38 protein-coding genes and 5 pseudogenes (2 of these 43 cut by a window edge) are annotated in these 57,671 nt (G+C 70.5%); 26 read left to right on the forward strand and 17 right to left on the reverse strand.

Going from position 1 to position 57,671, the window contains the following annotated elements:
* On the forward strand, positions 1 to 492 hold the 3' portion of the coding sequence (locus ABD374_RS12265) for a hypothetical protein (RefSeq protein WP_344494406.1). 126 nt of this gene lie to the left of the window's left edge; the window shows 492 of its 618 coding nt (coding positions 127–618); its start codon lies off the left edge, out of view; the stop codon is at positions 490 to 492.
* A gap of 437 nt (positions 493 to 929) precedes the next feature.
* Here ABD374_RS12265 and ABD374_RS12270 read toward each other — a convergent pair whose 3' ends face one another.
* The gene (locus ABD374_RS12270) at positions 930 to 1,826 is read right to left on the reverse strand and encodes a hypothetical protein (protein ID WP_344494407.1); all 897 of its coding nucleotides are present in this window, start codon (positions 1,824 to 1,826) and stop codon (positions 930 to 932) included.
* Between the two features lie 438 nt (positions 1,827 to 2,264).
* Here ABD374_RS12270 and ABD374_RS12280 point away from each other — a divergent pair, with 438 nt between their 5' ends.
* Together ABD374_RS12280 and ABD374_RS12285 are read left to right on the forward strand one after the other, a co-directional pair.
* Complete coding sequence (locus ABD374_RS12280) at positions 2,265 to 2,891, forward strand: class I SAM-dependent methyltransferase (RefSeq protein ID WP_344494408.1); 627 nt, start codon at positions 2,265 to 2,267, stop codon at positions 2,889 to 2,891.
* Between the two features lie 872 nt (positions 2,892 to 3,763).
* Positions 3,764 to 6,163: a ricin-type beta-trefoil lectin domain protein gene (locus tag ABD374_RS12285; RefSeq protein WP_344494410.1), complete on the forward strand. Its 2,400-nt coding sequence runs from the start codon at positions 3,764 to 3,766 to the stop codon at positions 6,161 to 6,163.
* A gap of 556 nt (positions 6,164 to 6,719) precedes the next feature.
* Here the strand turns inward: ABD374_RS12285 and ABD374_RS12290 are convergent.
* Positions 6,720 to 7,334 (reverse strand): VanZ family protein, encoded by a 615-nt coding sequence (locus tag ABD374_RS12290; protein ID WP_344494412.1) that lies wholly within the window; start codon positions 7,332 to 7,334, stop codon positions 6,720 to 6,722.
* Between the two features lie 173 nt (positions 7,335 to 7,507).
* Between ABD374_RS12290 and ABD374_RS12295 the strand changes: the two genes are divergently transcribed.
* Positions 7,508 to 8,830 (forward strand): sensor histidine kinase, encoded by a 1,323-nt coding sequence (locus ABD374_RS12295; protein WP_344494414.1) that lies wholly within the window; start codon positions 7,508 to 7,510, stop codon positions 8,828 to 8,830.
* A complete protein-coding gene (locus ABD374_RS12300) occupies positions 8,827 to 9,480 on the forward strand; it encodes a response regulator transcription factor (protein WP_344494416.1) in 654 nt (217 codons plus the stop codon). Before ABD374_RS12295 ends, ABD374_RS12300 begins: the two co-directional genes overlap by 4 nt.
* A gap of 354 nt (positions 9,481 to 9,834) precedes the next feature.
* Here ABD374_RS12300 and ABD374_RS12305 read toward each other — a convergent pair whose 3' ends face one another.
* Together ABD374_RS12305 and ABD374_RS12310 are read right to left on the reverse strand one after the other, a co-directional pair.
* A complete protein-coding gene (locus ABD374_RS12305; RefSeq protein WP_344494417.1) occupies positions 9,835 to 10,212 on the reverse strand; it encodes a hypothetical protein in 378 nt (125 codons plus the stop codon).
* Positions 10,209 to 10,796, reverse strand: coding sequence for a TetR/AcrR family transcriptional regulator (locus ABD374_RS12310; RefSeq protein ID WP_344494419.1), 588 nt, complete (start codon positions 10,794 to 10,796; stop codon positions 10,209 to 10,211). Before ABD374_RS12310 ends, ABD374_RS12305 begins: the two co-directional genes overlap by 4 nt.
* A gap of 378 nt (positions 10,797 to 11,174) precedes the next feature.
* Here ABD374_RS12310 and ABD374_RS12315 point away from each other — a divergent pair, with 378 nt between their 5' ends.
* The 6 genes from ABD374_RS12315 (at position 11,175) to ABD374_RS12340 (ending at position 18,667) form a co-directional block, all read left to right on the forward strand.
* On the forward strand, positions 11,175 to 13,253 hold the full coding sequence (locus ABD374_RS12315; RefSeq protein ID WP_344494421.1) for a SpoIIE family protein phosphatase: 2,079 nt from the start codon (positions 11,175 to 11,177) through the stop codon (positions 13,251 to 13,253).
* A gap of 926 nt (positions 13,254 to 14,179) precedes the next feature.
* Entirely contained in the window at positions 14,180 to 16,303 is a 2,124-nt protein-coding gene (tap, locus tag ABD374_RS12320) for a telomere-associated protein Tap (protein ID WP_344494423.1), read from the forward strand.
* Positions 16,304 to 16,306: 3 nt separating this feature from the next.
* Positions 16,307 to 16,864, forward strand: a complete 558-nt coding sequence (tpg, locus tag ABD374_RS12325; RefSeq protein ID WP_344494425.1) for a telomere-protecting terminal protein Tpg — start codon at positions 16,307 to 16,309, stop codon at positions 16,862 to 16,864.
* A 315-nt stretch (positions 16,865 to 17,179) separates the two neighbouring features.
* A complete protein-coding gene (locus ABD374_RS12330; protein WP_344494501.1) occupies positions 17,180 to 17,638 on the forward strand; it encodes a DIP1984 family protein in 459 nt (152 codons plus the stop codon).
* A gap of 613 nt (positions 17,639 to 18,251) precedes the next feature.
* Complete coding sequence (locus tag ABD374_RS12335) at positions 18,252 to 18,482, forward strand: Orn/Lys/Arg family decarboxylase (RefSeq protein WP_344494427.1); 231 nt, start codon at positions 18,252 to 18,254, stop codon at positions 18,480 to 18,482.
* Entirely contained in the window at positions 18,482 to 18,667 is a 186-nt protein-coding gene (locus ABD374_RS12340) for an Orn/Lys/Arg family decarboxylase (RefSeq protein WP_344494429.1), read from the forward strand. Before ABD374_RS12335 ends, ABD374_RS12340 begins: the two co-directional genes overlap by 1 nt.
* 556 nt (positions 18,668 to 19,223) lie before the next feature.
* Here the strand turns inward: ABD374_RS12340 and ABD374_RS12345 are convergent.
* A pseudogene (locus tag ABD374_RS12345) lies at positions 19,224 to 19,457 on the reverse strand (IS1380 family transposase); the annotation flags it as partial.
* A gap of 82 nt (positions 19,458 to 19,539) precedes the next feature.
* Between ABD374_RS12345 and ABD374_RS12350 the strand changes: the two are divergent.
* The gene (locus ABD374_RS12350) at positions 19,540 to 20,157 is read left to right on the forward strand and encodes an RNA polymerase sigma factor (RefSeq protein WP_344494431.1); all 618 of its coding nucleotides are present in this window, start codon (positions 19,540 to 19,542) and stop codon (positions 20,155 to 20,157) included.
* Positions 20,150 to 21,139, forward strand: a complete 990-nt coding sequence (locus ABD374_RS12355) for a CU044_5270 family protein (protein WP_344494433.1) — start codon at positions 20,150 to 20,152, stop codon at positions 21,137 to 21,139. The genes ABD374_RS12350 and ABD374_RS12355 overlap by 8 nt, the downstream gene beginning before the upstream one ends.
* Before the next feature lie 754 nt (positions 21,140 to 21,893).
* Here ABD374_RS12355 and thpR read toward each other — a convergent pair.
* The 4 genes from thpR to ABD374_RS12375 form a co-directional block, all read right to left on the reverse strand.
* Positions 21,894 to 22,478, reverse strand: coding sequence for an RNA 2',3'-cyclic phosphodiesterase (gene thpR / locus ABD374_RS12360; protein ID WP_344494435.1), 585 nt, complete (start codon positions 22,476 to 22,478; stop codon positions 21,894 to 21,896).
* 560 nt (positions 22,479 to 23,038) lie between these two features.
* Positions 23,039 to 24,493, reverse strand: a complete 1,455-nt coding sequence (locus ABD374_RS12365) for a tetratricopeptide repeat protein (RefSeq protein ID WP_344494437.1) — start codon at positions 24,491 to 24,493, stop codon at positions 23,039 to 23,041.
* 6 nt (positions 24,494 to 24,499) lie between these two features.
* The gene (locus ABD374_RS12370; protein ID WP_344494439.1) at positions 24,500 to 25,009 is read right to left on the reverse strand and encodes a hypothetical protein; all 510 of its coding nucleotides are present in this window, start codon (positions 25,007 to 25,009) and stop codon (positions 24,500 to 24,502) included.
* Between the two features lie 5 nt (positions 25,010 to 25,014).
* Positions 25,015 to 25,863, reverse strand: a complete 849-nt coding sequence (locus ABD374_RS12375; RefSeq protein ID WP_344494441.1) for a glycoside hydrolase family 16 protein — start codon at positions 25,861 to 25,863, stop codon at positions 25,015 to 25,017.
* A gap of 354 nt (positions 25,864 to 26,217) precedes the next feature.
* Between ABD374_RS12375 and ABD374_RS12380 the strand changes: the two genes are divergently transcribed.
* Positions 26,218 to 30,126, forward strand: coding sequence for an nSTAND1 domain-containing NTPase (locus ABD374_RS12380; RefSeq protein WP_344494443.1), 3,909 nt, complete (start codon positions 26,218 to 26,220; stop codon positions 30,124 to 30,126).
* 87 nt (positions 30,127 to 30,213) lie between these two features.
* On the opposite strand, the gene ABD374_RS12385 is transcribed toward ABD374_RS12380, so the two are convergent.
* Entirely contained in the window at positions 30,214 to 31,119 is a 906-nt protein-coding gene (locus tag ABD374_RS12385) for a hypothetical protein (protein WP_344494444.1), read from the reverse strand.
* Between the two features lie 542 nt (positions 31,120 to 31,661).
* Between ABD374_RS12385 and ABD374_RS12390 the strand changes: the two genes are divergently transcribed.
* Entirely contained in the window at positions 31,662 to 31,853 is a 192-nt protein-coding gene (locus ABD374_RS12390; RefSeq protein ID WP_344494503.1) for a hypothetical protein, read from the forward strand.
* 148 nt (positions 31,854 to 32,001) lie between these two features.
* Here ABD374_RS12390 and ABD374_RS12395 read toward each other — a convergent pair.
* The 3 genes and pseudogenes from ABD374_RS12395 to ABD374_RS12405 form a co-directional block, all read right to left on the reverse strand.
* Positions 32,002 to 32,121 (reverse strand): annotated as a pseudogene (locus ABD374_RS12395) (DNA-binding response regulator); the annotation flags it as partial.
* Positions 32,122 to 32,630: 509 nt separating this feature from the next.
* Positions 32,631 to 34,748, reverse strand: coding sequence for an ATP-binding SpoIIE family protein phosphatase (locus ABD374_RS12400; protein WP_344494446.1), 2,118 nt, complete (start codon positions 34,746 to 34,748; stop codon positions 32,631 to 32,633).
* 123 nt (positions 34,749 to 34,871) lie between these two features.
* Positions 34,872 to 35,101: pseudogene (locus tag ABD374_RS12405) on the reverse strand (glycoside hydrolase family 6 protein); the annotation flags it as partial.
* Between the two features lie 420 nt (positions 35,102 to 35,521).
* Here ABD374_RS12405 and ABD374_RS12410 point away from each other — a divergent pair.
* Positions 35,522 to 36,136: a putative immunity protein gene (locus ABD374_RS12410; RefSeq protein WP_344494448.1), complete on the forward strand. Its 615-nt coding sequence runs from the start codon at positions 35,522 to 35,524 to the stop codon at positions 36,134 to 36,136.
* Positions 36,133 to 36,232, forward strand: a pseudogene (locus ABD374_RS34580) (putative immunity protein); the annotation flags it as partial. The gene ABD374_RS12410 and the pseudogene ABD374_RS34580, both read left to right, overlap by 4 nt.
* A gap of 899 nt (positions 36,233 to 37,131) precedes the next feature.
* On the opposite strand, the gene ABD374_RS12415 reads toward ABD374_RS34580, so the two are convergent.
* Positions 37,132 to 38,001 carry an alpha/beta fold hydrolase gene (locus ABD374_RS12415; RefSeq protein WP_344494450.1) on the reverse strand — a complete coding sequence of 290 codons (870 nt, stop codon included), beginning with the start codon at positions 37,999 to 38,001 and terminating at the stop codon, positions 37,132 to 37,134.
* A 388-nt stretch (positions 38,002 to 38,389) separates the two neighbouring features.
* Here ABD374_RS12415 and ABD374_RS12420 point away from each other — a divergent pair, with 388 nt between their 5' ends.
* From ABD374_RS12420 to ABD374_RS12430, 3 genes are all read left to right on the forward strand, one after another.
* Positions 38,390 to 38,860, forward strand: coding sequence for a radical SAM protein (locus ABD374_RS12420; protein ID WP_344494451.1), 471 nt, complete (start codon positions 38,390 to 38,392; stop codon positions 38,858 to 38,860).
* Between the two features lie 100 nt (positions 38,861 to 38,960).
* A complete protein-coding gene (leuE, locus tag ABD374_RS12425) occupies positions 38,961 to 39,617 on the forward strand; it encodes a leucine efflux protein LeuE (protein WP_344494452.1) in 657 nt (218 codons plus the stop codon).
* Between the two features lie 477 nt (positions 39,618 to 40,094).
* The gene (locus tag ABD374_RS12430; protein ID WP_344494454.1) at positions 40,095 to 40,706 is read left to right on the forward strand and encodes a ribonuclease FAU-1 family protein; all 612 of its coding nucleotides are present in this window, start codon (positions 40,095 to 40,097) and stop codon (positions 40,704 to 40,706) included.
* Between the two features lie 265 nt (positions 40,707 to 40,971).
* On the opposite strand, the gene ABD374_RS12435 is transcribed toward ABD374_RS12430, so the two are convergent.
* Together ABD374_RS12435 and ABD374_RS12440 are read right to left on the reverse strand one after the other, a co-directional pair.
* The gene (locus tag ABD374_RS12435; RefSeq protein ID WP_344494456.1) at positions 40,972 to 41,553 is read right to left on the reverse strand and encodes an RICIN domain-containing protein; all 582 of its coding nucleotides are present in this window, start codon (positions 41,551 to 41,553) and stop codon (positions 40,972 to 40,974) included.
* A 427-nt stretch (positions 41,554 to 41,980) separates the two neighbouring features.
* Positions 41,981 to 42,208: a hypothetical protein gene (locus tag ABD374_RS12440; protein WP_344494458.1), complete on the reverse strand. Its 228-nt coding sequence runs from the start codon at positions 42,206 to 42,208 to the stop codon at positions 41,981 to 41,983.
* Positions 42,209 to 42,992: 784 nt separating this feature from the next.
* Here ABD374_RS12440 and ABD374_RS12445 point away from each other — a divergent pair.
* Both ABD374_RS12445 and ABD374_RS12450 read left to right on the forward strand, forming a co-directional pair.
* Positions 42,993 to 45,284, forward strand: a complete 2,292-nt coding sequence (locus ABD374_RS12445) for an MMPL family transporter (RefSeq protein ID WP_344494460.1) — start codon at positions 42,993 to 42,995, stop codon at positions 45,282 to 45,284.
* Between the two features lie 547 nt (positions 45,285 to 45,831).
* Positions 45,832 to 46,131, forward strand: a pseudogene (locus tag ABD374_RS12450) (hypothetical protein); the annotation flags it as partial.
* Here ABD374_RS12450 and ABD374_RS12455 read toward each other — a convergent pair.
* Positions 46,115 to 47,560, reverse strand: a complete 1,446-nt coding sequence (locus tag ABD374_RS12455; protein WP_344494462.1) for a GMC oxidoreductase — start codon at positions 47,558 to 47,560, stop codon at positions 46,115 to 46,117. The pseudogene ABD374_RS12450 and the gene ABD374_RS12455 overlap by 17 nt on opposite strands.
* A 603-nt stretch (positions 47,561 to 48,163) precedes the next feature.
* Here ABD374_RS12455 and ABD374_RS12460 point away from each other — a divergent pair.
* The 4 genes from ABD374_RS12460 to ABD374_RS12475 form a co-directional block, all read left to right on the forward strand.
* On the forward strand, positions 48,164 to 48,385 hold the full coding sequence (locus ABD374_RS12460; RefSeq protein WP_344494464.1) for a hypothetical protein: 222 nt from the start codon (positions 48,164 to 48,166) through the stop codon (positions 48,383 to 48,385).
* A 719-nt stretch (positions 48,386 to 49,104) separates the two neighbouring features.
* Positions 49,105 to 55,296 (forward strand): SDR family NAD(P)-dependent oxidoreductase, encoded by a 6,192-nt coding sequence (locus ABD374_RS12465; protein ID WP_344494466.1) that lies wholly within the window; start codon positions 49,105 to 49,107, stop codon positions 55,294 to 55,296.
* Positions 55,209 to 56,702: a hotdog family protein gene (locus ABD374_RS12470; RefSeq protein ID WP_344494468.1), complete on the forward strand. Its 1,494-nt coding sequence runs from the start codon at positions 55,209 to 55,211 to the stop codon at positions 56,700 to 56,702. Before ABD374_RS12465 ends, ABD374_RS12470 begins: the two co-directional genes overlap by 88 nt.
* A gap of 26 nt (positions 56,703 to 56,728) precedes the next feature.
* Positions 56,729 to 57,671, forward strand: the 5' portion of a protein-coding gene (locus ABD374_RS12475; protein WP_344494470.1) for a PfaD family polyunsaturated fatty acid/polyketide biosynthesis protein. The gene runs 551 nt beyond the window's last position; 943 of the gene's 1,494 nt are visible here — the first part of the coding sequence; the start codon lies at positions 56,729 to 56,731; the stop codon falls past the right edge of the window.

A 57,671-nucleotide genomic window follows, 5' to 3' on the forward strand; every position in this document is an offset into this window, starting at 1 on the left:
GGCTTCAGCCTCCTGGGCCTTCCCGGGGCCAACGGAGCCAACGGCACAGGCACCAGTGGCGGGACCGGTGGCCTCGGCGGGACCGGCGGCGCCGCCGGCGCGAACGGAAACGGAGGCACCGGCGGCGTCGGCGGCGACGCGAGCGGCAGCGCCAGTGTCGGCGGCGCGGGCGGCGCCGGAGGCGCCGGGGGCGCCAACGGCAACGGCGGGACCGGCGGCTCGGGCGGTGGCGCCACCCTCGGCGGCAAGGGCGGCAAGGGTGGTGTGGGCGGCGTCGGCGACGCGGGTACCGGTATCGCCGGCGGCAAGGGCGGCAACGGCGGAGCGTCCACGGTGGGCGGTGGCCACAAGGGCGGCACCGGCGGCGCGGGTGGCGCCGCGAGCCCGGTGTGTCCCGGCAAGCCCGGCGGCAACGGTACGGCCGCCACGTTCAACGCGGACGGCACCACCGGCGCCGCAGGCGCCGCCGGGAAGTCCACACTTCCCTGCTGAACCGAGCCTGCGGGGATCACCGGACCAACCCCCGTAGGACAACACCCATCCCTCGGTGCCGCCCCGCCCCCGCAGACGCTGCGGGGGCGGGGCGGTTCCGGCCGGGCCGCGCCGTGTGATCCCGGTCCGCACGGTGTGCCCGGAGCCGAACGGCGGCTTGCTCCGGTCCGAGCGGGGTGCCGGCGGCGGCCAGGTCCGCCAGGTCCTCGCGCCGGCAGACCTGCGGGATGCCCCGCACGCTGATCCACGGCCTCTCCTGGAGCGTCCGCCTCACCGGCCCTGACGTCGCACTGGAAGTCACGTTCGGCAAACGCCAGGAGCTTCCGCTCCACGCGGATGGGGGAGCCCGCCACACCGCGCCCTTGACCGAGGGGGCCGGTGCGTGGGGCGGCTCCGGGGGGCGTGGGGGCGGTGGCGGGATTTCTCGGAGGGGTTTCCTAGCCGGCGATGAGCGGGGTGTCGTCCTCGACGAGCAGTTTCAGCGCACCCCGGTGCTCCTCCGCCTGCGCCGTGGCCGTCCCGCCGAGTTCCTGGACCCGCTGGATGGTGCGGTCGAAGTACCCCCCGAAGCCCGTCTTCAGAGTGCTGAGGCACAGATCCTCGTAACAGACGCGGACGACCTGCTGCTCGGCGCGCAGGGTGACGGTGAACTCCTTGTCCCGGGTCCGCTCCGCGAATGCCTCACGGGCCCCGGGTTCCCAGGATGTCCAGTGACCGATGAACCCGAGAATCCGCTCCGGACGGACGGTGCGGGCACAGCTGACAGCCATCCGCTGAAGCTCCTCCCACCAGGGCAGCATCAGCCGGGGACTGTCGATCCCATACTCGGTGCCGTCGGCGGCCCGCACGCGGCGGGCGGCACCCTCGGGGTCGTCCGCGTCGCATTCGTCGCGGTGACACGGCGTGAGGCCGACGAAGGCGTGGCATCCGAGCGGCCGGTCCGTGAGGGCCGCCAGGCTGCGCAGGGCTGCGCCCAGGGACACCAGATTGCGGTCGTACATGTAGCCGAGGTGCCGGTCGATGTACGTGCCGCCGTGCGAGGGAGGCGCGGCCACACTGATGGCGTGGGGGTTGTAGTCGTTGTCGGGGCGGGGGACGAGCTGCACCGCGACGTGCAGCCGCCGCTCACCCTCAAAGGAGCCCGGCGCAGGCGTCAGGCTCCCTTTCCGCTTCTGCCGTCCGGCATCCGAGAGTTCCCGCTGGACGAAGGCGTCGAAGGGCTCGAGTGTGTCGTCCCACAGGCCGACCCCCAGGGCGAACTTCGCCTTCCCGGCCGGGATCATGAGCATTCCCGACGCGGGATCGACGGCTATCGACTGCGGCGTTCCGTCCACGGACCTGGTCCCTCTCCGACAGAGCGGTCCGTGGGGGCGCACCGCGTTTCCTTGATCGTCGGCGAGCAGGATACCGACAGACCTGCGGCGGGCCGGTCAGCAGCCCCGCAGTTCCTTCCGCCCCGGCAAGACACCTGACCGGCGGTGTCGCCCAGGTCGGCGAGGGGGTGGTGGTGCCGCTGCCAGTCCAGCGGCCACGGGCAGTCCCCAGTCCTTGTCGATCGCCATCGGCTGCGCGGCCCGGATCTCCGCGCGCTCAGGGTCCTTGCCCAGGCCGCCCTTGCGCCGCGGGCTGCCGGACACTGCCCGATGGACATCATTGCCTCACCCTGCCGTACCTTCGTAGCATCCCGTGAGGTGCACATCTACGGCCGCAAACAGTGTGATGGCACCGTCTTCGCTCCTGGTGGGCGAGGCCGACCGGAAGGCGCTCCGAACATGACTGGGCAACACGACCGCTGGGCGGAACTGACCGGCGGACAAGCTGGAGAGGAGTACGCCCAGCGTTTCGCGCAACTCGCCGCATCAGGTCACGACATTCACGGCGAGGCCGCCTTTTGCGCCGCATTGCTGAAGCCTGCCGCCCGGGTACTCGACGCCGGCTGCGGCACCGGTCGGATCGCGATCAGACTCGCGCAGCTGGGCCACTACTGCACCGGCGTAGACGTCGACTCCTCGATGCTCGCCGTAGCCCGCCGAGACGCCCCCGCGCAGGAATGGCTCCTCGGCGACCTGGCCCGTCTGGACACCCTCGGCCTGAATCAGGGCTTCGACCTGGTGCTCGCCGCCGGAAACGTCATCCCCCTGCTGGCCCCCGGCACCGAATCAGTTGTCGTTCGGCAGCTGGCCGCCGCACTGCGCTCCGGTGGTCTGCTGGTCACGGGCATGGGACTGGACGCGGCACACCTGCCGCTGCCGGAACCGCCGGTGACGCTTGCGGAGTTCGACCACTGGTGTATTCAGGCCGGACTGACCTTGCGGCAGCGCTACGCGACCTGGAACGGCGATCCCTATGACCAAGGCTGCGGCTACGCCGTCAGCGTGCACTCCCGCCCCGCCGTGTGAGTCCGCGCCTTCTCCGCGACGGTCCGGCCCGGGCACGCGCCCGAGCGACCCCACGCCGTGATCGTCCGCACCACGAGAGGGGCGGCAGGGCGCCGGCCGCGGCCACGCACCCGATCCGGAGCCTGACCCCGGCGGGACAGAAGGCTCCGGCCGGCAGCAACGAGCTGCCGCCCGGTCCGAAGGCCGGCGCCGGCGCGAAGGCCGTCGGGCCGGGTCCCGCCCGTCACCTGCCATCAAGCGGGCCAGGGTGCGGGCCCGGAGGCTGTTGGAGCGCCGGCTCAACGGCTGGTCGCCCTGCGCTTCCCCGGTGACGGCACCTCGCTGACCGAACTCCGCCGCTTCCGGAAGGTGTTGCCAACGCTGCCGAGCAACGCCCCGCACGTCTCCATCTGCGAACGGTGTTCGCTGTGATGAACCCGCACGCCGCCCCGCACACGGGGCCGGTGACCGTGGTGGCGCCGACCGTCCCCGGCCCCCGCTGCGGCACCGCATCCGCCTGCTCGCCCGGGGGGTTCCGGTGCTGGGCGGCGAGCGCGCGGCTTCTCCGGCGTCACGGTGCTGCGCGTCCTGTCCGAGCGAGTCGCGTGTGGAGTGGTGAGGGTGCGACCGGGCGTCCGCGCAGGTGTGGCGCCTGCCTTCCGATCCGCCCCGAACAGGCCTGTCCATGGACCCGGCCAAACTTTGCACACGTTGGTGACAAAGTATGGACGGCCCAAGGAGAAGTCCCTACTGTGTCCGACGCGACGGTGTGAGCCTCATGCGTCCCCCGTTCGCACCCCTCCGTATCCGGGGCGACGGCGCGCTCCGGCAGCGGTGGATTTCCCACTTGCCCGATCGAGTTCCTCACCCCTGAGGGACCGACAGGAGGTCTCGTGTATCCACGGCTGTATCCCCGTCGGCTGGGCAGACGTCTGGCCGGAACGCTCATCGTCTCGTTACTGGCCCTCGGGCTGTCGTCCCCGGCCACAGCGGCTGATCCGGCCGCCGCAGACATCCCTCCGCAGGAACCGGGCGTCACCCTGCGGGTCTTCGACGTACAGGTGCCTCGCAGTGAGATCTGCGCCCTCAAGCCGGGGCAGACTCCCAACTCCGACAAGTTGATGTCGACGGTCGACTGGTCCTCGGCCGCCGACTTCGGGGGCTTCGAGGACAACTTCGTGTCCCAGACGACCGGCAACATCAAGGTTCCGCAGAACGGGACGTACGCCTTCCGGCTGATCAGCGACGACGGCTCGCGCCTGCGCGTCGGCGACCGGACCGTCATCGAACACGACGGCCTGCACGGCCCCGAGCCCAAGGACGGTTCGACCGACCTGACGACCGGTTACCACCCGCTTCTCATCGAGCACTTCGAGCGCTCGGGTGGTCAGCAGGTCACCCTGCAGTGGAAGCCACCGGGTGCCTCCGGCTTCAGTGTCGTACCCAACTCCGTGCTCAGCACGGACTCCGGCGTCGTACGCGTCACCTCGCCGGGCCGCAAGGAGTGCGAGGGAAGCGCGGATTCACCGGGAGACGGCCTGCCGCTGACCGGCGTCCACCCGAACTACACCCTGACGAACCTGCGTCCGGCCGGCTTCGAGCCGCAGGTCTCCGCGATGGACTGGCTGCCGGACGGCCGTCTGGCCGTGGCCACCTGGGGCGGCAGCAACAACACCGCGGGTGAGGTCTACCTGCTGAGCAACGTCACCGGCGCCACCGGTCCGGACAAGGTGACGGCGAAGAAGGTGGCCGGCGGCCTGAAGGAGCCCATGGGCATCAAGCATGTCGACGGCAAGCTCTACGTCTCCCAGAAGCACGAGCTGACCGAACTGAACGACACCAACGGTGACGAGGTCACCGACCAGTACCGAAGAGTCGCGACCTGGCCCTTCGGCGGCAACTTCCACGAGTTCGCCTTCGGCCTGCTCTACCGGGACGGGTACTTCTACCTGAACCTGTCGGTCTCGATCAACTACGGTGGCGCGACGACCGACCCGCAGCCCGCGGCGAACCGCGGCACCACGATCAAGGTGAACAAGGCGTCCGGGGAGGTCTCGTACGTCGCGGGCGGTCTGCGTACCCCCAACGGCATCGGGTGGGGTCCCGAGGGCGACATGTTCGTCACCGACAACCAAGGTGGCTGGCTGCCTTCCTCGAAGCTGGTGCACATCAAGCAGGATCGTTTCTTCAATCACTACACCAACCCGGACGGGCCCTTCGACTCCCGGCCGGTGACCAAGCCGGTGCTGTGGCTGCCGCAGAACGAGATAGCCAACTCCCCGAGCACGCCACTCCAGTTGAAGGACGGTCCTTTCGCCGGTCAGATGCTGTTCGGCGACGTGACGTACGGCGGCATTCAGCGCGGGTTCCTGGAGAAGGTGGGCGGCGAGTACCAAGGAGCGGTCTTCCGCCTCACGCAGGGGCTGGAGGCCGGAGTCACCCGGATCAGCGTCGGCCCGGACGGCGCACTCTACGCCGGCGGGCTGGGCGCGGGCGGCAACTGGGGCCAGGAGGGCAAGCTCGCCCACGGCCTGCAGAAGCTGACGCCGAACGGCAACAACACCTTCGACATCCGCGCCATGCGCGCCGTACCGGGCGGCTTCGCACTGGAGTACACCCAGCCGCTGTCGACGGACACGGCGACCAACCTGGCCGGACGCTACAAGATCAAGCAATGGCGCTACGTACCGACCGCCGGCTACGGCGGCCCCAAGGTCGACGAGGAGACTCTCACGGCGCAGTCGGCCACTCTCTCCGCCGACCGCAAGACGGTCACCCTGGCGATCCCGGGACTCAAGGCCGACCGGGTCGTCCACGTGCGCTCACCTCGTTCCTTCAGCTCGGCCGACGGTGAGCAGCTGTGGAGCACCGAGGCGTGGTACACGCTGAACCAGATTCCCGGTGCGACGACCCGCCAGGGTGAGGTGAAGGGAGTCAACGGCAAGTGCCTGGACGTCGACAACTCCCAGACCGCCGACGGCACGAAGGTCCAGTTGTGGACCTGCAACGGCAGCGGTGCCCAGCAGTGGACACTGCCCGGCGACGGAACCGTACGCGTTCTGAACAAGTGCCTGGACGTGTCCAACGGCGGCAGCGCCGACGGCACGAAGGTCCAGCTGTGGACCTGCAACGGCACCGGATCGCAGACCTGGCAGCCCCAGGCCGACGGCACGGTACGCAACCCGCAGTCCGGCAAGTGCCTCGACGCGTCCGGCGGCGCCTGGAACGACGGCACCCCCGTCCACCTGTGGACCTGTCACACCGGACCCAACCAGAAATGGACCCTGCCGTGACGCCGCAGGCGGCGCGCACGACTTGACACGCGGCACATGACGGCGAGGGCCGGGAGGCTTCCCGGCCCTCGCCCATTGCCGGGACCGCGCTGCCCCCGACGGGCCGGGACAGCACATTGGATTTCCAGATCCCGCGACCGCACCGGCCGGGCTCGGGTGCCTGCTGAGCCGAGGCAGGCCGAGGACGGGCGGCGCTGTGGCTGCGACCACGCGATTCGCGCGCTTGCCCGGCGCCCCGATGTGCTCCATGGTTCGGCGCCTCGTCGACCGCCGCAACCACCCCTGTACGCGCGGGGAGCAGCGGGGGCGAGGCCGGCCGCTTCGGCCCCTGGTACGGGTGGGCTCGCATGGCGCGGTGTCGCGTATTCGCGGCTGACGCCCGCGGCTCCATGACGCTGAGTGAGCCGTCAAGGGGCCGAGCCGTCAAGGGGCCGTCGACCACGGTCCGGGATGATCGCGCGGCGGCGTGAGGTGGAGTCGGGCGTGACAGCCCGGAACACCGGAGAACGGGCCGGCGTTCCCGTCCTCCCGCACGTCGTCCCCGCCTTCCCGTACGTCAGCCCGTGACCGGGGCAGGGGAGCGGCGCGACGGGCCCGCCGTGCTGAGGGCGACGGCCGAACCGGGCAGGGCGGCGCCGCGCAGTGCACCGCCCAGCGCCTCCGTGCGGAGCGCGGCCCGCAGCAGCGCCCAGCCGATCAGACCGCCGAGCGTATTGGCGATCACGTCGTTGATGTCGACCGACCGGCCATTGTTGAACAGGATGTACGAGAGCATCTGCGCACTCTCGATCGCCGCACTGGCCAGCGCGGTCAGCGCGATGACGCGCCCCGCCGAGGTGGCCCGCGACGACATGAGGGGGAGCAGCAGGCCCAGCGGGATCAGCATGATGACGTTGGGCAGGGCACTGACGTCCATGGTGAGCAGGGGGAGCCAGTTCAGCTGGTTGTACCAGGGCATCAGGTTCGCGCCTTCGCCCCAGGTGATGTTGAGCGGGAAGACCGTGATGGACAGCACCGCCGTCGCGTACAGCACGACGGCGAAGCGGAGCGCCGCGTGCCGCCCGGTGCGCCCTGCCGTCCCGCGCCGCGCACGGATGGCGAGGACGACGGCGTATGCGACGAGCAGCGGCCCGAGCACGAGGGCGGCGCCGATCTGGAATGACACGTTCATAGGTGGGTCCTCGCAGGCTGAGCGTCGGGGGCCGTCGGACGACGACGGGTTGACGATGACGACTCTGCCGTCGGCCACCCGCCTGCCGTATCCGCTGAAAGGCCGGTCCGCCGTCGTGCGGCTATGACTTTCGGCCGAGGCCGGCCCGCCCGGTCTGCGGATATCTTCGGGGCATGCGGTGCTCGTCTCTCTCCTCCAGTCGTGCGGCGGCCCTCGCCAAGGCGGGGGGCGTCATCGCGGCCTGCGCTGCGGTGGCGGCGGTGCCGCTGGACCTGCGGATGGGCACGTTCCGGCAGCCGGTCACCGGCACCCCGCTGCTGATCTCGGCCGCCGTGGCCGCGGTCGCTCTGTTGCTGCTTCCGCGGCTGTCGGCGGCCGGCGTCGCCCGGGCAGCCTGCGGGGCGGGGGCCGTCTCGCTGGGGTGCTCGTTTACGCTCCGCCTCCGTTCGGACGGGGCGGGTGACCTCGGCCCGGCGGCCTCGTCCGCGTACGGGGCTTTCGAGCCCGTGGCCCTGCTCCTCGTCCTGCTGATCTCCGCGCGCCGGGCCACACCCGTGGGGGCCGCGCTCGGGGTGCCCCTGCTCACCGCCGCCGTGGTGCTGCGGCCGCTGGCGATCCGGGTGCAGGAGGGCAGTACGACCGTCGCGCTCTTCCTCGCCCTGCTCACCGGCGCCGCGCTCGCCGCAGGGCTCACCGCCCGGCTGGTGGTGGCCGCCCGGGAGCAGCGGGACGAGCGGATCCGGCTCGACCAGCGGGTGGACTTCGCCCGCGACCTGCACGACTTCGTCGCCCACCATGTGACGGGCATCGTCGTCCAGGCCCAGGGCGCCCGGGCCGTCGCGGAGAAGAACCCCGAGCTGGTGGAGCCCGCCCTGGAACTCATAGAGCGGACCGGCGCCGAGGCACTGGAGTCCATGCGACGGATGGTGGGCGCCCTGAGAGAGGAAGCCGGGGGCGGGGCGGGAGCCGGCGCGGGGGTCCCGCTGCCGGTGGACAGCGGGCTCGACGGGGTCCGGTCCCTGGTCGACGGCTTCGCGTACCCGGGGGCGCGTATCCGGCTCGTCGAGCGGGGCCCGCTCGACGGCATACCGGCGGAGGTGGCGAGCAGCATCCACCGGGTGGTGATGGAGGCCCTGACCAATGTGGCCAGGCACTCCCACGGCTGCGGCACGGTCGAGGTGCTGCTGACCGCCGCGCCCGGAGGCGTGGTCGACGTAGAGATCCGCGACGACGGAGCCGGCCGACGCGTCCCGGGCGGCGGGAGCGGCAGGAGCGGGAACGGTTACGGCTACGGACTGCGAGGGCTGCGCGAGCGCGTCGCCCTGGCCGGCGGAACTTTCCGGGCCGGTCCGGGGGGCGGTGACGGGGGCGGGGGCGACGACGGAGATGGCTGGACGGTGGCGGCCTCGTTCCCCGGCGCTTCGGCGGCGTTCCACGGCGATGCGGGGGACGGCCGTGCCGCAGGCCTCCGCACCGAGAGGGGCGGGACCGGATGACGACGATCCGTGTGCTGATCGCGGACGACCAGGCCATCGTCCGTACGGGCATGGCCATGATCCTCGCGGCCGAGGACGGCATCGAGGTCGTCGCGCAGGCCCGGGACGGCCTGGAAGCGGTCGAGCAGGTGGCCCGGCACCGCCCGGACGTCGTGCTGATGGACATCCGGATGCCCCGGCTCGACGGCCTGGAGGCGCTGCGGCTGCTCACCCGCCCCGGGGTGGTCCACGTGCCGAGGGTGGTGATGGTGACGACCTTCGACGACGACGAGTACGTGCACCGCGCACTGCGGGGCGGAGCCTGCGGCTTCCTGCTGAAGGACGCCGGGCCCCGGCTGCTGGCGGAGGCCGTAAGGTCGGCGGCCCTGGGCGAGGCGCTGATCAGCCCGTCCGTCACCGTACGGCTGCTCCAGCGGTTCACCGAACCGGCCCGGCAGCGGACCCGGCCACCTGGCGGGGCGCTGTCCCGGCGGGAGGAGGACGTCGTCGGCCTGGTGGCCCGGGGGCACACCAACGCGGAGATCGCCGCCGGGCTCCACATCAGCGCCGGCACGGTCAAGGCGCACCTCAGCAACATCCAGAGCAAGCTCGACGCCCGCAACCGTGTGGAGATCGCGGCGTGGGCGTGGGAGTCGGGCCTGGTGCGTTGAGCTGCTCACCGCTCGACGGCGGTCACGCCGGACTCGCCGTCACGACCATCGCCCTGGTCGTCATTGCCGCCTTCTCCCCCCCGGCTGGACTGTGATCGTCGCGGGGTGCTTCACCCTCTGGTTCGTCCTTGCGCTGACCGTCATCCGCATCAGGGGCGTATACGGCGGAGAAGCCGTTCGGCGGGCTTACGCCGCCACCTTTCGCGCAGTTGCCGCCCCGCCCCACCCTGAAACGGAGTGGCCGAGCGGCGTGATCAAAGCTCGTTTCCTGCGGCCGAGTCCTTCTCGATGCGCATCGCGCCCCCCTCGGAACCGCACTTGCCTCTCGTCAAGTGGGTCGCGCGGACGAGCCTGTCAGGCGGTCCCAGCTGCGGTCAGCACCGATACGGGGAACAGCAGCATCCACTGCGGCAAGCGCAGCAGCGGCTTCGACCGGCCGGCCGCCAGTGACACCACCAGGAACACGCCGGAGTAGGCCATGAAGTGGGCCGCCAGCAGCCAGGCGATGGTGTCACTGCCGGTGCGGTCGCCCAGGGCCAGCCAGATCAGGGCGACGGCGGCCAGGGCCAGATCGGCCGTAACCATGTGCCACACCGCGTGCAGGACACGGCGGGGCTCATCGGGGAGGTTGCCGGCCAGCAGTGGCCGGACGACATCCCGGCCGCCCGCCACGGCATGGATGGTGGCGATCGCGCCGGCGGTTATGCCAGCGGCAAGGAACCAGGCGTTCAACGGGTCTCGATTCCGCGGCCCACCATGGCCGCCAGGCGCGTGGCCAGCTGTCGGCCGGGCTGCTCGCCCACCAGGCCGACGTGGAAGAGGACGGCCCCGGCCAGCGTGTCCAGAACCAGGTCGACCGGCAGGCCGGGGTCGGTCTCCCCGCGCTGGGCGGCTCGCTCGAACACGGCCATCAGGCCGGCCTTGGCCGGGGCCAGGAACTCGGATCGGATGCGGGCCTGCAAGCCGGGGTCGGCGGCGAAGTCGGCCAGCAGGCCCGGCAGGGCCGCGGCGGCGGCCGGAGCGGAAAACTCCTGAATGAGCGCCTCCAGCAGGGCGGTCAGATCGCCGACCAGGCTCCCGGTGTCCGGTGCCGGAGCCGCCTCGGTCTCGGTGAAGACCGCCTCGTACACCAACTCGGCCTTCCCCGACCACCGGCGGTAGACGGTGTCCTTGCCGACGCCGGCCCGGGCCGCCACCGCCCCGATGGAGGTGGCGGCGTAGCCCAGTTCGGTCACCAGCTCGGCCGTGGCGGTCAGGATCCCCTGATGGGCACGGCTGTCTCGGGGACGCCCGCGCGGGGCGTTGGGAAGCGTCACGCGAGTAACCATACGGGACGACCCGTTTGGTTAATGCGTCAGGTGCGGCACGCAGAGACGGAGCCGTCCCTCGCGACCACTACCGCTTCAGTGAGGATGCCGTGCGGCTGCCTCCGCCCTACCGTCGGTCAAGGGCCGTCAGGACCGGCGTCGCCGTCCCCGGTGAGGACGGCGACGAAGCCGTTCCACCCGTGGCGTCCGCGCTTGTCCCCGGTGACGCCGGACCTCCTGTCCCTGGTGGTGCCGGGCCCCCTGGCCGTGGCGAACCCCATTGGCTGCCGGACTGCTGGTGCGGGGTGACCATGGAAGAGACCACGTCGCCCGTTGCCAGCAGTGTGATCACCCACCGTGCCGACGGGGCGGAAGGAGCAGCCGGTCATGGGTGCAGATGGATTTCAGTCCGATCTTGGCCATGCCGGGCGGGCGGAGCTGGAGCCGTCGCCGCCGGGCGGGCTACTGGACGTGCTGGGCGTGGCCGCGATCGTCCTCGACGCCGAGGGACGAATCGTGTTCTGGAGCCCGGAGGCGCAGGCATTGCTGGGTTACAGCGCCCCGGAGGCGCTCGGCCGGTTCGCGGCGCAACTGTTGGTGGCGGAAGAGCATGTTGATCTCGTGCTGCGGCTGTTTGCCCAGGTCATGGAGGGTGAAGGCAGCTGGGCGGGCGTCTTTCCCGTGCGCCACAAGGACGGTGGCACGCGGCTGCTGGAGTTTCGCAACATGCGGCTGCTGGACGACCGCGGTGATCTGTACGCCCTCGGCCTGGCCACCGATCAGGCGACGCTGCGACGGGTGGAGCGGGATTTGGCGCTGTCGGTGCGACTGGTCGACCAGTCACCGATCGGGCTGGCGGTCATGGACCCCGAACTGCGGTACGTCATGGTCAACCCGGCGCTGGAGCGGATCAACGGTCTGCCCGCCGGAGAACACCTCGGTCGAACTGTGCGGGAAGCGTTGCCGTTCCTGGATGCCGACACCGTCGAATCCGGGATGCGGCAGGTCCTCGCCACCGGCATCCCGCTGCTGGACCAGTACACCGTCGGCCGCACCCGAGCCGATCCCGACAGCGAGCACGCCTGGTCGGTCTCCTTCTACCGCTTGGAAGACCCTGGCGGGACGGTACTGGGCGTGGCCACCTCGGCGGTGGATGTCACCGACCGGCACCGCGCCGCTCTGGAGGCCGACCGGGCGCGGCATCGGCTCGCTCTGGTCGCGGACGCTTCCGTGCGCATCGGTACCACGCTGGATCTGGAGCAGACCTGCCGCGAGCTGGCCGATATTGCCGTGCCGGAGCTGGCCGACATGGCGGCCGTGGACGTGCTCGACTCCGCTCTGACGGGCCAGCCCACCACCGTCCCCGCCAACGGACCGGCACTGTTTCGCGCCCTGGCCGTCGCCGTCGCCTATCCCACCGAGGCCGCCGCGGCGACCGACCCGCCGGGCGAAGTCGCCCGCTACGACGCCGACCGGCTGGTCACCCGGGCCGTCAACACCAGCCGGCCCGTCATGGTGCCCCACGTGGGCGAGGCCGACCTGTCCCGCATCGCCCGCGACCCCCGAGCCGCCGCACTGCTGGCCCGGGCCGGTGTCCACTCCTACCTGGCCGTGCCGCTGATCGCGCGCGGTGAAGTCATCGGCGCCCTGGATCTCGTACGCGCCCGCAACCCGCAGCCCTTCACCGAGGACGACGCCACCCTGGCCGGCGAGCTGGCCGCTCGCGCCGCCGTCTGCATCGACAACGCCCGCTGGTACCAGCAGCAGCGCGACACCGCCCTCACCCTCCAGCGCAGTCTTCTGCCCGACCCGCCACCGAGGCTCTTCGGCCTGGAAGTAGCCTCGCGCTACCAGCCCGCCGGCGCCGCCGGCGAGGTTGGCGGCGACTGGTACGACATCCTCCCGCTGCCCGACCACAAGACCGCCCTCGTCGTCGGCGACGTCATGGGCAGCGGCATCAAGGCCGCCACCACCATGGGTCGGCTGCGTACCGCCACCCAGACCCTCGCCGGCCTCGACCTCGAACCGACCCAGGTACTCCGCAACCTGGACCGGATCACCGCCGGACTGGACCCCTGCTTCGCCACCTGCACCTACGCGCTGTACGACCCCCACAGCGCGCAATGCCGTATCTCCACCGCCGGCCACCTGCCACCCGTCCGCATGCGGACCGGCCGCGCCCCCGAACTGCTCGACCTGCCCACCGGCGCACCCCTGGGCGTCGGCGGCGTCCCCTTCCGGACCACCGCCGTCGACCTGGGCCCCGGCGACCAACTGGTCCTCTACACCGACGGCCTGGTCGAGACCCGGGACCAGGACATCGACACCCGCCTGGACGCTCTCATCACGCTCCTCGACGGCCCCCACCGGGAGCTCGAATACACCTGCGACCACCTCCTGGCCGCGCTGCGCCATCCCGACGACCACGACGACGTCGCCCTGCTCATCGCCCGGGTCCGCCGCTGATCCCGACCCCAGCAGTGACAACGCGCCACGGGGCAGAAGCCCGTCGACGCCAGTCGAGTTGGGCGGCTGCGGACGTACGCCCGGAAGGCTCACCCGGATGAGGCCCGGGTCAACCCGGGCCTCCTGGCCACGCCGAGGCATCCCGACGACCACCACGACGTCGCCCGGAGGGGCAGCGGACCGGCCAGGCTGTGTCTTGGCGTGCTCCCGCCGGCGATCACGGGGGTGCGCGATGCGGTACCGAGCCGATCTCGGCCTGACGGCCGAAGAGGTCATGGCGGAGCTGCCGACCGAGGCAGCCGGGCGGGAAGTCACCGAGCTCATTGGGACGGTCCGGGCGAAACGGGAAACCTGGCCGCCGACTGGCGGCCGGCAGCCGGGTGCGGCCTTCGGGCCGCGGCGATGGATCGTGTTCGTGGCCTATCCGGACGGGACCGAGATCATCGTCGGTCTTCCAGGCCGGCGACACGTCCTCGCCACCCCCGGCGACGGACCGCCCGGCCGACGGGCGGGGGGAAGGGTGAGGACAGGAGCGGCCGTTACCGATCCGTGCCGTGGTGTTCACCGTTCCGTCGTGCGGTGGGGGCGGCGGCGGGCAATGTCGGTGCCAGGACCACTACGGTCGGGTGGGACAGATCCGCGGTCGGTGTCCCGATCAACCGTAGGCAGCGGTCTCCAGGGTGGGCATCACGAACATCCATCAGTCGACTCGGAGGCGACGTGCCCCTCCAGATGAAGTGGAGCGCGACAACCCTCGACTGCCCTGCCCCACTGGCTCTGGAACATCGCCGAGACAGGACACCGGGCCTGCGGATGCCGCGGGGTGCCGTCAATCTCCCACTACCGAACGCAATCCGACTGGGTTAAATAAGTGGGGTAATTGAATGGGTTAAGGTTGCTAGTGTTCGGGGTGGAGGTAGAGACATATGGCATCCGAGGAAGAGCTGTTCGCGTCGGTCGACGCCCTGTTGGAGGAGGAGCCGCAGCTGCCGCCCCCGGCGGAGCGCGCCCGGCTGCGTGAGGCCGCCGGCATCACCCAGGCCCGCCTCGCGCAGGCATTGAAGTCGACGACCCAGACGGTCAAGAACTGGGAGAACGGCCGCTCCGAGCCGAAGCCGCCGCGCCTGGAGGCGTACCAGCGGCTGCTGAACGGCTGGGCGGTGAAGTACCCCGCACACGGAACTCCCGCCGGTGCGCCCGCCCTGGCGCCCGCGCCGCAGCCGGTTCCGGAGACGTTCACCGGCCCGGCCGCGTCCGAGCCCGAGGAGCCGGCCGCGCCGCAGGATCCCGCAGTGCAGGCCGTCCCCGGGCGCCCCGCCCGTCCGGCCGCGCGCCCGGCAGCATCACGCCGTCCGACGGCGAAGAAGGCCGCGAAGCCCGCGGTCGACCCGCGCTTCCCGCACGGCCCGCTCGCTGTACTGGATGGCGACGGCTGCGCGTACGGCACGGGGGGCATCGTGCTCGACTGCCCCGCCACCACGGTTCCGGAGCTGGTGGAGTGGGCCCTCAAGGAGTCCGGTCTCGGTGCGCCGAAGCTCAACCGCTACGGCAAGGACTCCGACCCGCTGATCGTGCTCACCGCCGCGGCCGCCGTGAAGCTGGGGCTGCCCGAGCGCCTGGAGGGCCACGAGCAGCGCCGCTCCCTGCGCCTCCCGGAGGATCATCCGGTGGTCAAGCAGGTGGTGAAGGCGAAGTGGAAACTGACCCAGCGCGGGTTCGGCCCGTGGGCGCGGATCTACCGCCCCGCCCAGGCCGGGCAGCGCCAGTGCGTGCAGCTCGCGATCCTGTCCTGGGACGCCCTCGATGAGCGCTCCTGGCCCGGCGTCGCGGACATGGAGCCGGCCGACGTTGCCCGCGTCCTCGGCGTCTATGCCCAGCGGGTCATCACCCCGCGCGGCTCCACTGCCGTCTCCGGGCTGGAGCTGATGACCGCGCTGCGCCCGCCGACCCGGGCCGTGCAGGACGCGGAGACCGGGAACTGGGTCCCGGGCCACAACCCGGGCTCGCTGGGGACGGAGCCGATGGACCCGGCGCCGCCGGAGGCCACCCCGGAGCACCCCGTGGTCGTGGGCTCCGGCTGGACGGGCGGTTTCCTCAATGAGGAGGCGTACCAGTGGGTGCGGCCGGTGGACCTGCTGACGGACGAGGAGTGCACGCTGCCCTTCGCGGTCGGCCTGGACCTCAACACCGCGTTCCTCGCGGCCGCCGCACGGCTGACGGTGGGCCTGTCCGCCCCCGACCACTTCCACCACCCGCAGTTCAACCCGAAAATCCCCGGCTCCTGGCTGGTGGACCTCTCCCATGTCGAGCTGGACCCGCGCCTGCCCAGTCCGTTCACCCCGGACGGCACCCGCCCGACCGGGCCTGCCTGGTACCAGACCCACACCGTCGCCTACGCCCAGGAACTCGGCTACGACGTCCACCCGATCGAGGCGTACCTGCGCCGTGAGACCGGGGCGTACCTGGATCCGTGGCACGACCGGCTCAAGGCCGCGTACGTCGGCACGCTCGCCGACCTCGGCGTCACCCGGGACCTGGACGACCGGCAGTTCCTTGCGGCGATGGAGCAGCACAAGCAGGCGGATCCGGCCCTGGCCGCCGTGCTCGCCGCCATCAAGGCCACCGTCAAGGGCGGCATCGGCAAGCTGCGCGAGCGCCCGCAGGGCAAGCGGTACAAGGACGGAGACCGCTGGCCGGCCCTGGAGCGCCCGACCTGGCGCCCCGACATCCGCGCCGCTGTCATCTCCAAGGCGCGGGTGAACATGCACCGCAAGTTGTTCAAGACGGCGGACATGACGGGCCTGTACCCGCTCGCTGTGCTGTCCGACTGCGTCGTCTACCCCTCGCCGGGCGACAGCCCGCTGGACTTCCTCCCCTACGCCGCCTCCGGCAAGCCGCAGCCCGGTGGGTTCCGCCTCGGGCCCACCCCGGGCCTGGCCAAGCTGGAGGGCGTCCAGTCGATGCTGTGGGCGGTCGATCTGATGGAGAAGGGCCTCAACCCCGCCCGCCACATCAAGGGCGGCGACGCCGTCCTGGACGAAGGGGAGTGACCGGTGGGGGAGATCCAGGACGCCATCGAGCGGGCCGACAGGGAAGCCTTCACCCGGCAGCCGCCCAAGACCCTCAAGGGCCAGATCAACTACCTGCTCAAGCAGATGGGCAGTGCGAAGGCCGTCGCGGCGGAGCTCGGCATCACCGCCGACTCCGTCAACCGCTACCGGCGCGGCGCCCGCAAGCACCCGCCGAAGGGCATCGCCGCGAAGATCGACGACGCCGTCCGCTCCCGCTGGCAGCCCCAGGTACGCAAACGACGGCGCAAGCAGGCCGCCGCCACCGGCGGGATCACAGTGGAGACAAGGGCCCGGTTCGGCTACACCGCGCCGGTCGGCACGACCGACGACGGCCGCTTCCGCCGCCTCACCGTCCGTCTCCCCGCGACGTACGCGCAGCGCCTGTTCGACGCCCGCGACACCGGGGCCGACGACCAGGAGATGCGCGGAATCATCGCCGAAGGATTCAAAGAAATCTATTTCCAGGACGGTGGCGGCCGCGCCGTGGGACTCTCGGAAGTCGAAATCAACGACATCGACTATCTGGATCTCGATTATTAATTCATAGCCCGTTCCTGGCGCATCGTGGGTACCGTTGAGTCGAAGAAAGATAGTTGTCACAAAAGCAGGCTTGTTGTCACCAGGATCGCGGAGCGGGGCACGCAGGGCTGCCCGACGGTGTCCTGTCGCGCTGAAGCTGCCGGATTCCCACTCATTCTCGTTCGTACGGTCAGATTCTCTTTCGTGGCGCCCTGAGCGGCTGTCCGCCCTCACTCCAGTGGCTGGTCAGGACTCCAGCGGATCAAAATCCAGGTGCGAATGAGCTGGTTCGCACTCGTATACGCGTGCGGGCTCGTGGAGGGGGAGGCGGAGACAGTGAAGCTCGCTGAGGCACTGGCCGAACGCGCGGAGGCGATGCGCCGTGCAGAACAGCTGCGAGCACGCGTCGTCGACAGTGCGCGGTATCAGGAAGGGGAGACACCCGCCGAGGATGCAGCTCAGCTGTTGGCTGAGGCCGGTGAGGTGCTGGACGCCCTGGAAACGTTGATCCGGCAGATCAACCGGACCAATGCCACCGTGGAGATGGGTCCGGACGGCACGCTCACCGATGCCCTCGCACGCCGGGATGTCCTGCGGTTGCGTCATTCCGTGGTCACCGCGGCGGCGGGTAAGGGCGAGCGGGGATACGGCCGGCAACTCCGGTCCGAGCTGCTGATGCCCTCCGCGCTTCCGGTCGCGGAACTGCGCGGTCGGGCGGACGCACTCGCCCGGGAGATCCGCGAGGTCGATGTGCGGATCCAGCGTACGAACTGGGAGGTCGATCTGCTGGACTGAGTAGTCCAGCAAGCTGCGACGATGTGGAGCAGGTAGCAGCTTCGGAGGCGTGCACACACCGGGGGCTGGCGGTTTTCCAGCCCACTCCTGGCGCGTGAGGAGCAACGCGGGGGTTCGACTCCCCATTAACAGTGCAGCTCAGCACCGCGTACAGGTAACAGCGCACATCGCACAGCACATCACCACGTGCAGATCCGGGGCGGCGAGGGCGGGTTCGGGGCTTTCCACACCGCAGCACCATGGAGAACGGCGATCTCTGGCTCTGTTGGCGGCCTTGGCGACGCTCCTGCGTCTATCGCGACCGAGACTTCCGCGAAGCCCGGTGGTTTGAGAACGCCGGCCGCTGGCGGTCTCCAAGCGACCTGGCAACAGCGCAGGTCAGCAGCCCACCACACGCCAGACCCAGACGCAGACGCAATGCGACAGGACGGACGGAGTCGCGTGCAGCTCACCTGCACCACCCTCGTTCTGTTCTCCATGGGGGATCACCAAGGGGAAGTGGGGGACGCTGACGGACGCCCTGACGGACTTCGAGGCGCTCCACGACGCCGACACCCCGTTGCGGCAGGTCCTGACGCACCTGGCCGAGCCGTACCCGCGGTGCTACGGCCACATGACGTTGCGCGGCCTGTGTCAGGACACGCACGAACACCTCACCCGCGCCGAACTGATCAACGCCCTGGACACCGCCTTCCAGGAACTGCCCGAGCCGGTCCACCCGCCCCAGTGCTGCTACCAGCAACTGATCAGGGGCGGCACCGAACGCCTCCCGCTCGCTCAGGCCACCGCGGGCGGATCGCCGCCGCGATGGTCACCGTCACACCGCCTGGCATCCCCGTCCTGATGCCCGGAGAAGCCCTGGGCACACCCGACGGACCCGCCCTGCGCTACCTCAGCGCTCGGGAAGCCTTCGACCGGGCCTTCCCAGGCTTCCCCAGCGAAGCTCACGGCGTCACCATTGACCCGAACACCGGCGACTACCTCATCGAATCCGTACGCCAGGACGGCACGCCCACCGGCAGGCAATGAACCGCGAAGGGATGGCGCGCGGCTGCATGCGTCCGGCTCGGGGAGCAGATCGGAGGTGATCAGGTCGCGGACGAGCGCGCCGACGAACCGGCCGGCGGGCTCGGGGCCGATGATCAGATCGAGGGGGAGGGAGAGCGAGTGCATGGGATGTCCTTACTCGGGCAGGTTGTGGGTGCCCCGGGGTGGCTGGCTGGCGATCTGCTGGTGACGGAACAGCCTGCTCCGGGGCATTTCTGTGCTCAGGTGTGGTCGTCGTCGTGCTTTCGCCTGGGCTCGGTGTCGGACACGAAGTGGCCCAGCCGGGCCTCGACGGGGTGGGCGGCGCACCAGTTCCGAACCTGCCGTCGTGCCGCGCTTGCCGGCCCACTCGGTGAGCCGGGCACCGACCGCGACGAGCGCCCTGCGCCGGCGGCGTGCCCGAAGGTGTCGTTGAGGGCCTTGAAAAGGTCGGCGTCCGCGAGGAACCAGCACCGCCTCGTGCGGGTGGCGCTTGAGGATGCGCTGCGCCCGTGCGGTGAAGGCTTCGCGGCGCGGGGTGGCGGTGAGTGGGTCTTTCCGGGCTCTTCGGCAGTTGCGCCAGGGCGGCCTGGGCCGTGGTGGTGTGATCGGTGGCGGTGTCGCTGCCCGCGTTGCCGGGCCTGAGCAGTCCGTCCACCGGCTCCCCGCTCCCACCGCTTCCGCGAACGACGAACCCCGTCAGCGGATGGTGTTCGAAGGTCTTCTTCCAGGTCGCGGCAGCGTCCTGCTTCTCGGAGTGGGCCGGCACGAGCACCCCGTCCAGATCCACGAGGGAACTCGCCGGGGGCGAGCGGCGAAGGAGAGATGAAAGCCCAAGCCTTCGAAGCATGTTCCCTTGAACGAGAGGAGCCCCGATGACCGTCGAGCCAGGCGTCCGCACGGGGGCGGAGAGCGATGCCTCGGTGATTGCGCGGTCCCGGGACGAGCCCGAGGCATTCGCCGTGCTCTTCGACCGATACGCGGATGCGGTACATCGTTATCTGGCTCGTAGGCTCGGCGGCGAGCCGGCCGACGACCTCATGGCAGAGACCTTCACCACAGCTTTCCAGCAGCGGCACCGTTACGACCCCTCGCGTGCCACGGGCGACGGCGCCCGGCCCTGGCTGTTCGGCATAGCGACCAACCTGGTCGGCCGACACCGGCGGGCCGAGGCGCGCCGCTTCAAAGCCCTGGCCCGCATCCCGGCTCCGGCCGACCACGAGGAGCCGCTGGCCGACCGTGCTGCGGCCCGGGTGGGGGCGCAGGCCGTAGGCCGCGAACTGGCAGCAGCACTGGCCGCACTGCCCGCGCGGCACCGGGACGTGCTGCTGCTGGTGGCGTGGGGCGGTCTCGGCTACGAGGAAGTGGCCCAGGCCCTCGGTGTCCCCATCGGCACGGTCAGATCACGGCTGCACCGGGCTCGCAGCAAGCTGCGCGAAGCGTTGGGCGGATCCGATCCGACGACACTGCGAGAGGCATCCGACCATGACTGACGAACTCGAACTCCTGCGGGAGTGGAACGCGGACGCGGCCCCGCTCACCGAACCGGCCCGAGCGAAGGCCCGCCACCGACTGCTGAACACGATGGCGCGCGCGGAGCGGCACACCGACGCCGCACCCGGCCGCCGCCACGCGCTCCGCCTCGCGGCAGCCGCCGTGGCCGCTGTGGCGGTGGCGGGAACGGCGGTACTGATCACCGAGGGCGGCGCCGACGAGGGCGGTCGGCCCGACCGTGCCGACCGCCTACCGGGCACGGCGACCCCGCGGATGGGCAACGTCAGCGCCGCAACGGTACTGAACGGGGCAGCGGCGCGGACGGGTAAGTACGAGAAGACCGTGGCGCCGCGCGACGACCAGTTCATCTACTCGAAGCGGATCATCAAGGAGACGGAGCGCAAGACCGGGAAGGTCAAGACCTTTGTGGACGTGAACTGGGACTCGGTGGACGGCTCCAAGCGCTCCCTGACCATGGAGCGCGGCAACGTGATCTGGGAGGAGCCCATGAAGGACGGCAGCTTCGTGTGGCCTCCCCGGGAGTGGAGCAGGCTCAAGAAGCTCCCGACCGATCCGGAGAAGCTCATTCCGGCCATCGTCTCCGCCCGCGGCACGTCCGACCGGTCGATCCACGACCTCTCCGGTTTCGACTGGTACCACGCCTACTTCCTGCTCGGCGAGCTCCTGAAGGATCCAGTGCTGCCCCAGGGGCTGCGTCCCGCCGCGTACGAGGCACTGGCCCTGGTGCCCGGGGTCGAAGTGATTCCGGGGGTGAAGGATTCTGCCGGGCGCCCGGGGGTGGGGATCTCTTACCCCAAGAGTCCGTTCGCGAAGGGCAAATACCTCATCTTCGATCCGGAATCCTATGAATTCCTGGGCTTCCGAGACGAACGGACTTCGGCGTCCGGCGACAAGACGTACATCCAGCTGTCACACACGGTGGACTGGGCGATCGTCGACCGGTTGAAACAGCGCCCCTAGCCTTGCCGTCGCGTTCGGGTGCGGCCGTCGTCGATACGAAAGCGCGAAAGCGCCCTCCGCATCTGGGACTCCAGGCGGAGGGCACCTTCTCGGTCCGGGGCACCAGGTCGCGTCCCAAGGGTCATGGCGCTTCCGATGGCTCGGGGGCGGCCAGCCAGTCTGGGCGCGTTTGCTGTCGGATCCCACCGATACCATTGGGCTGACCGTCGTGTACTCCGCCATGTCTTCGGTGCAGCCCGCGACGGGCATCCGCGACGAGGGGATGGCGGCGCTCGTCGTGCGAGCGCTCGCTGAGGCTGAGGCTGAGGCGACGCGCGGCTGGTGGCTTCGACTCGTAGTTCGGTGGTGAGGGAGAGTGCTGTTTCGTCGCTGACGTGATGTGCGGAACAGCAACGAGCTTGTGGATACGGTGTTTCCGGGACTGTTCCACTGATCATCGAGAACGTGACCGACGAGGGTGAGCGGATTCTGGTGCGGGCCCGGACTCCGGAGGACTCGGTGCCGTGCCCGGGCTGCGGGACGTCCCCGGCCCCCGGCGGTGTGGCTGCCCGGCATATCGGCTACGGGGCTGCCGAGTCGTTTGTCTCCGGCGGAGAAGGGGGCGTGGTCGAGGCGTCTTCTGCCACCCGGTCCGACGCACACAGCTGGGCCTGGACATCGTCGGCCAGGACGTTGTCGTCATGAGAGCGGCCTCCCCTGGAGGGCCGGTCGTCGGCATAGCGCTGGTGGCCGTCGCCCGGCCCACAAGGACGGTTCATCTCGCGCTGCTGAAGGACCAGGCATCGATGTCGCGGTAGTGGATCGGCCCGGGGCCGCGGCCGAAGTTGCTGCCGACCAGGTGCAGACGTTCGGCCTGCCAGGTGCGGCCGGTGAACGCGGAAAGCCCTGCGGCGGCCTGTACCGCGCTGGAAGCATCGCCGCGGCGCGAACGGGCGAGCGTCAGGTGGGGGTTCAGCGGCCGGTCCATGAAGGTGACACCATGTTCCTCGACCAGCGCCCGCACCTCCCCGGCGAGCAGCCGCAGTCCTTCGAGGTCCCCGCCGATCCCGCTCCACAGCACACGCTCGTCGAAGTGCCCGCCGCCGCGCAAGGCCAGGTGCAGGGGGTGGCGCCTCGCTGCGAATTCCGCGAGCGGCGGTCGCAGGAGCGAAACGGCTGACCTCGGCAGCTCACCGAGGAACGCCAGGGTGATGTGCCAGTCCTCGATGCGGTTCCACCGCATGCGCGGGTAGGTGTCATAGGCGGGCCGCAGTGCCTGCGCCAGCTCCTCCTTGGCGTCGTCGGGCGGAGCAAGGGCTATGAAGACGCGGACGGTCGCGGCCTGGATCGGTTCGTTCACGAAGGACTTCGTACACCATCGACGCCGGCCGCTGCCGTGCGCGTGGCGGGCTGTCGTTCAACGAGATGGAACTCGCCGTTGCTCACGACTCGGGTGGCGGTCCCGGCCGGGGGAGTTGTTCCGTTTCACCGGCAGCGAAGAGCGGAATCGATTCCACCCGAATCCCAGCCGGCGACACCACATGTCGGGAACCGACTACCAGGGGGGGCAGAACCCGTGCCGTACGCGCAGGTCTCTGCACCGCCGTCGCACCCTGCTACGGTTCCCGCTCGAGAACGCGTCCAGCCGCCGTCGACCCAGAGCTTGTGGAGGCCGGGCGGCCGCGGCGATGAGGGGCGGAGGGGCAGATGTACGTGGGTCCCTTGCCGACGGCGGGGTGGTGGGCCGGAAGCGCGGTGGTGAACAGGGCGAAGGGAGCCTGATCGCTGCCGGTTTTCGCGCTTTTGATCGTCCGGTGATGTCGCAATGCAGCCCTCCAGAGCGCTTTTCGAGTCGGGTGAACCGATGGCTCTGATGGGCTGCTCGACTGATTCGTACTGTCCGAGCGGTCTCTCGAAATGTCAGCGGATGACGACCGGACGGAAGGCGTCCCGTACGCCGGAGGGAGTGGTGGAGACGAGCTGGTCGCCCGGCCCGTAGTCGTACGTGCCGTAATACTCGTAGTGCAGGACGGCCGGGCAGCTTCCGCCGCTGATCTGCACCGAGCGTGGACCGACGCGCTCACCGGTGCGCAGCTCGTAGACCTTCAGCGGGATCTCGACCTTGTGGAAGGTGACTTGGCGGGGGAAGTGGTCGGACTTGTCCTTCTCGTAGGAGCAGGACCTGACGGCGGCGCCGTTCTTCGCCGTGTCCGCGCAGACCACGAGCGCCGCCTTGGTGGGGTCGCCGGTGCGCCAGTGGCCGGGGAGCTTGCCGGTGTACTCGGTGTCACCGAGGAACAGCGCACGGTTGGTCCCCTCGCGGTACGGCGGGGCGGCGCTGTACTTGGCGGGTTTGTCGCAGTAGCCGGACGTCGCGCCGTGGGTGGCTCCGATCAGAGCGCGCACCTCGTCGAGTTCGATGGCCAGGACGGCCTTCCTCACGCCGCTGCGTGCCTTGCCGGTGAGCGGCTCGTCCGGGTACGCGTCGAGAAGCCGCTGGTAGCGCGCCCGTGCCTGTTTCCAGTTCTCCTCGTCCATCAGGGCGTCGCCGCATCCGGCCAGCGCCGCGGGTTCCGTACGCGTCGCGGCGTCGGCGGACCGGTCCAGGACGTCACGGGTGGGCTCACGGTCGCGGAGCCAGCCGGTGATGTCGGCGGTGTCACAGGCGTCGGCGGTGGGCAGGGCGTTGAGGAAGGTGTTCAGGGTTGTTCGGACGGTCTTCTCGTGGCCGGGCTCCTCCAGGACGCGGGCGAGGACGCCGAAGCCCCGCTCCAGCTCCTCGAGATCCCCGGACCGCCCGGCGTCGTGCAGCGTGGACGCGGCGCGCTCCAGCCGTTGGCAGGTCTCCACCACCGCGTCGCCGGGTTCGACCACCGTCGCTCCCGCCACGCGGTGGCCGGACCACACCTCGCTCTGCGCGGCGACGGCCTCGTCGCAGTCACCGGCCTCGCGGGCCTCGTCCACCCGGTTCTCGATGTCGTGCGCCTCGGCGCGCAGCAGCACGGCAGTCAGCAGGACCGCGACCGTGACGGCGAGGGCGCCGTTGCGCTGCGCCCTCCGTACGACATGCTCGCGCCCGTGGGCCAGGAACCAGCCGTGGGCGATGCCGGCTGCCCACCACAGGAGCAGCAGAAGCTCACACCAGACCTCGGCGGTCGAGGCGGTGAGCTTGAGGAGCGTGCCGGTGCCGAGCACGGCGAGCGCGGCCAGCCACCGGTGGCCCAGGAGCAGATAGCCGATGCCGAGCAGCGAGGCGTTGCCGATCCCTGCCGCCATCGGGTCGCACGGGGCCGCGGGCGGCCCGGGTGACACGGGCGGCTCCGGCGGCTCGCCGGGCGGCCGGTACGGGTCGGGTTCGTACGTCGAGTAATCCATGGGTGGTCATCCTTGAGGCGAAGTGGGCGCCGGGCCGCGTACGGAGAACCAGCGGCGGGCGGTCTCGCCGAGCACCACCCACAGGGCCGCTCCGTCGATGCCGAAGACCAGCAGCACCGCCGGGCTGGGCGCTCCGGAGGCCAGCGAGCCGACGAAGGCGAGGAGCGTCGAGCACGCCACGAAGGCCAGGCACACGGCCAACACCACACGGACCCAGGGTCGGCGCCTGCCGGCCAGGACGACGCAGGCGACCTGGAGCGCCGCCAGTGCCCAGCAGAACCACGCCACGAACCGGGCCAGGCCCATCGGCATGATCAGGTCCTGCCCGTGTTCCCGCTTGCCGTAGTTCTCATCGAGGATCGCCCAGCCGCCGAAGGCGGTGCCCACCGCGTGCGCGACGACGACCACGAGCACGAGGACGAGGGCCCCGGAGATGCGCGCCGCCTCGGGCGGACGGGGATCACCGGGCTGACCGACGAGGCCGGACGAGCCGCTCCGGCGGGAGAAGTTCTGCATGCGGATCACCTCACGCCTTCGTTGTCCGGCAGGTCGTAGACCCGGGCCCAGTCGATTTCGTAGACGGCGCTCTGCATGTCGTCCCCGTGGAAGTTGTCGAGCTGGATGGTCTGGTGCATGGACGGGGCGCACTGGACGCAGGCGCGATCCGCGTTTGCGCCGCCGGAGAAGCGGAACCACTCCTTTCCGTCGATGAAGCCGCGCAGATGGTCCTCGGTCCACTCGATGGCGACGTTGTGCCACCGCGACAGGTCCACGCCACACTTCTGCGCGAACTCCTGCTGTACGGGCACGTCCTCCGGGTGCGGGTAGTGCAGGAACGCCTCGGCGCACTGCTCACCCGGGGCGCCGTTCTCCAGGTAGTCGTACTCACCGTCCTGCGGATGCTTGCCGGAGTCCGGCCAGAGGATCAGCAGCGGGTGGTACTGCCGCCCGTTGTCGCGGGCGGTGGCCCGGGAACGTACGCGCGCCTCCCAGCGGCCGTACCGCTGTCCGTACGGCGAGGCGAGCCAACCGCTGTCGCCGTTCGCCTCGCCGGTCATGCGCAGTACGCCGCCGACGACCCGGGTGTTGGCGTCGCAGCGACGGCCGTTGTCGCCGTGGCCGGGCCAGCACTCGCCGGGGCCGCCGCCCGCCAGGCGCCACTTGTCGCGGTCGGGTACGGCGGGGTCCGCCTCGGAGCCGTAGCCGAACTCGTCCGACCACTCGGGCAGCGGGGCGCCCCAGCCGTACCGTTCGGCGGCCGTCGACGGCCGTGCCGGGCCGGCGTTCGCCGTGGCCGCCGCGAAGGTCACCACCAGGGCAGCCGCTCCGAACCCCACGGCGAGGGGCCGGGCACGAGGTCGTTTGTACATGTGTCTCCTTCAGCCTGCCGCACGGGTGAGGGGGGCGGCCCGAGCCCTCCCCCCTTCGCCCGGACTCGGGCCGCGCCGCGGCCGTTCCCGGCCCACCGCCCTCGGCCATTCGACCGCCGTACGCCGTTGTTCAGCAGGCCCTGTCCCGGCGCCGAACAACCCGGAGGCGCGAACCGGAGGGGCGAACAGGACGCGGCCTGTCGTGAAGACCGGGTGAACGCCCGTGTCCCGTCCTGCGGTTACCCGGCAGTTCGGTTGCGGTCGCACCTCCCGACTCCCTACCGTGGGCGCCCGGGCAGACGCACTGGGTGATGCCCTGGTGACGACTCGGCGGAGCGAGGGTGGGGCGGGCACGTGTCGGGACAACCAGGGCCGGGGCGCACCGAGGGCGAGCTGGATCCGGAGGCCGGACCGGTGCCGCGGTTCGCCGCCGGACTGCGGGCGCTGCGCGAGGCCGCGGGGAAGCCCACGTACCGGGCGATGGCTCAGCGGGCGCGGTACGGGGTGACCGCCCTGTCGCAGGCGGCGGCCGGGAAGCAGCTGCCCACCCGCGCGGTGACGCTCGCCTACGTGAAGGCGTGCGGCGGTGACGTGACCGAGTGGGAGCGGCGCTGGCGCGAGGCGTCGGCCGAGCTCGCCGCCGAGGCGTCCGGTGACGAGACCTCCCGGCCGCCGTACCGCGGCCTGACCCGGTTCGAACCGGACGACGCCGAACTCTTCTTCGGCCGCGACCAGCTCCTGGACCGGCTGACCGGACTGAACCGCAAGCACCGCCTCACCGCCGTCTTCGGCCCCTCCGGCAGCGGCAAGTCCTCGCTGTTACGCGCCGGCCTGATCCCGCGGCTGCGCACCCCACCCGAAGGGGCGGGCGACGGGGACCGCGAGGCCACCGCGGCGGCCGTACGGATTTTCACGCCCGGCCCCGATCCGCTGCGCACGCACGCCGAACGGCTCACGCCCGTGCCCGGCACCGACGCCGACACCTGGCTGATCGTCGACCAGTTCGAGGAGCTGTACACCCTCGGCGCCGACCCGGCCGACCGGGACACCTTCATCGACCGCCTCGTCGCCGCCACCGACGCCGGCAGCCGTCTGCGCGTCCTCATCGCGGTGCGGGCCGACTTCCTCGGCCGCTGCGCCGAACACCCCGGCCTCACCGCTGCGTTGCAGGGTGCCACGCTGCTCGCCGGGCCGATGAGCCGCGCGGAGCTGCGGGAGGCCATCGTGCGCCCGGCCACCGCGGAGGGCCTGATCGTCGAACGCTCCCTGACCGACCGTCTTCTTGACGAGGTCGAGGGCGCCCCGGGTGGACTGCCGATGATGTCGCACGCCCTGCTGGAGACCTGGCGCCACCGCAGCGGCCGGGTCCTGACCGAGGCCGCGTACGAGGCGGCCGGCGGACTGCGCGGAGCCGTCGTCCGTACGGCCGAGCAGGTGTACGGCGAACTCACCGCGCCTCAGGCCGAACTGGCCCGCCGTATCCTGCTCCGCCTCGTCGCCCCCGGTGACGGCACACCCGACACGCGCCGCCCCACCGAGCACGCGGAGCTCGGCTTCGGCAGTCCCGCCGACACCCGCGTGGTGCTGGAACGCCTGGTCCGCGCCCGCCTCATCACCTTCGACGACGGCACCGTCGACCTCGCCCACGAAGTCCTCATCACCGCCTGGCCCCGGTTGCGGGCCTGGATCAACGCCGAACGCGACCGGCTGCGCGTCCACCGCGCGCTCTCCGAGTCGGCACGCACCTGGCAGGCGCTCGGCCGGGAGAGCGCCGCGCTCTACGCAGGCTCCCGGCTGGACGCCGCCCGTGACGCCTTCCCGGAGGACGCCGCCCGGCCGAACGGCGCCGCGGCGAAGGACCAGGAGGGCGGGGACAGCTGCCGCGGCACCGAACTCACGCCTCTGGAACAGCAGTTCCTCACCGCCTCGCTCCGCCGCCGGCACCGCGCCGCGCGACTGCGGCGTACGGTCGTGGCCGTACTCGCCGCTCTCGGGCTGCTCGCCACCGGCACCGCCGTCGTCGCCCTCCAGGCGCGCGCTACCGCGCAGGCCGAACGGGACGACGCCGTCTTCGGCCGCCTTACCACCGAGGCCGACAGCGTCCGCGAGATCAGTGCCGGGCTGGCCGGCCGCCTCGACGTCGCCGCGCACCACATGCGTGCCACCCCGGACACCCGGACCCGGCTGGCCTCGGACGCGGGCCGGACGCTGGCCACCCGGCTGCCCGGCCACGCCGGTCTCGCCAGCTCCGTGGCGTACGCGCCCGACGGCCGCACCCTCGCCAGCGGCGGCCACGACGGCACGGTCCGGCTGTGGGACACCGCCGTGCGGCCCGGGGCGGCGGACCGGCCCGGGGACCTGGGGAAACCGCTGGGGAAACCGCTGGGGAAACCACTGCGATTCCGTACGGGCCCGGTCGGCGCGGTCGCCTTCGCGCCGCGGGAAGGCGACCTCCTGGCGGCCACCGGGAAAGGCGGCGGCGTCCAGCTGTGGGACGTACACGACCGGGAGCGGCCCCGCTCCGTCGGCCGGCCGCTGGTGGGCCACGACGAGGAGAACGTCGTCTCCGTCGCGTTCGCCCCCGACGGCCGGACACTGGCCACTGCCGGAGACGACGGGACCGTACGGCTGTGGGACCTGAGCGACCCGGACCGGCCCACACCGCTCGGCGGACCCGTCGAGGCCGACGCGTCCGACGAAGGCAGCGTCCGCGCCGTCGTGTTCGCCCCGGACGGGGACACCCTGGCCACGGCGGGCTTCGACGGTGCCGTACGGATGTGGCGCGTCAGCGGGGAAGACGGGATCGAGCCGCTCGGCGAGCCGCTGCGCGCACACACCGCCTCCGTCTGGACGGCGGCCTTCTCCCCGGACGGCCGGACGCTGGCCACGGCGGGCTTCGACGACACCGTACGACTGTGGGACGTGTCCGACCCGGGCCGCCCCCGGTCGCTGGGCGATCCGCTCACCGAGCACACCGCGCCCGTCATGTCGGTGGCCTTCAGTTCCGACGGCCGCACCCTGGCGAGCGCGGGCGAGGACAACGCGCCGATCCTGTGGAACGTGGCCAACCCCGCATATCCGCAGCAGCTCGGGGAGCCACTGGCCGGCCACACGGAGGCCGTGTGGGAGGTGGCCTTCAGCCCCGACGGCCGTACCCTCGCCAGCACCGGCGCCGACCGCAGCGTCCACCTCTGGCACCGGCCGCCGACCGTGCTCACGGACTTCACCAACCCGCTGACCGCCGTCGCCCACAGCCCCGACGGCCGCCTGCTCGCCGCCGCCAGCACCGACGACGCGCTGATCCGCCTGTGGGACGTCGACGAGCCGGGCCGCCCGCGCCGGATTCCGCGGATGCTCACCGGCCACGAGGACGAGGTGCTGGCCGTCGCGTTCGCCCCGGACAGCCGCACGGTGGCCGGCGGCTCGCTGGACGGCACCGTACGGCTGTGGGACGTCTCCGCGCCCGAACGTCCGGTCCCGCTCGGCGAACCGCTGGACGCGCACGACGGCGGCGCCATCACCGTCGCGTTCGCCCGGAACGGCCGCACGCTGGCCAGCGGCGGTGAGGACGGCTCGGTGCGGCTGTGGGACGTGCGCCGAACGGACCGTGTACAGCCGCTCGGCGCACCGCTGCGCGGCCACGGGGACGCCGTCCGCTCCGTCGCCTTCGCCCCGGACGGCAAGACGCTGGCCAGCGGCGGCGAGGACGGGACGGTGCGGCTGTGGCACGTGCACGACCCGGCGCGTGTGCGGGCCGCCGGTGAAGCTCTCACCGGGGACGACGAGTCGGTCAACGCGGTCGCCTTCGCCCCGGACGGAAAGACGCTGGCCACCGGCGGCGAGGACCGCGCGGTACGGCTGTGGGACGTACGCCGGCCGGACCGCGCCCGGCAGACCGGAGAGGAACTGGACGGACACCGCGGGCCGGTCAGGTCGGTGGCCTACTCGCCCGACGGGAAGACACTTGCCACCGGCAGCAGCGACCACACGGTACGGCTGTGGGACGTGGCACAGCCGGACCGTGCCGAGCCCGCCGGCGGGGAACTCACCGGACACCTCGACACCGTCACCTCCGTCGCGTTCGGCCCGGAGGGCGACACCCTTGCCTCCGCCGGCTACGACCTGACGGCCCGGGTGTGGCTCCTGGACACGCGCCGCGCTGCGGACTACGTCTGCGACCACACCGGCGGTGTCCTCACGCGTGCCGAATGGGAGGAGCACCTGCCGCAACTCGGACACCGGACCGTGTGCGACACCCCTTGAGCGGCACCCGTCGCCCGTAGCACCTGCAACGCCCCCCGGCGGCGCCCCCGGCGACCGGGCGGGACGGCGGCGCTCAGTGGGTGAGGCTCAGGGGATGCTGAACTTCAGCACGGCGCCTTCCTTGTTGTGCGCGACGACGTCCGCCTTCAGCTCGTCGCCGAACCCGGCCGTGCCGCCCGCGCCGCCCAGCTGCATCACGGTGCCCGCCGTCTGGAAGGTGACGGAGCCGTTGGCCACGGTGACATGCACGCTCACCCCGTTCGCCGTGATGTCCGCCGTGGAGGTCACCAGGACCTCGCACGCGCCGTCCGAGCAGGCGTCGGTGTCCTTGCCGTCCGCCGCCTTGGGCAGCCGGCCGGTGGGGTCGGGCGCGGGCGAGTCCGTACCCTCGCCGGGCTCTCCGGGCTTCCACCCCGCAGCGCACTGCTTCGCCCGCTCGTGCGCGGCCGCGAGCCGCGGGTCCTTCTTCGCCAGCGCCGACAGGTCCGGCTCGGGCGGGGTCAGGGACTGCACGAGCTTGTCGACCCCCGCCGCACTGCCCTCGGCGTCCTCCATGGCCGAGGCAGGGGAGACCTCGACAAGTTCGGGCAGGACGGCCTCCAGCTTCTCCAGCCAGGAGGCGAGCAGCCGGTCGGCCGCGGGAACACCCGACCGGCCGAGCTCCTTCAGGTCGCCGTCCACGGCTTCCACCGTGCTTGGTGTCCCGGAGAGGTAGCCCATGGCAAGGAGTTCGGCCGACGGGCCGGCCTCCGCCGGATTCCGGATCCCCTTCAGATCCGTCGCGCTGTCCTTCCGGAGGTTCTCGAGCGTGGTCGTCGACTCGCACAGACCGCCGACCCACTGCACCAGCTCCTTGGACGGCGACCGTGTCGGCGCCGGCTCGGCCGGCCCCTTGGCCGACGCGCCGGACTTGCCGTCCGCTCCGCCTCCGCAGCCGCCGACGGCCAACGCCAGCCCGGCGGCCACTACCGCGACGCGTCCCCTCTTGAACATCCCGACGACCTCTTTCCGCGCTGTTGCTCGGTCTTCGCGGGCCGGACCCCGGCACCGCAGGACCAGTTCAGCGCGGCACGGATTTGTTCGGCCACCCGGCCCGCAGCCGTGAACAACGCCCGGCGGTCGCACGAACTGCTTGGCAGCGAGGTGGTCGGCCGGATCGTCGGGCATGCCGGGCCGGGGCCGGACGGTTCTGCATCCGGTGCGTTCGTCTGGCCGGTGCGTTCGTCTGGCCGACGGGAGAGGCGGGACTGGGGCGAGAGGGGGGCGGCGGTGGTGCTCTGCGCGGCGGTGATCACGGCCGCGTGGGCGGTGGTGACTGTGGCACTGAGTGGAACCGGCAGCCCATGGTGGACCAGGCGGTGCGGCGACTTGCGGCCTCCCTCGTTGACCCGGGTGGTGAGCAAGGCGAAGCCGGGCATTGCTCTGACGGACAGGTTGAGCGGGCGTGGTCCCGGATGTCCCCCCGTCTTGGATCGCGCGGCTGTCGGGCTGGTGTTCCCCCGCACTGGTCCGGCAGCACCGGGTACCCGGTGCCGATGGGTACCGAAGAAGACCGATTACCGCCCACGGACGTACCGGCGCTGATCAACGAGATCGTGCAAGCCGTCCGGGACGGTGACGATCCGCGGATCAGGACGTTGCTTGAGCGACTGGCCCAGCGGGCGGACACCGAAGCGCTCCTGCTGCTACGCGCCCGGTTGGACGAAGACCTGTCCCCGGAAAGGTGATGTCACAGTTTGGGCCGGTGTGCCCCTGCCAGGCCTGTCTCGTAGGTGACGACCACCAGTTGCGCGCGATCGCGTGCCTGGAGCTTGGCCGGCAGCCGCCGACGTGTCTCTTGACCGTGGCGAGGCTCGGATGCAGGTGCTCTGCCAGTTCTGCGTTGGGCAGACCGCGGGCGGTCAGAGTGAGGACCTCCAGCTCGCGGCCGGTGACGCGGTCGAGGGTTCGGGCCGGAGGGCGGCCCGGCTCCGGCCGACGGGTGAGCTCGGCCATCAGACGGTGGGTGACCGAGGGAGCAGGCAGGGCGTCCCCGGCGGCGATGACGGAGATGGCGTTGAGGACCTCCGGCGGCGGGGTGTCCTTCAGGAGGAAGCCCGCTGCGGCAGAACGCGACGGGCAGGCCGACGGCGGCGCCGATCAGCCATGCGAGCCAGGCCGGGCCGCCGTGGGCCGGCTGCCCGTCGACTGCGGTCATGCCCGCGAAACTGTCGTAGACCACGGTCAGGGCAAGGGTCAACGGCAGGTCGATGGTGTGGGAGACGCCGGCTGGCCGTGCGGTTCATGGCACGACCGTATCGGTCCGGGCCCACTCAGCCCGCCTGCCCCGGCACGACCATCAGCGCGAGCGTCCCCAGTGTCGGCGGCACCCACCGCAGAGTCGACGTTGACGCGGCAGCCCAACTGCTGACCAGGCGAAACAGCCCAACGCCGGGGAAGCGTGGTCCGGCTGCCCTCTGGAACCCCGAGCTCCGCTCTTCAAGATCCCCGACAACGTCACCCACTCAACCGCCCGCCAGGAGCTGTTCCGTCCAGAGGGTCTTGCCGGCCGCCGTGTACCGGCTGCCCCAGCGGTGGGTGAGCTGTGCGACGAGGAACAGACCGCGACCGCCCTCGTCGGTGAGCTGTGCCCGGCGCAGATGCGGCTGTGTCTGGCTCGGGTCGGAGACCTCGCAGATCAGAACGCGGTCCTTGATCAACCGTAGGCCGACCGGGCCGCCCGCGTACCGGATGGAGTTCGTGACCAGCTCGCTGACGATCAGCTCCGTGGTGAAGACCAGATCCGCCAGCCCCCAGGCGGTCAGCTGGTCCGAGACGAGCTCGCGGGCCCGCCCGACGAGCGAGGGGTCGGCGGGCAGCTCCCAGACGGCGGTGGCATCGGCGGACACCTCCCTGACCCGCACCACGAGCAGTGCCAGGTCCTCGTCCGGCGGCTCGTGCGACAGGTCGCCCAGGATGCCGTGCCCGATCTCGGTGACATGCCGCCCGCTGTCGGCACCCTCCCGCACCCCCGCCCGGACCGCCTCCAGCTGCCGCTCCGACCGGTCGGTGCCCTTGGCGAGCGCTCCACCGTAGAAGGCCACTACATCGCCGGGCCGCAGGTACAGCTCCACCGGTTCGAACGGCTGTCCGCCGGTGCCCAGGACCGGACCCGGGCGGTACGTCACCGTGCCGGTCCCGGTCCGTCCCCTGGTGGCGAGCACGGGCGGCGGGTGGCCGGCGCCGGCCAGCACGCAGGTACGGGACACCGGGTCGTAGGTGGCGTAGAGACAGGTGGCGCCGGTCAGCGCGCTCGGCGCGTCCGCGTCAGGTTCCTGTCGGTCGTCGTCCTCGATGAAGCGCACCACGAGGTCGTCGAGGTGAGCCAGCAGTTCGTCCGGACTGAGGTCGAGATCGGCCAGGGTCTGCACGGCCGACCGCAGACGCCCCATCGCGGCCATGGCATTGAGACCGTGTCCGGCCACCGTGCCCATGACGAACGCAAGCCGCGTCGAAGGCAGTTGGATGACATCGAACCAGCTACCGCCGATGGCCGCGGTCGTGGCGGCGGGCACGTACACCCCGGAGGTCTCCGCGCCGGTGACGTCCATGACAGGCCTGGGCAGGAGGCTGCGCTGCAGGGCCTCCGCGGTACGGCGCTCACGGGTATAGCGGCGCGCGTTGTCCATGCTGAGCGAGGCCCGGGAGCCGATCTCCTCGGCGAGGACCGCGTCCTCCTGGTCGAACGGGCGGTGCTCCGCGGTGCGCCACAGGACCAGGGCACCGAGGACCGTGCCGCGTGCCTGCAACGGGACCAGCATGAGGGAGGCGGCCTGCGGCGGAAGGAGCAGCCGTACGCGCTCCTTCTCGCCCGCGAGCACTGCGCGGAGCTCGCTGAGGTCGGGGAGGAAGACCGCCGAGCCCCCACGCAGATGGACGCTCTCGACGCTCCGCAGCCGGATGGTGTCGCCCACGGAGTAGCTCTCCGTCGGCCACCGGCCGTCGGCAGCCCCCACGGCGACACGTCGCATCGGCGCTCCGGTGGCCAGCTCTCCCGGTTCCTCACCGCGCAGCACGGGTTCGGTGAGGTCAACGGCCACGAAGTCGGCGAACGCGGGGACGAGCAATTCCGCCAGCTGCTCGGCGTCGCGCACCATGTCGAGGGAGCTGCCGATCTCCGCGGCGGCCGCGTTGAGCAGCGCCAGCCGCTCGGCGGAGCGCTGGTCCGCGGGCGGCAGAGGTGGGGCCCGGCGGACGTCACCGGCGACGGCGACCGGTACGTGGTGGTCCGGGTCGGCGGGGCGCAGGCGCAGCAGGAACCGTGCCGACGAGCCCTCCACCAGGGTGATGACGTCGACGTCAGCCTCCAGCTGTCCGCCGTCCGGCCGCAGCATTCGGGCACGGGTGCTGCGCCGGGCACCACCGACGGCTCCGGCGACGAGGCGGGCCCACAGGGCGGGATCCTCGAAGAGCAGTTCCGCGTCCAGCCGCCCGGCGCCGGGGCCACCGATGGCCCCAGGAGCGCCCAGGAGCGTCACTGCCGGACGTGTGCCCGTAATGACCTGGCCGGCGGCGTCGAGTACCAGAACGGCCGTGGGAAAGTCCGCTGCCGCGACGGGTTCTCCCGGGCTGTTGTCGCTCACTCGCGTCTCACTCCGACAGGATCGAGGGCGCTCCTGATCTCATTGAACACCTCGCGCGCGGCGTGCGCGCGCCGGTGGACGGCCGCCGCGTGCCACCTCCCGGCGGCGCGGGCCGGGGCAGCGGCTGGAGCCGTCGGACTCGTCGTGCGGCTCCAGTCGCACGTACGCGTCGATTCCCGGATCGGGGGGCGCCGTGGACACCCGCCGAGCCCCGCCCCGGACTGGTCGCACCAGTTTCCGATGTGGATTCGGCGGTCGAAGCGGCCTCTGTCGACGGATGTGACCACGCCGGCCGGGGAGTCGGGGCCGCTGGGTCTGGTGCCGCCCCAGCCGCTGCGGGAGATGTCGATGAGCGTGTCCGCGCGCCGCGGGCGGGTCGGGGCGATGTCGGGTGGCAGTGGCGGCTGCGAGCTCACTGCTCGGGTGGTGCGGCGCAAGGGGGTCGTCCCGGTCACCGTGCCTCAGCCGCACGGGGTCCCGGCCCGGCACCGGATGCCGCCTGCCGCCGCTGTCGGCGCAGACTTCTCTCCGCTGGGACGCGAGCCCTGCCAACAAGGGCCTCGGTACGGGGCATGCGGATATCTGGATTGGACGGCCGCCTTTCCCACGGGACAGCGTGAGAGGCGACATCAGGTCAACAGCCCATTATTTGAAGTGTGCGACGGGCCAGATCCACGGGCCGCACATGACCTCCGATTGAGGGTTTCGGTGCGGGTGAGCGGAGGATTTGTCGCAGAGTCTCCACCGAGTGTTCAAGGATACGATTCAGGGACATGGCGAAGAGCACGCACACCGTGTCCGGAGACTTCGATTTGACGATGGACGAGCTGCGCGTCGTGGCGCGTTACGTGGTGCGGCACGCAGAGGACGTCCTATCGGTTTTTGAGCGGGCTGTTCCCGATGATCCCCGCCCCCGTGCGGCGATCGACGCGGCCTGGGCGTTCATCAACGGTGCCAACAGGACGAAATTGCAGCGCGTCACTTCCCTCGGCGCTCATCGAGCCGCCCGGTCCGCGCCCTCCGAAGCCGCGCGACTGGCCGCGCGATCCGCCGGTGACGCCGCCTCGGCCGCGTACTTGCACCCCATCGCCCAGGCCGGCCAGGTCGGCCACATCCTGCGGGCCTGCGCGAGCGTTGCGCGCATCGGGGAGGTGGAGGCGGGCGGCGATCCAGCGGTCGGGGATGCCTTGCTGGAACGGTCGCGGCGGCGTGCGACGCCGGTGCTCATCGATGTGCTCCGCCGCTACCCGCTCGCGACAGGCGGCAGCAGTCGTGTCGCCCGGCTGATGAGCACTTTGGATCATTCCCTGCGTCAGGCGGCTGAGCGGCCGCCAGGGCACACCGCAGGGAGCGGCGCCGATGTGCGCAGGAGGAAGCGCACGTCATGATCCTCCCGAAGGTCCGCGACCCTCGCTTCGTGACGATCCGCCGGGGTGGGACTCCCACTGATGCGGATCACCGTCTCCTCGCCCTATGGGCGTGCCGCGGCCCGGACCCGCGACGCCGGCTGGGCGGTACTCTGCCCCCTCCACCCCTGCGGCATCGTGGCCCCGGCCACCTGGCGGGACGCCCGGCCGGAAATCGCAACGCCGTTCCCCGCCGGGCGGAGCGACCCGCACCAGCGGCCCCGGCCCCCTGCGTCGTGCCGACACTGACTGCGACCAGGCACCGCCACGCGGATCGAGGAGGGGAGGGCCGTGGAGGACTTCGTGGCCCAGGACATCGCGGCCATGCGCAAGGAGGGCGACCTGCCGGCCCTCATGCGCCTGCGGATCCGCCCGGCCCGCGCTCCTGTCCACGTCGTGGCGCTGTGGCAACGCCCCCCGGGGCCCACCCGGTCACACAGCCGGTGCCTGCCCCTTCGCCACACCGCTGGAGGCCGGGCGTCAGCGGGCCCGGGGCGAAGCGGCCCTCCGCGACCGCCACCGCTGCCGGGCACTCGAACCCCCCTGCGAGGCCGACCCCTGCCGCTGCCCGCTGTGCGGCGCTCCCCGGGGAACGGCCGCGTGACGAGGTGGCACGGTGCGCCGCGTCAAGATCTTGGGTTCTGGCCCACGAGCTTTCGCGACTCGGATAGGCGCTGAGGTAGCCGGATTCCACGGGATCGAGCTGCGGGGCCGTCCACAGCGGACGCAATTGTCGGCGTACGCCGAACGTCCCCGGACAGGTACAGCCGCGCGTACCCAGCCTTCATGGTGTTCGGGGCCGGAGCGCCCGGGGACGGGGGACCCTGGGCAGGCCTGGACGAGTAGTTCGGATCTCGATCGCGGGCCCGGTCGGACTGTCTTGAACAGGGGCTCGGCGGCGACGTCACAACCTCACGTCGGAGACCCTGGCGCCCTCCGCTACTGCGGGATTCGGGACTACTCGTCCGGCGGTTGGTCTACGAGGCGCCGTCAAGGACCTCGCGCAGTCGATGCGCGAACTCGTCCGGCTTCCCCGGATATCCGAACTCGCCGTCGCAGAACCCGCCATGGTGGCTCGGGAACACGGTCACCCGCTGTCCGAGCAGTTCGGCGGTCGCGACGGAGGTGCGTCCGGTCTGCACGTTTTCGGACTCCTCGCCCACAGCGATCACGATGCGGGTCGGTGCAGCGGCGATCGCCTCCGTATCCGGCTGGTAGCCGCTGACCGCCCATGACCGGTCGGACAGCAGCGGATCGTCACGTGAGCCGTCATCCTCCATGGGGATCCCGAACGCGGCGGGATCGGCCTCCGGCTGCGCGAAGTACGCGTCGGTGAACTCCCCCTCCCACGAGGTCATGGCCACGAACGCGGCCATCCCGGCCCCCCGTCCCCGCTTCTCGTAGGCCTCCCGGACTCCGGCCCGCGCCCGTACGGCCGCCGGGCCGTCCGGCGTGAGGGTGATGAGCGGCGGCTCGTGCGCGACCAGGGTGGTCACGTCCGCGGGATACTTCGCCACGACCGCTAGCGCGGTGATCGCTCCGCCACTGCTGGCGAACATCTCAACCGGCCCGGCCCCCAGCGCCTCGATGACGGCGTGCACGTCGTCGGCCTGGGTCTGCGGCGTGTGGTCGACCCGCCCGTCCTCACGGGTGCTGCGACCGAGCCCGCGCGGGTCATAGGTGGCAACGGTCCGCTCGGGGAAGCGCGCGGCGAGCGCGGCGAAGCCAGCAGCGTCCATGGGCTGGCCGATCATGAACAACGGCGGGTGCCCGTCTGCGGTCGGCAGCGGCCCGCGAACGTCATAGACGAGGTCCGCGCCAGCTGTCTTGAGTGTGTGAGTCTCCATACCCGTGCAGACCGGCCCCGTCCCGGAAACTCATCGGCGCGGCCGGCGTCACTCCGCGATGCGGCTGCGCCCCACCTCGGAGCGCGCGCCTTTGCCCGATGACGGGAGGACAAGGGTCCCTGGGTACGAGAGGAACGCCCTGAGCGCCTCCTTGCAGCCCTTCGTCCGGCACGGGCCCGACCACCTCATGCACCATCCGGCAATCGACGTCACGGAACTCTGCGCTCTCCTGCCCGCCGGCTGAAGCCTCACCCGCCAACCGCAGCGCTCAGCCACAGCCAACAAGATCACGATCCAGGGCTGGAGTGCTAAGCGCAACAACGCCGACAAGCTCTGACGGCTCGGCGTCGCATGGGCCAACATCGGGCTGGACGCCGCCGACCCCGAGGTGCTCAAGGCGCAGCTGAAGAACCAGACGATCGACGAAACCGATCTCGAAGCCATCCGCATGCCGAACAAGGCGGGCATCTCGGTTCATGCCTCGTACATCGCCGGCGCTCTGGGAGAGCGGCTGGAGGCACTGGACCGCACCAACGCAGGGATCCGGCAAATGCTGGGCGAGGTGAAGCTCTCCTTGGTCGAGTTCTTGCGGTTTATCCCGTTGCCGAACGGTCCGGCATGGGATCTGCTGGTCGGCTATGAGCGGCCGAACTTCTTCGAAAGCAGCGCCGAGACCGACAGCCATCTGGCCGCTCCGGGAATCGCCGGGAGACGGGAGGGCCGGGAGGAAATGTTCGCCAGGTTCGGTGTCAGGGCTTGCTCGGCATCGACGAGCTGGGCGCTTTCCGGGCGGACAACTTCACCCCCATCGGTGGGATGTGTGCCCTGGAGCGCATCGGCGAGGTGGATGAGACGGTGAGCGCGCACAACGTGCACACGGGAAACAATGTCGGATGGCAGGGTGGCCTGGGGCCCGGCCGCCCGCCGGGCCCCAGGCGGGCGAAGAGAAGGGTGCCGGAATGCTGGGAGTGGAGAATCTGCCGACCTATGCCTTGGGCGCGGTGCTGATCATTCTGCTGCCGGGGCCGAGTTCTTTGTTCACGCTGTCAGTCGCCGCACGCCTGGGGGTCAGGGCCGGCTGTCGCGCCGCGACGGGGGTGTTCCTGGGCGAGACCCTGCTCATGGTGGCGACGGCTGCCGGGCTCGCTTCGCTGCTGCAGACCAACGAGCTGCTGTTCGCCATCGTGAAGTACGCCGGAGCCGGCTACCTGACGTGGATCGCGGTGGGCATGATCCGGGCGGCATGGGCGATGTGGCGACGCCGCAACGAGAAGACCGCGGAGGACGCGGCCGCCCCCCTTGACCCGTCGACGGCCGGAAGGCTGTTCCGGCGCTCGTTGGTGATCACCGTCCTGAACCCGAAGGCGATCTTGTTCTTCATCTCGTTCTTCGTGCAGTTCGTCGACCCCCAGTACGCTTACCCGGGGCTGTCCTTCGCGTTGCTCGCACTTGTCTACCAAGTCATCAGCATCGCGTACGTGACCGCGTTGATCCTCGCCGGTACGTACCTCGCCGCGCAGTTTCGCCGCCGCCAAAAGCTGTCTGCGGGCCTCACGACGGGGGCGGGAGCGCTGTTCCTCGGTTTCGCGGCGAAGCTGGCCACAACGAGCAATTGAGCGTGGCACCGGCGTCCCTCACGTCTTGGCCGCTTCGCTCGGCGGCCCCTGCGTGACGTGCGAATGGAACGCAGGGCCGCGGCCCCCAGTCCTGTCAAAAAAGCGGCTTTCAGCCCAGACCGTACGACGGTTGGCGGGCCACAGCGCGCTGAGCCCGCTGAACGGGCGCGTCGTCTGTCCAGCCCCGGCTCGCGGGGCCCGAACCGCGACAGGCGGCCCCTACGGCGCCGGCATTCACGTCAGCGGCAGCCGCCGAAATTCCTCATCTCCACGAATTCGTCGGCGACCCCGACTCCTGCGACCTCGATACCTTCAAGCGAACCAGTTGAGAGAGCCGCATGGGCCAGACGAGGCCGTCGAAACGGAGGCGAAGAGGAACCGCGGCCTGTTCAGACGACGCCGGCAGTCGCGGGCAAGCTCGAGGGGAACCTGGGCAAGCCGGACCGGACATCCCAGCCTCGGCCAAAGGAGGAAGCGGTGCGCAGTTTCGAGACGGGCCAGACGGTCGTACGGCGCGACGTGCACCGTTCCGGCCGGGTGTGCAGCGAGCAGGCGCTGCGGGTCGTCGCCGACACCGGCGAGGCGCTGGTGACCGCCTGCGCGCCCGGGGCGAAGGCCCGGTGGCCCGCCCTGTACGCGCAGGCCCGCGCGGAGCGAGACCGGTCGGTGCGCACGGAGGCGTTCGACGCGATGGCGACCGGCCGGTGGGAACTCGCCGCCGCGGTGTGGCGGGAGACCGACCTGCTGCTGTGGAAGCCGCCCGCGGCCTGGTTCAGCGTCAACGCCTTCTATGTGCCCGACGGACACGGGCGCCGGCTGCGGAACTGGTACGTCAACTTCGAGCACCCCACCCGCCGGACCGGGGCCGGCCTCGACACCTTCGACCTCACCGTGGACCTGGTGGTCACACCCGACCTCGCCCGCTGGGAAGGGAAGGACGAAGACGAGTACGCCCACGTGCGGCGGCTCGGCATCGTCTCCGACACCGAGCACCGGGCCGTCGACGCCGCCCGCGGTGAGGTCCTGGCGATGCTCGCCGAACCCTCCGGGATCTTCGCGCAGGCGGAGCGGTGGGCGGCCTGGAGGTGAGAGCCGGCCTGGCCCACGCCGTGCCTTTCCCGGCCTGTGACGGCTGCGGAGAGGGTCGCACCGGAAGGGGGGCTGAACCGTTGGCTGCAGCTGGTTCAGGGGCGGCAGGGGCGACGGTCATTCGGTCATGAGACCCGAAGTGCAGACGTTCGTTGCCGACGGACCGCTTCCCGACTGGGACGCGAGCGAGGAAGAAACCGCCAGGCGTGACCGCCGGCTGACGGCGATCTCCCGGCCTGTCACACCCGAAGATGCCTCAGCACCGTCAGTAACGCCAGGGCTGGTCGTTCGGGCCCAGTGCCCAGAGCCTGTCGGAGGACGGGTACGAGGTGTCGAGGTAGAGCGTATTCCAACTGCCGTTTCCGTACGTGTCGATCGTCAGCGCGAGGCTCTTGTTGACGACGGGACGCCAGATCTGCCAGGGCGAGTTCGTGTCGGAGGCCGTCTCGGGCTGGAGGTTCCACTTCTGGATCTCCGATCCGTTGCAGGTCTTCACGACGACTCGCATAGCGCGTGCGGGTGAATCGGCCAGCGGCTGGAGGCACTTGTTCGCCGCCACGTTCTTGAGGACGCGGTTGTGCGTGCCGTCGGGCAGTCGGCCGCTGACGACCTGTGACGCCCACTCCTCCGTGCTGTACTTCCAGTTCGGGTCCCGCAAGCTGTTGGCGAGGGCCCCCTCGGCCGCGGTGTTGTTGTCCAGCAGAGCGAGCCGCGAGCCGTCCTTCTTGTTGATGAGGTCGAAGGAGCCGGGCTCAGCTGCGGCCGGCGCGGTACCGGCGGTGACGAGGCCGGACAAGGTCAGTACGGCGGTAGACGCGGCAATGGCGGTGCGACGAAGCCTGGACATGGATGTGTCTTCCTTCCGATGGCATGGGGCCTGAACCACGTCGCTGAGTCTGCATGGCATTTGCTGCCTGTCGGATCCGTCGCGGCGAGACTCCATTCAATGGTGTAAAAACAGCCGTGGGGAGGAATTCGTCCGGGCACGCGGGGTAGTTGCACTGGCTTGTAATACTTGCGTTTGTCGCTGGAGTGGCTGGTTCGCCAGCGGTGGGGGCCGCCACCGCAGCCGCCCGTGACATCTGCATCCTGCGTCCCGACCGGAACCGCCCTCGAGTGCCATGGGCTTCCGATCTTCGTTTCTGGTGACGGAAAGACCGCTGAATGAGCACATGTGACAAGTCGGATGCCTCACCTGTGACCACCAGGCTGCTTCGGCCGTTCCCATTCGCCAGCTCATCCGGCTCCACTGGTGACAACTCCTGAGCTTCGGCTCATACCCGTATCCGGACCCGAGGAACGACGCCGAACGTGCGGCGAACCGCCAGGCCGCTGACGACTACCAGCGCCAGGAGGAGGAAGCGGCCGCCCTTCTCCACCTCGCCGAGGGGCTTCCTCCGGTCGCTCCCGAGCTGCTCCTCGAACAGGTGCGGCTCGACCGAGGAGGCCGCGGAGCGATTCAGTGCTCGTCCGCGAGACGGCGGGCCTGGCGTTGACTCCACGCAAAAGTCCTCGCGCACCGTTGCGCCGCCCCAAGCAGCGCTCGGTGCGGAACGACGGGTTGACGCGGAGGTGCTGCAGGCCGTCAGGAGAAGGAGAGGGTGCCGCGGCCGTGCACCGAGGAAAGCCCGCGTGTCGTGCGGCTGCGGACGTCGTTGGTGGGCTGCAGGCGGCCGTGGGCGCGCTGCCCGGCCATCCGGCCCCCGGGGCACCGTGCCGTTCGGCAGCGCGGCCGTGACCATGCCCGAGCCGCCTCGGGAGCGCAGGACGGAGGTGCCCAGTCGCCGACCGCCCGTTCCGTACCGGACCACCGTGGTCTGCCCTGCCATGTTCAGCGCCCAGGTGCAGGTGCAGGTGCAGGTGACGTTGCCGCGGCCCTGGAAGGTCAGTACGCCGGAATGTACCGCCCGCTGCCGGCCGGTGGGGGAGGTGCGGCCACGCAGCGCTACCTTGCCGCGGACGCGGACGGGCCGGGAGCGGGCGGTCATTGCGGGGCTGGGGGCGACGGGCCCGCCCGTGGTGCGCAGTGCGCACCGCAGATGCACCGGGGACGTTGCGGACACGGCGGCCTGTGCCGAGGGTTCTGCCACTGTCTGCGTTCCCCACGCGAGTGCCCGTACGAGGCCGCCGGTGAGCAACCCTCGCACGGCTCGGCTCAGCAGGTGTCCCGCCCGGCCCGCAGCAGCATCGTGCGTGCTTCCTGCTGTGTCACTCATCGCTACAATCCTCACGCTATGCGCCGGAATCATCACTTGGCGTGTCGGATCCCACTCAGGAAGAAGCACGATGAAGCCCGACGCACCGTCGCGCACCCCCCTCGCCCCGGTCCCGCCCCGCCGGGCGGCCCGACTGCTGCCCGCGCTCCTGCGGCATCCGCGCCGACTGGCCTGTTGTGGCTTGCTCGCCGTACTGCTGATCGCCGCAGTCCTGGCCGCGGTGCCCGCCCGTCTCTCGCCCGGCGGTTTCTCTGCCCAAGGCACCGAAGCGGTCCGCGCGGACGCAGTCCTGCGGGAGCGGTTCGCAGCCGGGCTGCCCGACCTCGTCCTGCGGGTGGACGCCCCGCGCGGCGTCGACGATGCGACCGTTACCGATGCCGGGCTGAGCCTGGCCGAGGAGATCGCCCGCCGCCCGGGCGTGGACCACGTCTTCTCCTACTGGAGCGGGCAGGATCCCCGGCTCGTCTCACGAGACCGCCACAGCGCCCTGGTGACCGTCGATCTCGCGGGCGACGAGATGGAGGCCACCCGCACGGCTCAGGCCCTGGTGCCGCAACTCACCGGGGACCGAGACCTGTTGCGGGTCTCGGCCACCGGCGCGTCCTGGGTCGGCGCACAGGTGTCCCAGGTGAGCCGCTCCGATCTGATCACCGCTGAACTGGTAGGCGTCCCCCTGGTCATGGTGGTCCTGCTGCTGGCCTTCGGCTCGGTGACGGCCGCTCTGCTGCCGGCCGTCGTCGGTGGCCTGGCGGTCGGCGGCACCCTCGCAGCGTTGCGCGTGCTCGCCCACTACTACCCCGTTTCCGTCTTCGCACCGAACCTCGCCGCCGCACTGGGCTTCGGACTCGCCGTCGACTACGCCCTGTTCCTTCTCACCCGCCACCGCGAGGAACTCGCCCGCGGCCTGTCGCCCACCGAAGCGATCACCGTCACCCTGCGCACCACGGGCCGGGCGGTACTCTTCTCCGCCGCCACCATCGCCACCTGCCTGGCCGCCCTGCTGCTCTTCCCCCTCACCTTCCTGCGCTCCCTCGCGGTGACCGGAATCGTCGTCGTCGTCCTGTCCGCCGCAGCCGCCCTGCTCCTGCTGCCCCCCGCCCTTGTCCTGCTGGGCGGGCGCCTGCAGCGGGCCCGCTGGCTGAGCAGACCCGCCCGCACCCGCTCCGGCGCCCTGTCCTGGACCCGGATCGCCCGTCTGGCCACCGATCACCCCGCACTGACCGGGGCCGGCACCGCCGCGGTGCTCCTGTGCCTGCTGTCACCCTTCGGGCATGTACGGTTCGGCCCCGCCGACGTACGTGTCCTTCCCACGTATACCGAGTCCCACGCGGTGGCCCGGCACATCGCCGCAGACTTCGACCTGCCCTGGAACCGAACCCTGCAGGTTCTCCTCCCGGAGACCGACTCGCTGGAGCAGGAGGCGCAGCTCGACGCGTACGCCCGCCATGTCTCCGCACAGCCCCGGGTTGCCGTGGTGGACAGCGCCCTGGGCACCTACCGGCACGGGCAGCAGGTCAAGGGCCCGGGCCCGGCCGCCCTGATCTACACGGCTGAGGGCTCGACCTGGCTCACCGTGCTGGCCGACGGCTCGCCCACCCATGACGGCGACCTCATTGACGCCCTGCGCGCGCTGCCCGCCCCTGGCCCGCACCTGGTGTCCGGGGAGGCGGCACGCCAGCACGACACCGAAAAAGCGCTGGCCGCCCGGCTGCCGCTCGCCGCTGCCTGGGTCGCCGTCTCGGTCGCCGTGCTGCTGTTCCTGCTGACCGGCTCCCTGGTCCTTCCCCTCAAGGCCCTGGCGGTCGGTCTGCTCAGCCTCGGCGCGAGCTTCGGGATCATCGTCCACGTCTTCCAGGACGGTCACCTGCTGTGGCTTCTCGGCGGTGCCACGGTCACCGGCGAACTGATCCTGCCTGTACCCGTGCTGATGTTCGCCGTGGCCCTGGGCATCAGCATCGACTACGAGGTGTTTCTTCTCGCCCGCGTTGGCGAGGCCTACGACCAGGGCCTGCGACTGAAGGACGCCGTCGTCACCGGCGTCGCACAGACCTCACGCGTCATCACCACCGCTGCCGTACTGGTCGCGGTCGCTCTCCTGCCGCTCCTCACCTCCCGCCTGTCCATCCTCAAGATGCTGGGCCTCGGACTGGCCCTCGCCGTCCTCGTCGACGCGACCCTCGTCCGCGCCTTCCTGGTCCCGGCGGCCATGTGCCTGCTGGGACGGGCCAACTGGTGGGCCCCCGCCCCACTGACACGCCTGCACCAACGCCTGTTCCCCACCGCCCCCCACCACACGCGCACCGCCCCCCTGCCCGCACCCCGGCCGCGCGCGCCCGCGCCGGACACCACAGCACCTCACTGACGGCCCATGCGTCGCAGCCGGCAGGACGGGCCGTCGGCCGCACGGCCGGGCGACGGTTGCACGAGGCTCCGAGGCGCTGCACGGTGCGGGGTGGTGCTGGGGAAGCACCGGGCGGAGCGGCCCACCGGCTGCCCCCGATGCCGGCCCGATGTTCTTGCCACGCAAGGTGCCTGACCGTGCCCAGGTGACGGTCTGCGGACGCGAAGCGGACCGCACCCAGGCCGGGTACAGGACGCCCGGACCGCAAACCCGCGCGGCACTGCCTGGTGAGGCGTTACCGCGGTGCGACGGCCTCTGTTTGCCCGAGGGCCCGGACCATGTAGTCCTCGTCGAGAGGCCTGGGACCGGCAGGGTCGCCAGGGTCAGGGCCCTGCTACGGCGTGACCCGCCCGGCCTTCCTGCTCGCGGACCTGCCCGTGGAGTTACCGGGCCGGATGCGTTCGGACCGAGTCCTGATACTTTCCGCCTCCGCCCCAGCCGGCGGGCAAGCGCGGGCGCAAACCCAAGCACGGGGCAGAGTTCACCTTCGAGGACCCGGCCGCCTGGCCGGACCCTTGCCGAAGACCTTCGCAGACCCGGGGAGCGGCCCGCACACCAAGGACGTCTCACCCCTGCACGGGTCCGCCGAGGACTTCGCCGCCTCCACGGCAAGGCCCCCCGGCCAGCCGGTGCACCGAAACCCAGCACGGCAGGCCCAGGCCGGCCAATCGGCGTGAAGAACAAGCACCGTGCACGCGAACGCACCATAGGGAAACAGGGCCAACCGGACCTCGCGGCAGCCATCACAAGCAGCAGAGGACCTGCTTGCACGAGGCGGCGGGACGTTCGCGTCAGCTGCCGGTGGTGACGATTGCTGCCAGGGCGTGTTCGGCGAGCGCGGTGATGGTGAGGGAGGGGTTCGCGCCGCCCACGTTGCCCGGCAGCAGCGATCCGTCGACCACGTACAGCCCGCGATGGCCGCGCACGCGTCCGTGGAGGTCGGTGCATTGGCCGATGACGCAGCCGCCGACAGGGTGGGCGGTGAAGGGGTAGGGGTTGTTGACCGTGAGAGGCAGCGTGCCCAGGTTGTTGGCGGCGACACGGGCGCTGTAGGCGTGCACCGCGTGGGCGGCCGCGGCGGATTTGTCGGGGGTCCAGTCGGCGAGGTGGACGCGGCCGGTGGCACGGTTGTAGCGGAAGCTGCCGCGGTGGTCGTGATCCACCGTCATGCCAAGTGTCACCACCGCCGGGACAGCTGTGTAGGTGGGCAGCACCCAGTTCTCGACCAGGAGTGGAAGGCCGAACCCGCGGTGCAGGAACGCCGCAGAGGCGCTCGGTGATCCCTGGCTGCCGCCGTGGAAGGCAAGGGGCTGGCTGCGCAGGTTGAGCTGGTCGCCGTTGTCGCCGAACCCGGTGCCGATAGCGTCGGGAAGGTCGGGAAGGTCTCCGCGTTCGCGGGCGGCGACCAGGAGGCGGTTGGTGTTGAGGGTGCCGGCCGCCATGAAGAGCATGTCACAGCTCAGCTCAAGGGTTTCGAGGACCGTTCCGCCGGAGTCGAGGCGGCGGACCCCGACGAGATAGCCGCCGCGCCTGCCGCGCCGAAGCGAGATCACTTCGTGCAGGGGGCGCAGTTGCACGTGGCCGGTGGCCAGCGCGGCGGGCAGATAGCTGCGGGTGAGGGACTTCTTCGCCCCGTTGCCGCAGCCGAAGTCGGAGTTGCCCACGGTGGCCGACAGCGGGGCAGTGCCGGCGAGTTCAGCGCGGATGGTGGCCCAGTCGAAGGTCGATTCGAGGGCGAAGGTACGAAAGCCTGCCCGGTGCAGCTGCCGGTCCCACAGCCTGGAATGGGTGAACGGAGCGGAGCGGTAGATGTCGCCGGGCATGCGGGTGGCACCGAGCATGGCACGGGCCTTCGGGAACCACCGCTGGTGGAACGCGTCGTAGCGCAACGCGGCGGGGTAGAGGGATTCGAAGTAGCGGCGGGGCGGGGCGAGGGTGACGCCTGTGTAGACCACCGATCCGCCGCCGACCGCGGCGGCGCAGGCAATGTCCAGACCGGCTTCCTGGGACACCTCCATGACACCGAGGTTCGGCCGCACTGGTACCGGCAGCATCGCCGGCCACCGGGTGATGCTGCGCCGCCAGAACATGGTGTCGGTGATGGCGTGGGCAGAACCGAAGAGGTGACGGTCGGGAGCGACGGGCCACTCTCGGCCGCGTTCCAGGACCAGTGTGTCGACCCCCGCCTGTCCCAGGCGTAGCGCGGCCACCGAGCCCCCGAAACCGGATCCGATCACGATCGCACGGAAACGGCCACGGCGGACGTCACGGGCCGGGCGGCTGCCGGAGTGAGCGACGCCTGCGCTGAGAATGGCGAGCGTGCCATTTCCCGCGAGGCCGATAATTCCTCGACGAGACACAAACAAAGGCCCTCCAAAGGGATAACGATATGAGATGCACTGTGGCTCATACCGCTGACGACGACGCCGGCGGGCGCCCAGGCTAACCTCTGTCCGGATCCATTCCCGGACGTGAGCACCCCGAGCCCGCAGGCTTTTCGGGTGTACGCCTGATCAGTGCAGTACCGGACCGCGGTACCCCGGAGCGCCTGGTGGATGCAAGCGTGGTTACTGAAGGATTCAGCTCCCCCGGAGCTCATTTCCAATTCAGCGGTATATCGTTCGGCCTGACTGTCGGCTACCTGGTCAGCCATGGTCCTGCCACGTCCGGCTCCCTCGAACACCGCGGCGATACGCACCAGCGACTGCCGGAAGGGAAGTCGGGCGCGCCGACGGAGAGTTGAGCGACAGCGTGGTGTGCGGACCGTCGGGGGCGTATCGGAGTGCTCTGCGAGTCGTTGAGGATGCGTGAGTGCATCGCATGAAGCCCTGTTAGCACAGGTGAAGATCGACCTGCTTGAGAAGCTGCAGAATTCGGCGGAGGAGACAGATCCGGAGGCCTCAAGCCTTGACCTCGGCCCTGCCTCCCCGGACGTGCTGGAGCTGTCGTCCTTGGTGGCCAAACAGTGTGGTGTACGGGCAGGGACGAAGGACCTGTTCGCGGTGGAGAAGCCGGACGGCAGCGCCGGGCTGACGGAGAAGTCGGCGGGGGTGGTCAGGTGACCACGTGCGGGGCAGCCGTGACCGGGCTGTGTCGTGTGACATCGGCGAGCATCGGCGCGGGAAGCAACTGGAAAGCGGAGTATGAGGGCTGCGGCGTGGGCGCTCCCGATCCGGTACTGGATGCTCCACCCGTTCGTACTGTCTGCCGGGTCCGCGGCTGTGATGCCGAGGACAGCCCCTCGGGGGCCGGACGGTCCACCGCACGCACAGAGCGAGGCACGGTGGATACGGCACTTTCGAAGAGGAACACGTCTCTCTCGATATGCGCGGCGAAGCCGAAACGGGGGGTGGGCAACGATCTCGGGACGGCCCCGGTACGGCTGTCCGACCCTGCCCTGTTGTCCTGTGATCCCGCTGTGGTGAGCCGTACGGCGGTACGCATTCAATGGCCGGAGTACCGTGCCGCGATGCGACGGCTGCTGGAGCCGGTACCGGCTGTGGTCGGCCTGTGGTGCACGCGGCGTTCGTCATTCCGTACCTGCCGGCGGGCCACCTGTGCTTCAGCGCGGTAAGCGGTCTTGGGCGCAGCGCCCACGCAGGGTGCGTCGTGGAGCCGTGCTACTTGAAGCAGAAGGCACTGCGGAACGCTCGATGACCGCCCAAGCCGAGTTCCAGGGCGCTTTCAGCATCCCGGCTCACAGGGCCAAGGGCCGGTCTTGAACCACCATTCTCTCTCCCGGACCTTGGCCGGTCCTGATTCCAACCTTCATGAGGTAGACGTGCAGAACAGCGGTGCAGGGCAGCGACTCCACCAGTCACCGATTGCGATCGTAGGATTGGCGGGGATGTTCCCGGAGGCCGGCAACGTCCGGGAATTCTGGCGTAATGTGGTTAGTGGGCGCGATTGCATCAAGGACGTACCGGAAGCCTGGTGGAAGATCTCGGATCACTACGACCGGGACATGTTCGCCGAGGACACGACGTACGCGCGCAAGGGCGGCTTCCTGCCTCCCGTATGGTTCGACCCACTCGAGTTCGGCATGCCGCCCGCGACGCTGGACTCCACCGGAACCGTCCAGCTCCTGAGCCTGATCACAGCCCGTGACGTACTGCGGGATGCAGGATGCGACAGCGCCTCCTGGTACGACCCGGCCCGCACCGGCGTCATCCTGGGCGTGTGCGGCACGAATTCGACGATGTTCCCGCTCGGTGCCCGCCTGCTGACCCCACAGGTCCGCGAGGCCGCCTTGAGTTGTGGCTTGTCCGAAGAGGACGCGCAGGAAGTCGTCCGTCGCTTCAAGTCGGCCTCACCGCCGTGGACCGAGGACTCCTTCCCCGGCGTACTGGGCAACGTTGTATCGGGCCGCATCGCCAACCGGCTGGGATTGGGCGCGGCCAACTACACCGTGGACGCCGCTTGCGCCAGCTCCCTGGCCGCAGTCCGTGCGGCGGTGGACGAACTCATCACCCACCGGGCGGACTTGATGCTCACTGGGGGATGCGACGCCGACAACACGATCATGACGTACATGTGCTTCAGCAAGACCCCCGCACTGTCGCCCACTGACAAGATCCGCCCCTTCGATAGCACCGCCGACGGCACGATGCTCGGCGAAGGCATCGGAATGCTCGCCCTGAAACGCCTCGAGGACGCTGAACGCGACAACGACCGGATCTACGCCGTCCTACGGGGCATGGGCAGTTCCAGCGACGGCCGGACCAAAAGCATCTACGCGCCGTGCGGCGACGGCCAGCTGGTGGCGCTGCAACGGGCGTATGACGACGCGGGAGCTGCGCCGTCCTCCGTCGAGCTCATTGAGGCACACGGCACCGGTACCCCCGTCGGTGACGAAGTGGAGATCGAGGCGCTCGGCGCGCTCATGGCATCCGACGGCCAACCCGCTCATGTCGCGGTCGGCTCCGTCAAATCTCAAATCGGACATACAAAAGCGGCGGCCGGCGCGGCCGGACTGATCAAGACCGCTCTGGCTCTCCATCACCGGATGCTGCCCCCCAGCATCAACGTCGACACGCCCACCGAACGTGCAACCGGCGCGCTGTACGTCAACACGCGAGCCCGCCCATGGGTACGCGACCCGGGGCGGCCGGTGCGGCGTGCGGGAGTGTCCGCCTTCGGCTTCGGCGGAGTCAACTTCCACGCGCTGCTGGAGGAGCATGCCACCGCGCCGCGCATCATGCATTCCACCCCCGTCACCTGCCTGTGGCACGCCCCGGACCCTGAAGCACTCCTCGCCCTCTTGACGGACGCGGCCCCTCCCATGCCCAGCGGCGACACGGTCCCTGCCACACATGCCCGGGTCGGGTTCCTCGCTGCCGACCGCTCCCAGGTGGCGCAGTTGCGGGCCACCGCTGCCGCGCAACTGCGCGCTCATCCCGGCCACGAGGCCTGGGAGCACGTCAGCAACATTTATTACCGCCGCACTGCCCTGCCCGTCGGCACCAAGGTGGCCGCGCTGTTCGCTGGACAAGGCAGCCAGTACACCAACATGGGGCTTACCGCACTCCTCGCCCTGCCGCCGGTGCGAGCTGCCTTCGACGAGGCCAACGCCCTGTGCCCCACGGGTGAGGACACCTTGGCCAGGGTGGTCTTCCCCGCACCCGGGAACGTCGAGCCGGCGGAAGCCGAGAACCGGCTGCGCCGCACCTCCTACGCCCAGCCCGCGATCGGCGCACTGTCGGCGGGGCAGTACCGCTACCTCTCCGAGCTCGGCTTCACGCCCGACGCTGTGCTCGGTCACAGCTTTGGTGAGCTCGCCGCCCTGTGGGCGGCCGGTTCGCTGGACGGACCAGCCTTCGTGCGGTTGGCGCGAGCCCGGGGGCTGGCCATGGAGACTGCTCCCGGCTCCGACCCGGGGGCCATGGTGGCCGTCCGCGCACCGGTCACCTCCTGGAACGGCCTCGCGGCCCGATTCCCTGCGTTGAGCGTGTGCAACTACAACAGCCCTGAAGACTTCGTCGTGGGCGGACCGACCCCGGACATCGAGGACTTCTTCTCCATGTGCCAGCGGGAGCGCATCCCGGCCCAGCGTCTGCCGGTCGCCGCTGCCTTCCACAGTGAACTGGTCCGCCACGCGTTGAAGCCGTTCACCCGCGCCGTCACCCAGGAGGAAATCAAACAGCCAGCTCTGCCGGTGGCCGCCAACACCAGCGGCGCCTCCTACGGGGCCGACCCTGCCCACAACGCCCGTGTCCTCACCGAGCAGATCGTCAGCCCGGTGGACTTCACGGGCCGGCTGCGCGAGCTGTACGAGAGCGGCTGCCGGGTCTTCGTCGAGTTCGGTCCCAAGCAGGTCCTCACTCAGCTCACCCAGCGCACCTTCGGCGCAGACGTCTTCGCCATCCCGACCGACACGGGCCCTGGCACGGACAGCGCGACCGCGTTGAAGCAGGCAGCTCTTCGGCTGGCCGTACTAGGGCGTCCCCTGACCGGCATCGACCGTCACGACCTGCCCCTCCCACCCGAAGCCGTGACCGGCTCTGCGGTATCCCGGCTGCTGGAAGGTCCGAATTTCGCGATGAACGCACGACGCCCGCACTTCGAGAAGGTTCTCTCCGAGGCCTATACGTGCGGGGCAGCCCGCCAGTCCGCTTCTGCGCCTCCTGACGTTCAGGAACAACGTTCTGGCACACCGACCGCGACCGGAGACAGCCCCACTTCCGAAACCAGCCGGATCCTGCCCGTACCGGTCGGTGACGAGCGAGCAGTGGCGGACGGCGCGACGAGCAGCGGGATTGCCGAGACAGCCGTCGGCCATCTGGCCCTGCACACACGCTTCCTCGACGGCCAGCTGCGGACCACTGAACGCCTGGTTGCCCTCCTGGCGGCGGCCGGTGAACAGGAGCCGCACATCACTGCCCGCGTAGGGGCAGTACGTGATCACAGTCTTGCCCTGAGCCAGGCCCACATCCGGGCCAACGAAGTTCTGGCGGACATGATGCGTCTATCCGGCGGCACGGCCCCCAGCAGCCCCCACGCATATGGCGGCCGGCCCGCCCTGCCGCCATACCGTTCCACTGCCACCGACCCTTCAACAGGTGCCGAAGCGCTTCCCTCTGCTGGTCCGGCGGATCCGGCGGAGCCTGCTGGGACTGCCACGCCGCATTCCAGCAACGCCGGGCAGCCTGAGCAGCCCGCGGCCCACGCGCCTCAGGTACCCCCAGCCCGGTCGGCGATCGCCTCCCTCCTGGCTGATGGCACAACCATGTCTTCTGGAAAGACACCGGGGGACCTGGAGGAACTGAGCCCCGAGCACGTCGAGAAAATCATCTTCGAGATCGTCGCTGAGAAGACCGGATACGCCGTCGAGATGCTCGAACCCGATCTCGACATCCAGATGGACCTGGGTATCGACTCGCTCAAGCAGGTCGAGATCGCAGCAGAGGCGTGGCGGCGCTACCCGGTGATCGCCCGTGAGGAGCTCTACCGGTTTGCACAGGCCCGCACGGTCGGGGACCTGGCGTTGCTGCTGCGGGAGATCGCCTCGGCACCAGCCGCAAGCCTCGGCGAGTTCACCACCGCACCGCTGGGACGGGCCTACACCACGTTGCGTTCGCTGCCCGTGCCGGACGAGCACCTCGGGGCATACGCCCCCGACCCGGTCGCGCTGGTGATCAACGACGGCAGTTCCCTGACAGTCACTCTGGTGCGGTCCCTGCGCGCCGCGGGTTGGCACGTCGTGCCGCTGGCGCTACCGGACGTGGCTGTGAGCAGCCAGGAATCCCAGCTGGCCGACTGGAGCGAGCAGTCCCTCAGAGCTCAGCTCACGGACCTGCCCCGGGTGGACCTGTGTGTCCTGCCGGCCGACCGCGCCGACGGGCATGACGCTGCGCACACGATCAGGCGGCTGTGCCATGCGGTGCTCGTAGCCAAGCATCTCGCGCCACTGCTGCGGAAAACGGCCGAAGGCGGCCACCGCGCAGGCTTCGTGGCAGTGACCCGTCTCGACGGTGCTCTTGGTTTCACCGGATCCGGAGCCGATCCGGTATCGGCACTGACCGGCGGACTGGGCGGCCTGGTCAAGACGCTCACACTGGAGGAACTGACCCTCTTCGGCCGTGTCGTGGACGTCGCGCCGTCTCTGGAGGACCACGAGGTGGGGACGCGGTTCATGGCCGAGATCACCGATGCCGCAACGGGCCCGCGCGAAGTGAGCTGGTCCAGCGGTGGATTGCGCCGCACCCCCTTCCTGGCCCCCCGCCCGGCACACCTGCTGCCCGGGGCGCCCGACACCGAGATCAGCAGTGAGGACGTGCTGCTTGTTACCGGCGGGGCCCGCGGGATCACCGCCTGGTGCGTCAGCGAACTCGCCCGGGCACAGTCGTGCCACTTCCTGCTTCTTGGCCGCACCCCCCTCAGCGACCTCCCTTCCTGGGTGGCCGACTGTCCCACCCCGGCGGACCTCCGCAACGTGCTCGCCGAGCAGATGCGAGCCGAGGGCGGCGACCCGCACCATCCCGGCGCACGGGCGGAATTGGACCAGCGCGCGCACAGGCTCGAACAGCAACGAGAAGTGCACGCCACGCTCGACGACCTGCGCAGCCTGGGTATCGACGCCCAGTACGTGGCGGCCGACGTGGGTGACCCCTCCGCGATCGCCGAGGTCCTGGCCCCGCACTCCACCCGTATCACCGGCGTCATCCACGGCGCGGGCGTCCTGGCCGACGAACCCCTGGGGGACAAGAACGCGGACAGCGTGGCCAAGGTCGTCGACGCCAAGCTCACGGGCCTGGTCAACGTCCTTGATGTTCTGCCTGCCGAACAGTTGCGCCACCTGGTGGTATTCACCTCCGTCGCCGGTGTGTACGGCAATGCGCGCCAGACCGACTACGCGCTGGCGAATGAGGCACTGAACCGTTTCGCGTGCGCCTGGCAGGCAGCACATCCCTCGTGCCGGGTGGCGGCTATGGCCTGGGGGCCGTGGCGTGGCGGCATGGCCTCACCTGGCATCCAGGAGATCTTCGTCCAGCACGGAATTCCACTTCTGACCAGGGAGGAAGGGTGCCGATACTTCGTCGAGCAGATGAGTCCCGAGCACACCGGCGATCTCATGACAGTCATGGGGCCGATCGAACCGGTCTTCCGACGACGTGGTTCCCTCCCACCCCGGGGTGTCGTCCTGCAACGGGACCTCTCCTCTATGGCAACCGAGCCTGTCCTGCTCGACCACCGCATCGACGGCCACCCCGTGCTGCCCATGACGGCTGCACTGGGTTGGTGCATCGCGACCGTAGAAGGCCTACACGAGGGGCACCCCGTTACCGGTTGCCGTGACTTCACCATCCGTAACGGACTTGTGTTCGATTCCTCCCACCCTCGCGAAGCCCGTGTAGCGGTGAACCGCCGGGGCGACGCCTTCCATGTCGACATCCGGGACGCCCGGGCGGCGAGCGGCCCCCCGCGTTACGAAGGGGACCTCATCCTCTCCGAGAGTGCAAGGCAGCCCTCGCGCCGGAAACTTCCCGCAGGCCTGCCCGACGGGCCGATCACTGAGATGCACCCGGCCTACGGCGACGAATTCCTCTTCCACGGCCCCTTGCTGCATGGACTGGGCCATCCCGTCGAGGAGACCGATACGGCTCTGACACTTCCTGCACAACTGCCCGAACCCGATCTCGCCCAAGGCGCGTATAGCGGGGTGCTCTACCACCCGGCCCCGGCCGACCTGCTGCTGCAGAGCGCTGCCCTGCTGGGCAGGCGCCGGTTCGGACACCGCTGCCTGCCAGTTGCGGTGAAACGCGTCGACCTGTACGCGCCGCTGCCCGACGGGGAGCGCTTTTGGATCGTGGTCGAACTCCTCGACGACAGTCCGCTGGAGATGAACGTCACCGTCACCGCGTGTACGACCGAAGGCGAGGTGCTGCAGTGCTGGGAGGGATTGAAGATGATTGTCGCTGCGCCAGAGATGGTCGCCAGGGCTTCCTGGCCTGCGGTGCAGGGGGCCACCCGATGACTTCTGACGAGCTGGGATTCGAGGGAGTGCCCTTCATCCCTGACCGGAACGACGGCACACCCCCACAACCGTCCACCGGTCCCGCGAACCCCTGTGGCACCTCCCTGCCGGCACCTCGTGCACAGACCGGCGCGCCATTGATCGGCGACATGACAGAAGCGGTCCGCCGTGCTCATCACGCCGTGCTGGAGGCCCAGCAGGCGATGCAGGATGTACTGCTCGCACAAGCCGAAAGCTTCACCACCACCCGGGCCGACCATCCGGCTGCCCCCGCGATGTCCACCGGTGAACCAGCTCTTATGCACGAGCTGCACATGGCACACCTGGCCGACGGTGACCTGTGTCTCGCGTACGGGATCTCGACCCACTGCACCAGCGCGCAGGTGCGCCCGCGCCTGCCCCGGGGAGACCTGCTCATGCTCAGCCGGTCCTCGACCGGTGTCAGCAAAAAGGCGGACTACGAGGTGGGGATGGTCGTGGAAACGGAATTCGACGTCCCCTGCGATGCCTGGTTCTGCCATCAGGACGGAAGCGGCGGGACCCCCGCCGTTTTCTTCATGGAGAGCTCCCTGCAGGCCGCCGCCTTCTGCGGTGTCGTATCGGGCGTGCACCTGGAGTACCCCGATGACGACCTCTGCGTCCGCAACCTCGAGGGCCACGGCCAGGTCGTGCGGGACATGGATCCGAGAGGACGCACCGTACGGCAGCGCACCACACTCCTGGCGCACTCGCCGATGCCCGGAGCCATCATTCAGCGCTACGGCTACGAGCTGGAACTGGACGGGGAAGTCTTCTACACGGGTGAGACCTCCCACGGCTATTTCACCGCCCCTATGCTGGCCCGCCAGCAGGGCCTCGACAACGGCCGAAGGATGCCGACCTGGCTGGACACCCAGGGCGATCAGGACAACGTACGCCGCTTGGACCTCGGATTCGACAAGCGCCTGGGAGAGGGGCGGCTCGCCCTGCTCGGCCAAGTCGACCTGGTCCCGGACGGCGGCACACACGGTTTGGGCTACCTACGGTGCACCAAAGAAGTCCGCGCAGATGACCCGCTGTTCGACCTGCACTTTCTCCACGACCCCGTCATGCCAGGCTCGTTCGGTGTGGAGACGCTGCACCGCCTGGTCCGCGCCTTCGCCCTGTATACCGGCGTCACCGAAGGGATCACGGCACCCCGGTTCACCCTCGCCCCAGGCACACGGCACCACTGGGCCTACCGGGGGCAGATCCTGCGCCACCACCAGGAATCGACATTCGAGATCCACATCCGTGAGGCACGCCGTACGGGTAAGCACCTGTTCCTGCGTGCCGAGGGAAGCGTCTGGTGCGACGGGCTGCGGATCTATCGCGTCGACGACATCGTCATCGAGGCCCGGCCGGGCCATGAGGACGGAACCCGATGATCCTTCCGCGGACTGATACCCAAGACGTGTACCGAGTCCTGTCACAGCTCGACGAGCCGTGCTACATCGTGCGCTCCGGCGAGCGGATCACCGCAACCCATCGCCCGCCGATCGACGCGGAACTGCTCGCCGCCGCGGGCCCGGTGGCACTTGGGCGACTTGCCGTACCTGGTTTCACACAGCGTCATCAGGTGCGCTACCCCTACATGGCCGGCTCCATGGCCGGCGGTATCTCCTCCGTCGATCTGGTCCTTGCTCTCGCCCGCGGCGGCCATCTCGCCTCCTTCGGAGCGGCAGGCTTGCCACCGGCCCGCATCGAAGACGCCGTACGTCAGCTCAGTAGGCAGTTGGACGGCAAAGGTTGGGCGGCGAACCTCATCCACAGCCCGATGGCCCCCGGCGCGGAACGCGACACCGTCGACATCTACCTCCGCCACCAGGTGCGCTGCATTGAGGCATCGGCGTTCGTCCAGGCCACACCCGACCTCGTACGCTACCGGGCAGTCGGCATGCGCCCCGACCCGCACACCGGAGTACGCGCACTCAACCGCGTCATCGCCAAGGTATCCCGGACGGAGACCGCCGAGATCTTCCTGCGCCCCGCACCCGCCGACGTCGTCGCAGACCTTGAGGCGACGGGGCAGATCACGGCTGAACAGGCCCGTTGGGTGCAGCAGGTGCCGCTCGCCGACGACATCACGGTCGAGGCCGACTCGGCCGGCCACACCGATCGGCGTCCTCTGCTGTGTGCCCTCCCGCTGCTCATGCGCCTACGCGACCAGCTGGCCCCCGGGGTCGGCATCGGAGCAGCCGGCGGAATCGGCACCCCCCACGCGGCGTACGCGGCGTTCGCCCTCGGCGCCTCATACGTCGTGACCGGATCGGTGAACCAAGCCTGCGTAGAGTCCGGCACATCCCCAGCCGTCCGTGAACTTCTCGCAACCGTGGGCACCGCTGACTGCACGATGG

Origin of the sequence: Streptomyces enissocaesilis (assembly GCF_039533765.1) — a bacterium.
Lineage (GTDB): Bacteria > Actinomycetota > Actinomycetes > Streptomycetales > Streptomycetaceae > Streptomyces > Streptomyces enissocaesilis.

Coding starts and splice junctions, on each gene's coding strand:
- ABD374_RS12280 (WP_344494408.1), top strand. CDS start 2,265: ATGACTGGGCAACACGACCGCTGGGCGGAACTGACCGGCGGACAAGCT.
- ABD374_RS12290 (WP_344494412.1), bottom strand. CDS start 7,334: ATGAACGTGTCATTCCAGATCGGCGCCGCCCTCGTGCTCGGGCCGCTG.
- ABD374_RS12295 (WP_344494414.1), top strand. CDS start 7,508: ATGCGGTGCTCGTCTCTCTCCTCCAGTCGTGCGGCGGCCCTCGCCAAG.
- ABD374_RS12300 (WP_344494416.1), top strand. CDS start 8,827: ATGACGACGATCCGTGTGCTGATCGCGGACGACCAGGCCATCGTCCGT.
- ABD374_RS12315 (WP_344494421.1), top strand. CDS start 11,175: ATGGGTGCAGATGGATTTCAGTCCGATCTTGGCCATGCCGGGCGGGCG.
- tap (WP_344494423.1), top strand. CDS start 14,180: ATGGCATCCGAGGAAGAGCTGTTCGCGTCGGTCGACGCCCTGTTGGAG.
- ABD374_RS12335 (WP_344494427.1), top strand. CDS start 18,252: ATGACGTTGCGCGGCCTGTGTCAGGACACGCACGAACACCTCACCCGC.
- ABD374_RS12340 (WP_344494429.1), top strand. CDS start 18,482: ATGCCCGGAGAAGCCCTGGGCACACCCGACGGACCCGCCCTGCGCTAC.
- ABD374_RS12350 (WP_344494431.1), top strand. CDS start 19,540: ATGACCGTCGAGCCAGGCGTCCGCACGGGGGCGGAGAGCGATGCCTCG.
- ABD374_RS12355 (WP_344494433.1), top strand. CDS start 20,150: ATGACTGACGAACTCGAACTCCTGCGGGAGTGGAACGCGGACGCGGCC.
- ABD374_RS12365 (WP_344494437.1), bottom strand. CDS start 24,493: ATGGATTACTCGACGTACGAACCCGACCCGTACCGGCCGCCCGGCGAG.
- ABD374_RS12370 (WP_344494439.1), bottom strand. CDS start 25,009: ATGCAGAACTTCTCCCGCCGGAGCGGCTCGTCCGGCCTCGTCGGTCAG.
- ABD374_RS12375 (WP_344494441.1), bottom strand. CDS start 25,863: ATGTACAAACGACCTCGTGCCCGGCCCCTCGCCGTGGGGTTCGGAGCG.
- ABD374_RS12385 (WP_344494444.1), bottom strand. CDS start 31,119: ATGTTCAAGAGGGGACGCGTCGCGGTAGTGGCCGCCGGGCTGGCGTTG.
- ABD374_RS12390 (WP_344494503.1), top strand. CDS start 31,662: ATGGGTACCGAAGAAGACCGATTACCGCCCACGGACGTACCGGCGCTG.
- ABD374_RS12410 (WP_344494448.1), top strand. CDS start 35,522: ATGGCGAAGAGCACGCACACCGTGTCCGGAGACTTCGATTTGACGATG.
- ABD374_RS12415 (WP_344494450.1), bottom strand. CDS start 38,001: ATGGAGACTCACACACTCAAGACAGCTGGCGCGGACCTCGTCTATGAC.
- leuE (WP_344494452.1), top strand. CDS start 38,961: ATGCTGGGAGTGGAGAATCTGCCGACCTATGCCTTGGGCGCGGTGCTG.
- ABD374_RS12435 (WP_344494456.1), bottom strand. CDS start 41,553: ATGTCCAGGCTTCGTCGCACCGCCATTGCCGCGTCTACCGCCGTACTG.
- ABD374_RS12445 (WP_344494460.1), top strand. CDS start 42,993: ATGAAGCCCGACGCACCGTCGCGCACCCCCCTCGCCCCGGTCCCGCCC.